Origin of the sequence: Cryptosporangium minutisporangium, from assembly GCF_039536245.1 — a bacterium.
GTDB classification, from domain to species: Bacteria; Actinomycetota; Actinomycetes; order Mycobacteriales; family Cryptosporangiaceae; genus Cryptosporangium; species Cryptosporangium minutisporangium.
In genome coordinates this window covers 1-50,511 of the sequence record NZ_BAAAYN010000042.1, presented here as the reverse complement: position 1 = coordinate 50,511, position 50,511 = coordinate 1, and the positions used below count along the sequence as shown (strand labels likewise).

45 protein-coding genes and 2 pseudogenes are annotated in these 50,511 nt (G+C 68.9%); 18 read left to right on the top strand and 29 right to left on the bottom strand.

Annotated elements, in window-relative coordinates; translation table 11 throughout:
- Window positions 1–689: 689 nt before the first annotated feature.
- Together ABEB28_RS29345 and ABEB28_RS29340 are read left to right on the top strand one after the other, a co-directional pair.
- Complete coding sequence (locus ABEB28_RS29345; RefSeq protein WP_486323382.1) at window positions 690–1,151, top strand: integrase core domain-containing protein; 462 nt, start codon at window positions 690–692, stop codon at window positions 1,149–1,151.
- Between the two features lie 382 nt (window positions 1,152–1,533).
- Window positions 1,534–1,788: a hypothetical protein gene (locus ABEB28_RS29340; RefSeq protein WP_345731484.1), complete on the top strand. Its 255-nt coding sequence runs from the start codon at window positions 1,534–1,536 to the stop codon at window positions 1,786–1,788.
- Between the two features lie 110 nt (window positions 1,789–1,898).
- Here the strand turns inward: ABEB28_RS29340 and ABEB28_RS29335 are convergent, their stop codons facing one another.
- The 11 genes from ABEB28_RS29335 to ABEB28_RS29285 form a co-directional block, all read right to left on the bottom strand.
- Window positions 1,899–4,868 carry a BTAD domain-containing putative transcriptional regulator gene (locus tag ABEB28_RS29335; protein WP_345731483.1) on the bottom strand — a complete coding sequence of 990 codons (2,970 nt, stop codon included), beginning with the start codon at window positions 4,866–4,868 and terminating at the stop codon, window positions 1,899–1,901.
- 64 nt (window positions 4,869–4,932) lie between these two features.
- Complete coding sequence (locus tag ABEB28_RS29330; protein ID WP_345731482.1) at window positions 4,933–5,385, bottom strand: pilus assembly protein TadG-related protein; 453 nt, start codon at window positions 5,383–5,385, stop codon at window positions 4,933–4,935.
- Entirely contained in the window at window positions 5,382–5,849 is a 468-nt protein-coding gene (locus ABEB28_RS29325) for a TadE/TadG family type IV pilus assembly protein (protein WP_345731481.1), read from the bottom strand. The genes ABEB28_RS29330 and ABEB28_RS29325 overlap by 4 nt, the downstream gene beginning before the upstream one ends.
- A complete protein-coding gene (locus tag ABEB28_RS29320) occupies window positions 5,846–6,322 on the bottom strand; it encodes a TadE/TadG family type IV pilus assembly protein (protein ID WP_345731480.1) in 477 nt (158 codons plus the stop codon). The genes ABEB28_RS29325 and ABEB28_RS29320 overlap by 4 nt, the downstream gene beginning before the upstream one ends.
- A gap of 4 nt (window positions 6,323–6,326) precedes the next feature.
- Window positions 6,327–6,551 (bottom strand): hypothetical protein, encoded by a 225-nt coding sequence (locus ABEB28_RS29315; RefSeq protein ID WP_345731479.1) that lies wholly within the window; start codon window positions 6,549–6,551, stop codon window positions 6,327–6,329.
- A 14-nt stretch (window positions 6,552–6,565) separates the two neighbouring features.
- A complete protein-coding gene (locus ABEB28_RS29310; protein WP_345731478.1) occupies window positions 6,566–7,465 on the bottom strand; it encodes a secretion system protein in 900 nt (299 codons plus the stop codon).
- Complete coding sequence (locus ABEB28_RS29305) at window positions 7,462–8,409, bottom strand: type II secretion system F family protein (protein WP_345731477.1); 948 nt, start codon at window positions 8,407–8,409, stop codon at window positions 7,462–7,464. Before ABEB28_RS29305 ends, ABEB28_RS29310 begins: the two co-directional genes overlap by 4 nt.
- Window positions 8,406–9,692: a TadA family conjugal transfer-associated ATPase gene (locus tag ABEB28_RS29300; RefSeq protein ID WP_345731476.1), complete on the bottom strand. Its 1,287-nt coding sequence runs from the start codon at window positions 9,690–9,692 to the stop codon at window positions 8,406–8,408. The genes ABEB28_RS29305 and ABEB28_RS29300 overlap by 4 nt, the downstream gene beginning before the upstream one ends.
- 140 nt (window positions 9,693–9,832) lie before the next feature.
- Window positions 9,833–10,882 carry a MinD/ParA family ATP-binding protein gene (locus ABEB28_RS29295; protein WP_345731475.1) on the bottom strand — a complete coding sequence of 350 codons (1,050 nt, stop codon included), beginning with the start codon at window positions 10,880–10,882 and terminating at the stop codon, window positions 9,833–9,835.
- The gene (locus ABEB28_RS29290) at window positions 10,882–11,502 is read right to left on the bottom strand and encodes an SAF domain-containing protein (RefSeq protein WP_345731474.1); all 621 of its coding nucleotides are present in this window, start codon (window positions 11,500–11,502) and stop codon (window positions 10,882–10,884) included. The genes ABEB28_RS29295 and ABEB28_RS29290 overlap by 1 nt, the downstream gene beginning before the upstream one ends.
- Window positions 11,503–12,433: 931 nt before the next feature.
- A complete protein-coding gene (locus ABEB28_RS29285) occupies window positions 12,434–12,799 on the bottom strand; it encodes a hypothetical protein (RefSeq protein ID WP_345731473.1) in 366 nt (121 codons plus the stop codon).
- Between the two features lie 1,261 nt (window positions 12,800–14,060).
- Here ABEB28_RS29285 and ABEB28_RS29280 point away from each other — a divergent pair.
- The 4 genes from ABEB28_RS29280 to ABEB28_RS29265 are packed head-to-tail and all read left to right on the top strand — an operon-like array spanning window position 14,061 to window position 15,934.
- The gene (locus ABEB28_RS29280) at window positions 14,061–14,447 is read left to right on the top strand and encodes a hypothetical protein (protein WP_345731472.1); all 387 of its coding nucleotides are present in this window, start codon (window positions 14,061–14,063) and stop codon (window positions 14,445–14,447) included.
- A 12-nt stretch (window positions 14,448–14,459) separates the two neighbouring features.
- Window positions 14,460–14,825, top strand: a complete 366-nt coding sequence (locus tag ABEB28_RS29275; RefSeq protein ID WP_345731471.1) for a type VII secretion target — start codon at window positions 14,460–14,462, stop codon at window positions 14,823–14,825.
- A 27-nt stretch (window positions 14,826–14,852) separates the two neighbouring features.
- On the top strand, window positions 14,853–15,572 hold the full coding sequence (locus tag ABEB28_RS29270) for a hypothetical protein (protein WP_345731470.1): 720 nt from the start codon (window positions 14,853–14,855) through the stop codon (window positions 15,570–15,572).
- Complete coding sequence (locus ABEB28_RS29265) at window positions 15,569–15,934, top strand: hypothetical protein (RefSeq protein WP_345731469.1); 366 nt, start codon at window positions 15,569–15,571, stop codon at window positions 15,932–15,934. The genes ABEB28_RS29270 and ABEB28_RS29265 overlap by 4 nt, the downstream gene beginning before the upstream one ends.
- 8 nt (window positions 15,935–15,942) lie before the next feature.
- Here the strand turns inward: ABEB28_RS29265 and ABEB28_RS29260 are convergent, their stop codons facing one another.
- The 7 genes from ABEB28_RS29260 to ABEB28_RS43365 form a co-directional block, all read right to left on the bottom strand.
- Window positions 15,943–16,608 carry a hypothetical protein gene (locus ABEB28_RS29260; protein ID WP_345731468.1) on the bottom strand — a complete coding sequence of 222 codons (666 nt, stop codon included), beginning with the start codon at window positions 16,606–16,608 and terminating at the stop codon, window positions 15,943–15,945.
- 150 nt (window positions 16,609–16,758) lie between these two features.
- Complete coding sequence (locus ABEB28_RS29255; protein ID WP_345731467.1) at window positions 16,759–17,604, bottom strand: SAM-dependent methyltransferase; 846 nt, start codon at window positions 17,602–17,604, stop codon at window positions 16,759–16,761.
- Window positions 17,601–17,984, bottom strand: coding sequence for a hypothetical protein (locus ABEB28_RS29250; protein WP_345731466.1), 384 nt, complete (start codon window positions 17,982–17,984; stop codon window positions 17,601–17,603). The genes ABEB28_RS29255 and ABEB28_RS29250 overlap by 4 nt, the downstream gene beginning before the upstream one ends.
- 109 nt (window positions 17,985–18,093) lie before the next feature.
- On the bottom strand, window positions 18,094–18,783 hold the full coding sequence (locus ABEB28_RS29245) for a GNAT family N-acetyltransferase (RefSeq protein WP_345731465.1): 690 nt from the start codon (window positions 18,781–18,783) through the stop codon (window positions 18,094–18,096).
- Window positions 18,780–20,285 (bottom strand): APC family permease, encoded by a 1,506-nt coding sequence (locus tag ABEB28_RS29240; protein ID WP_345731464.1) that lies wholly within the window; start codon window positions 20,283–20,285, stop codon window positions 18,780–18,782. Before ABEB28_RS29240 ends, ABEB28_RS29245 begins: the two co-directional genes overlap by 4 nt.
- A gap of 97 nt (window positions 20,286–20,382) precedes the next feature.
- Window positions 20,383–21,201, bottom strand: coding sequence for a GOLPH3/VPS74 family protein (locus ABEB28_RS29235; RefSeq protein WP_345731463.1), 819 nt, complete (start codon window positions 21,199–21,201; stop codon window positions 20,383–20,385).
- Window positions 21,202–21,443: 242 nt separating this feature from the next.
- Window positions 21,444–22,985, bottom strand: coding sequence for an NsdA family TPR-like regulatory protein (locus ABEB28_RS43365; protein WP_486323381.1), 1,542 nt, complete (start codon window positions 22,983–22,985; stop codon window positions 21,444–21,446).
- A gap of 184 nt (window positions 22,986–23,169) precedes the next feature.
- Here ABEB28_RS43365 and ABEB28_RS29220 point away from each other — a divergent pair, with 184 nt between their 5' ends.
- From ABEB28_RS29220 to fxlM, 6 genes are all read left to right on the top strand, one after another.
- On the top strand, window positions 23,170–23,496 hold the full coding sequence (locus ABEB28_RS29220; RefSeq protein WP_345731460.1) for a hypothetical protein: 327 nt from the start codon (window positions 23,170–23,172) through the stop codon (window positions 23,494–23,496).
- Between the two features lie 32 nt (window positions 23,497–23,528).
- On the top strand, window positions 23,529–23,669 hold the full coding sequence (locus ABEB28_RS29215) for a hypothetical protein (RefSeq protein WP_345731459.1): 141 nt from the start codon (window positions 23,529–23,531) through the stop codon (window positions 23,667–23,669).
- Window positions 23,670–23,733: 64 nt separating this feature from the next.
- A complete protein-coding gene (gene fxlA / locus ABEB28_RS29210; protein ID WP_345731458.1) occupies window positions 23,734–23,877 on the top strand; it encodes an FxLD family lanthipeptide in 144 nt (47 codons plus the stop codon).
- 76 nt (window positions 23,878–23,953) lie between these two features.
- The gene (locus tag ABEB28_RS29205; protein WP_345731457.1) at window positions 23,954–26,974 is read left to right on the top strand and encodes a lantibiotic dehydratase; all 3,021 of its coding nucleotides are present in this window, start codon (window positions 23,954–23,956) and stop codon (window positions 26,972–26,974) included.
- Window positions 26,971–28,137, top strand: coding sequence for a lanthionine synthetase C family protein (locus ABEB28_RS29200; protein WP_345731456.1), 1,167 nt, complete (start codon window positions 26,971–26,973; stop codon window positions 28,135–28,137). The genes ABEB28_RS29205 and ABEB28_RS29200 overlap by 4 nt, the downstream gene beginning before the upstream one ends.
- Entirely contained in the window at window positions 28,134–29,417 is a 1,284-nt protein-coding gene (gene fxlM, locus ABEB28_RS29195; RefSeq protein WP_345731455.1) for a methyltransferase, FxLD system, read from the top strand. The genes ABEB28_RS29200 and fxlM overlap by 4 nt, the downstream gene beginning before the upstream one ends.
- A gap of 49 nt (window positions 29,418–29,466) precedes the next feature.
- On the opposite strand, the gene ABEB28_RS29190 is transcribed toward fxlM, so the two are convergent.
- Complete coding sequence (locus ABEB28_RS29190; RefSeq protein WP_345731454.1) at window positions 29,467–30,195, bottom strand: creatininase family protein; 729 nt, start codon at window positions 30,193–30,195, stop codon at window positions 29,467–29,469.
- A 15-nt stretch (window positions 30,196–30,210) separates the two neighbouring features.
- Entirely contained in the window at window positions 30,211–31,407 is a 1,197-nt protein-coding gene (locus ABEB28_RS29185) for a helix-turn-helix domain-containing protein (protein ID WP_345731453.1), read from the bottom strand.
- A gap of 205 nt (window positions 31,408–31,612) precedes the next feature.
- Between ABEB28_RS29185 and ABEB28_RS29180 the strand changes: the two genes are divergently transcribed.
- The 3 genes and pseudogenes from ABEB28_RS29180 to ABEB28_RS29170 all read left to right on the top strand — a co-directional run.
- On the top strand, window positions 31,613–32,635 hold the full coding sequence (locus ABEB28_RS29180) for a GNAT family N-acetyltransferase (RefSeq protein ID WP_345731452.1): 1,023 nt from the start codon (window positions 31,613–31,615) through the stop codon (window positions 32,633–32,635).
- 217 nt (window positions 32,636–32,852) lie between these two features.
- Window positions 32,853–33,644 carry an aminotransferase class IV family protein gene (locus ABEB28_RS29175; RefSeq protein WP_345731451.1) on the top strand — a complete coding sequence of 264 codons (792 nt, stop codon included), beginning with the start codon at window positions 32,853–32,855 and terminating at the stop codon, window positions 33,642–33,644.
- 287 nt (window positions 33,645–33,931) lie between these two features.
- Window positions 33,932–34,075 (top strand): annotated as a pseudogene (locus ABEB28_RS29170) (transposase); the annotation flags it as partial.
- Between the two features lie 474 nt (window positions 34,076–34,549).
- Here the strand turns inward: ABEB28_RS29170 and ABEB28_RS29165 are convergent.
- From ABEB28_RS29165 to ABEB28_RS29150, 4 genes are all read right to left on the bottom strand, one after another.
- Window positions 34,550–35,980 (bottom strand): hypothetical protein, encoded by a 1,431-nt coding sequence (locus ABEB28_RS29165; protein ID WP_345731450.1) that lies wholly within the window; start codon window positions 35,978–35,980, stop codon window positions 34,550–34,552.
- The gene (locus ABEB28_RS29160; RefSeq protein ID WP_345731449.1) at window positions 35,977–39,783 is read right to left on the bottom strand and encodes a S8 family serine peptidase; all 3,807 of its coding nucleotides are present in this window, start codon (window positions 39,781–39,783) and stop codon (window positions 35,977–35,979) included. Before ABEB28_RS29160 ends, ABEB28_RS29165 begins: the two co-directional genes overlap by 4 nt.
- Before the next feature lie 81 nt (window positions 39,784–39,864).
- The gene (locus tag ABEB28_RS29155; protein WP_345731448.1) at window positions 39,865–41,784 is read right to left on the bottom strand and encodes a hypothetical protein; all 1,920 of its coding nucleotides are present in this window, start codon (window positions 41,782–41,784) and stop codon (window positions 39,865–39,867) included.
- Window positions 41,785–41,905: 121 nt separating this feature from the next.
- Window positions 41,906–44,062: a papain-like cysteine protease family protein gene (locus tag ABEB28_RS29150; RefSeq protein ID WP_345731447.1), complete on the bottom strand. Its 2,157-nt coding sequence runs from the start codon at window positions 44,060–44,062 to the stop codon at window positions 41,906–41,908.
- A gap of 1,000 nt (window positions 44,063–45,062) precedes the next feature.
- On the opposite strand from ABEB28_RS29150, the gene ABEB28_RS29145 reads away from it, so the two are divergent.
- Window positions 45,063–45,716, top strand: a complete 654-nt coding sequence (locus ABEB28_RS29145) for a hypothetical protein (protein WP_345731446.1) — start codon at window positions 45,063–45,065, stop codon at window positions 45,714–45,716.
- A gap of 753 nt (window positions 45,717–46,469) precedes the next feature.
- Window positions 46,470–47,405, top strand: coding sequence for a hypothetical protein (locus ABEB28_RS29140; RefSeq protein WP_345731445.1), 936 nt, complete (start codon window positions 46,470–46,472; stop codon window positions 47,403–47,405).
- Window positions 47,406–47,763: 358 nt separating this feature from the next.
- Here ABEB28_RS29140 and ABEB28_RS29135 read toward each other — a convergent pair whose 3' ends face one another.
- From ABEB28_RS29135 to ABEB28_RS29115, 5 genes and pseudogenes are all read right to left on the bottom strand, one after another.
- Window positions 47,764–47,952 carry an ANTAR domain-containing protein gene (locus ABEB28_RS29135; protein WP_345731486.1) on the bottom strand — a complete coding sequence of 63 codons (189 nt, stop codon included), beginning with the start codon at window positions 47,950–47,952 and terminating at the stop codon, window positions 47,764–47,766.
- 57 nt (window positions 47,953–48,009) lie between these two features.
- Window positions 48,010–48,234: pseudogene (locus ABEB28_RS29130) on the bottom strand (GAF domain-containing protein); the annotation flags it as partial.
- Window positions 48,235–48,246: 12 nt separating this feature from the next.
- Window positions 48,247–48,516 (bottom strand): hypothetical protein, encoded by a 270-nt coding sequence (locus ABEB28_RS29125; RefSeq protein WP_345731444.1) that lies wholly within the window; start codon window positions 48,514–48,516, stop codon window positions 48,247–48,249.
- A 412-nt stretch (window positions 48,517–48,928) separates the two neighbouring features.
- Window positions 48,929–49,174 carry a hypothetical protein gene (locus ABEB28_RS29120; RefSeq protein ID WP_345731443.1) on the bottom strand — a complete coding sequence of 82 codons (246 nt, stop codon included), beginning with the start codon at window positions 49,172–49,174 and terminating at the stop codon, window positions 48,929–48,931.
- Between the two features lie 133 nt (window positions 49,175–49,307).
- Window positions 49,308–50,132, bottom strand: a complete 825-nt coding sequence (locus tag ABEB28_RS29115) for a beta-galactosidase small subunit-related protein (RefSeq protein ID WP_345731442.1) — start codon at window positions 50,130–50,132, stop codon at window positions 49,308–49,310.
- On the opposite strand from ABEB28_RS29115, the gene ABEB28_RS29110 reads away from it, so the two are divergent.
- On the top strand, window positions 50,122–50,511 hold a 390-nt coding region (locus ABEB28_RS29110), incomplete at its 3' end, for an AMP-binding enzyme (RefSeq protein WP_345731441.1). The genes ABEB28_RS29115 and ABEB28_RS29110 overlap by 11 nt on opposite strands.

Sequence of the window (50,511 nt, the reverse complement as noted above, 5' to 3'; positions counted from 1 at the left end):
GGAGTCGAGCCGATCTGCGCCGCTTTCCGGGATGCCGGCGTGTCGATCGCTCCGAGTACCTACTACGCGGCCCGCAGCCGGCCAGTCTCAGCGCGGGCGTCCCGGGACGAGGAGGTCACCGCGGTCATCCGCCAGATCCACGAAGAGAACTACGGCGTCTACGGAGTCCGGAAGGTGTATGCCGAGCTGGCCCGCCGGGGCGGCGTGAATGGGCGACCAGTCGCCCGCTGCACTGTCGCCCGGCTGATGAGGGCCGCCGGGTTACGCGGTCTGGTCCGCGGTCGGTCTCCGATCACCACCCGGCCGGGCAAGGGTCCCGACGCGCGCCCTGACTTGGTGCAACGCCAGTTCACCGCGCCAGGCCCGAACACCTTGTGGGTCGCGGACATAACTTACGTCCGCACGTTCGCCGGGTGGGTCTACGCCGCGTTCGTGCTCGACGTGTTCTCCCGCCGGGTCGTGGGATGGCAGCTCTCGACCTCCCTGCGCACCGATCTGGCCCTCGATGCCCTGGAGATGGGGTTCTGGACCCGGCGTCGCGAGGGCCAGGACGTCACCGATCTGATCCACCACAGCGATAAGGGAGAAGTGGGATCGTAGCCATGTCGTTCTGTGAGCCAAGGAGTTGGGATCGCACGTTGTCTTCCTAAGACCGCTTGGCCTCCGACTTGGCCCTCGATGCCCTGGAGATGGGGTTCTGGACCCGGCGTCGCGAGGGCCAGGACGTCACCGATCTGATCCACCACAGNTCGACCTCCCTGCGCACCGATCTGGCCCTCGATGCCCTGGAGATGGGGTTCTGGACCCGGCGTCGCGAGGGCCAGGACGTCACCGATCTGATCCACCACAGCGATAAGGGAGTCCAATATGTCGCCGTTCGATACACCCAGCGGCTGGCCGAAGCCGGCGCCGTCGCGTCGGTCGGCTCCACCGGCGACTCGTATGACAACGCCCTAGCCGAGGCGTTCAACTCGCTGTTCAAGGGCGAACTGATCCGCAACAAAGGCCCCTGGACAGGCCACGACGACCTCGAGATCGCCGTCGCCGAGTACATCGACTGGTACAACCACCGGCGCTTACACGGCGAACTCGGCGAAGTCCCACCCGTCGAATACGAACACGCCTACCGTCCAGCCGCCGCAGTCAACTGACCGCCGAGCGGGTAATCACAGCCTCCACCAAACCCGGCGCTTGACATGGCGCTTCGTGAACTGATCGGCCAGATCGCCCGTACCGGAGCCGGCCAGGACGGCGAAGTCCTGGACCGGGCGATGAAGGCGTTGGGGAGGCCCGTCGAGTAGGAGCCGCGATGGCTACTCGGTCCGGGCGTTCTGGAAACCCAGCGACGCGCGGCGGCCGGGCCGCGCCTGGACCGCGGGGTGGGCGAATGCGCTATTGCTTGCCTGGCCAGGTGGTGGACACCATCGGGCGACGCTGCGGCCCGCCACCACATCGATGGCGGACCGGGCAGGTCGCATAGGAAACGGCGCCGCTACCCTCGGCCTATGGCCCATTCCCCGCGACCTGGAACGGGTGACCGTCGCCTCCGTCCGGGCCGTTCTTGGCCGGATCGGCACCGGCCCCATCCGCGAGGTTCGGCCTGGCGTCGTCCGCATTGACGTCTGCACCCGTGGGCGGCAAAAACAGGTCATGGCCGCGCTCGATGCCAAGACGAACGCTGAGCGTTGGCACTCCTACCGGATCGGCCGCCGCTACCCCTGGCCCCCGTGGCGCACCTGGATCACCGTCGAGGATTCCTGGGAGGAATGGCACGGACCCCGCGACTGACCGGATCCCGCAGCCGCTCCCACATGGGGCAAGCGCAAGCGACAGGCTTTCACAACGGCCGCCGGGGCCCCTCGGATGCGCTCGGGTGCCGAGTGTTCGCCCGGGTTGGTTCACGGCCCGTCGGCGCGCTGGGTCTCTGTCGGTGGAGGGCCGGAGCGGCGAGGCGCACTGGTTCGGGACATGAGCTGGTCGGCGAGTCGGGTGGTGGCTTCGTCCGGGTCTTCGTCGATGTCGGCAAGGGCGGCGGTGAGTGCTTGGAGTCGGGCTTGCACGGCGGCCCTGTTGCCGGCTTGGGCGTGCGCGCGCATGGCGAGCCGAGCGACATCTTCGTTGATCGGGTCGATCCCACAGGCGGCGTCGAGGAGGCTGGCGCCCTCGTCAGGGGCGGCGTCGGTGAGCAGCGCGGCGAGTTGAATATGGGCGGTGATGCCTTGCCTGCGGGAGTACTCGCGGTGCGATTCGACCCAGCGGTAGTTGCAACCGTCGAGGAGCGGTCCGGTCCAGAGGTCGACGGCGTGCCGGAGTGTGACGAGGCGCTGGTCGTCATCGGCGGTGACGGCCCGGGCGAGGGTGTCTTGGAAGTGCCACCAGTCGATGTGGAGGATGGCGGGGTTGAGTTGGTAGTGGCTGCCGGTGTTGAGCACCGGTTCGAGCTTCTCCTTGTTGGCCGGGTCGCCGGCGGCGGTGCGAATGCGGTTTCGGAGGTTGCCGACGGTGGTGGACAGTCGCTGGGAGGCGCGCCGCACGGTGGCGGTGGGGTAGAAGACTTCCATGATGTCGGGCAGGTCCATGCCATCGCGGTGCGCGGCGAGCAGGGCTAGGAGTTCGACGGCGTGGGAGCGGGCACCGGTGACCGGTGGCCCGTCCAGCGGGCGGATCAACGGGGCTTGACCCAGCACCTGGATGCGTGCCCGCGGACTACCGGAGGTCGCAGCCGTCGACGGTAGGGCGCCGCTGACTGCGGCTGGCACTCGCGCGGGCTCGTCGGTGGGACCGCCCCGAGTCGGGGCCGGGTGGTCGAACGAAGCGGGACTGGTCGAGGCCGGGGAGTCGGCGGATGACGGGACTCGGTGAGGTGCTGGCCCGGGGTCGGGAATCAGGGCGGCTGCCGCGGCGGAGTGAGCGGTCGCGGGCCGGGTTCCGGTGTGGGCTTCGCGGAGGACTTCGAGCGCTGCGACGGCCGTGGACACGTCGAGGACGGACAGGCGTGCCGGTGGTTCGCTGCGGTCACCGGTCGGTGGGCGGATGGTGGTGCCGTCGAGGTGGACGTGAAGGGTGTCGCCGGGTGGCCAGTTTCCGAGGAAGACCGCGGCGATGCGCAGTGGGCTGCCGAGTTGCAGGGCGGCGGTGACGCGGGCGTGTAGTACCGGGGCCGGGATTTCGGCGATGAGTAGCGCCAGCGGCAGCGGGGCGTGGAAGGGGTGCGCGGCGTGCAGGGTCTCGAAGTCGGGGGCGTCGTGATCGTCGAGTTCTCGCCGACGGGCGATGATCAGGTCTTCGAGGGTGGTCAGTGCGTCGGGCAGGCCGGGGTGAACATGGAGGCGTGGCAGGGGGCCGAGGTCGACGGCGGCGGTGCCAAGGATCTCGGCGAGGGTGGCGGCGGGGATCAGGATGGTGCCGGCGGCGTCGGGATCCTGGGGTCCGCCTGCGGCGAGGGTCGCGGTGAGCAGCGCGCGGGCCGCGGCGGGTGCGCCGTCGCCGGTGAGGCCTAGTCCGCGGGGGTTGAGGGGGTCGTCGAGCCCGGCGAGTTGCGGCCCGTCGGGCCCTGGTGGCGGAAGGTCGGGCGAGTCGGCGTCGGCGAGTTGAGCGACGGTCGGTCCGGGGCTGCAGGGCTCGAGGAGGCCGGCGTCGAGTTCGTGCGCGGCTTCCCGCACGGTGCCGATCAGAGGCGGGAGCGGGTGCAGGTCGCGGGCCTGGGGGTTCGGGCCGGGGAGCGGTTCAGGCCGGTAGACGCGGCGGCGGCGCAGCCACGCCAGCGTTCCGGCGTCGGCGATCGCCGCGGCGAGTCCGGCACTGACCCACCCGCCGGACAGTTCCACGCCGTGCTCGGCCCGAGAGGCGGTGGCGGGATCCTTCGCCGGGTCTTGCGCCGTCGGCGGTAGGGGACTGGGAGCTGCCGTTCCACTGGTCGATTGACTGGGCGCCGTGGTCGAAGGGCCGGGCGTTGTCGGACGTGGCGGGGTGGGCGACGGGCCAGGGACCGTCGGCTGAGGGGGCGGTGGCTGTCCGGTTGCCCCGTCCGGGGTATCGGGCTTGTCGGGCGCGGCCGGCGGCGAGGGTGTAGCCGGGGTAGGCGCGGGGAGTCGGGTGGGCAGGACCAGCACCCAGCCGGGGATGAGGAGGTCGGGGTCGGACAGGGCGCGGCCGTCGGCTTGGATGAGGCCGCGGTTGAGGGTGTAGATCTCTTCCCACCGTTCGGCCTCGCCGAGGTGGTTGTAGGCGAGGTCCCACAGTGTGTCGTTCTCCTGAACGACGCAGCGCGGCACTCGCGTCGTGGTGGTGCTACTGCGGGTTCTGGTGAGCGCCGCGGTCTGGCCGTCGCGTTCCGTGGTGTGGGTTGTGGTGCCCCACGGCGGGTAGGCACCGTCGGATCCGGCGCCGTCCGGCTGCCGGGCCTCGGTGCTGCGCTGGTCGTGGATGGCGAGGATCGGTGGGTTGGCCGGGCGTGGGAGTAGGGGTGTCGCGGCGGCGACGGTGGCCGGTGGGATCGGCGGTTGGGCATAGGACGCGGCGCCGGACAGGTTGAGGGTGAGCGCGGTGAGTAGCGCGGCCGCCAGCGCCTGGATTCCGGTGGGTTTCGGTCGGGACCTGCCTGCGTAGCGGATCAGGTCATAGGCCTCCAGGAGCAGGGAACCGACCCAGATGGCCCACAAGATCCAGGTGACGCAGGCGATGATCTGGAAGATGCCGCCGTCGTCGATCGGTGAGGTCAGCCATGCGACCACATCACTGGGGGTGGGGACGTGGCGGGGGAGGGGCCAGCCGACCGCGACGACCAGCAGCCACGGCACGCCGCCGACGGAGGCCACCAGCAGGAGTAGGGCGCCGAGTGCTCGCAGGAGGCGTCCGAGAACGCGCATCATGGTCTCCTTCGCCGTTGCGTTCGGCTGGTCGCAGATGTGCGAGGTCTGGGCGGGAGCGGGCTCATGGCTGGTTCCCGGGGGTAGTGGGGGCGGCGGTCGCGGTGCCGGTGGCCCGCAGCGTGTGCACGCCGACGAGCTGCAGTAGCTGGGTGGGCCGGTCGGTGTGGGTGGTGACGGTGACCGCGGCGGTGGTGGCGGTGACCTGCCCGGGTACGCCGGCTGCGGCGAGGAAGTCCTGCGCGGTGCGGACGGCTTGGCCGGGGTCCAGGCGCAGCTGGCCGGTGGTGCGGTAGAGGGGCAGGTCGAGTCGCTGGGCGCCGGCGCGGGCGGCGGATTGGGCGGCATCTAGGGCGCGGGTGCGCGCCGCGAGTGCGGTGCCGCCGTCGAGCACCAGACCGGCCAGCAGTAGGAGGGCGATGACCAGGACGGTAAGGAACGCGGTGGCCTGGCCCTGTTCGCCACTCGGGCACCTGAGCTCCGTCAGGCCGGGGCGCGAATGGGAGGGCGGGGTCATGGGGTGACCGCCCGGTACGTGTCGAGCGGCGAGGTAGACGTGCTGGTGAGAGTCCGGCTGCCGGGCAGGCCGAGGCCGGTGAGGTCGGCCAGGTTGACCACGCATGTGGTGTGCACGATGACCGCGCCGCCCGGCGCGTAGGCCGTGGTGTCCACGGTGACGTCGAGCGCCGCGCATGTCGCGGGCAGGTCGAGCGCGGCGACCGCGCTGGTGCGGGCGGCGTTGGCTGCGGTGGCCGGATGGCGGCTGAGGGAGGCGGCGCGAGCGGCGGTGTAGGTGGCTTGGTCGAGGCGCGCTTGGGCGTCGGCGAGCCGTCCGGCGGCCACCACCAGGAGCACGATCAGCAGCACGAGCGGTGTCAGGAGGGTGAGTTCGACGGTGACCGAGCCCGCCTCCCACCGACGGCCGCGGCGGTCAGGGCGAGGGAGGCCTCGTCGTTTCGGGCAGCGCGTGGGCCGGGTCATGGGGTGCTGCCGGTGTCTGTTGTGGGTTGTTCGATGGGGGCGGTGGCGTGCCGGTGCACGGTCCAGGTCAGGCCGGGCACGACGGTGGGGGTGGAGGCGGTCAGCTCGACGGTGACCTGCCCGTCGGTGCGGCTGACGGTGACTTGGACGTCGGTGAGGAGTCCGGAGCCGAGTTGCTGGGTGAGCGCGTCGGCGGCGGTCTGGCCGTCGGTGTCGGTGGCGCCGGAGAGGCGCGCGGCGTCGGCGGCGCGGGTGACGGTGGCGTCGGCGACGTGCACGGCGTGCCAGCCCAGCGCGGCTTGGACCACGAGCATCAGCAGCAGAAGCAGCAGTGGTGTGGCGAGCGCGAGTTCGGTGGAGACCGCACCCCGATCCGAACCGCGAAGCAGGGCACGGGTCTGGCGGCGCCTTCGTGGCGCCGGGTGTGACCTGGATCCGGCGACCCACGATGGGCTCGGCGGGGGGATCGGCATTGAGTCAGCCGAGGTTGATGGCGTTGGCTTTGGCCAGGACCTTGGCGGCGATGATCCCGAGAACGGCGATGGCCAGCGCCACGAGCAGTGCGGTGACGAGGACAGTCTCTGTGCTGTAGCCGGCGTCCCCGCGTGGTATCCGCTGGCGTAACCGGTCGCGTAGCGGCGAGGCGAGGCGGTGGGTGAGCCGGGAGCCGCGGTCGGCGAGCCTGGCAACGATCGAGTGCATGGCGGCTGTCCTTTCTAGAGCCCGGTGAGGACGTGACTGATCGCCGGGTAGGCGAGAAAGAGCAGAAACGCGGCGAAGAGGGCGACGACGCCGAGGCTCATGCGTTCGGTGGCCGAGGCGCCGGCGGCGTCGAGATCGGCCAACAGGTGTCCGCGCAGGGAGGACGAGCGGGCCCGCAGAGAGGCGCGGATTTTGGCGCCTTCGGTGCCGGCGAGGGAGACGGTGGCCGCCAGCTCGGTCAGGTCGGTGATGCCGAGTTCGGCGCCGAGCCGACCTAACGCCTGCCACGGTGTCAGGCCGGGAGTGAGGGCGGCTTCCTGGAGGGCGTCCCGGATTCGGGTATTTGCCCAGCCGGTGCCGATCTGCGCGCTGGAATGGAGGGCGGCCTGCACGCCGGCGCCGCCGGCCAGCGAGATGACAACCAAATCGAGGTAGGAACTCAACGCGTGCCGGAATTCCGCACGGCGTCGGCCGGCTTCGGCGTGGATGGCCAGATCGGGCAGGAGGAACCCACCCGCGGCGAGAGCGACGGCGACCCACACCGGCAGGGTCCAGCCCCAACGCAGCCCGACCAGCGCGGTCAGCCCGGCGACCAGCGGAGGAAGGAAGAGACCGGCGACCGCGGTGGCGGCCTGCTCGGCCAGGTGTAGCTGGGACGGACGGCCGAGCACGGCGAGGTCCGCGCGGACACTCTTTCGGGGTAGTCCTGCGGCCTCGAGGAGGGGCACGGCCGGTCGTCCCAGCTGGGCGGCCCACCCGGCCCTGTCTGTCGGTGCCGCGAGGGAGGGGGTGGCTGGTGGGGCGTGGAGTGCGGCCAGTTCGTCGGCGAGCGACGGCTTGGGCGGCCAGATTCCGGCTGCGATCACCATCAGACCGAGACCGATGCCGGCGCCGAGCAACAGAGGCACGATCACCGCATTCGACCTCCTCCGGGAACTGCCGCCCGGGCGCTCGGAAGATGCGCCTCACCGCTGAGCTCGGCGCCAAGCGCGAGGTGCCGGGCGGGAGCTTGCGGGCGGGCGAGCCGAGTCAGCCACCAGAACCCGGCCGCGAAGAGGGCGCCGACGGCGGCGAGGACGAGCTGCCCGAGGGCGGTGTCGTAGGGCTGCAGATAGGTGCGGTTGAGCACGACCAGGCCGGTGGCCATGGCGAGGGTGGTGGCGGTGATTACCCGCACGGAGGTACGGGTGCGGGCCCGTTCGGCGGCTTGCCGCAGCTGCACGCTCGCCTGCTGGCGCGCGGCGTCGGCCAGATCCGACAGCAGCGGACCGAGTTGCCGGGCTTGGTGCTCGGCGGCTAGCAGCAGCGCGGCGAGCACGAGGTCGGCGGTCGGGTCCGCGAAGTCGTCGGCGGCGGCGCGCAGAACTGCGGGGAGGTGTTGCCCGGCGCGGATGCGCGCCGCGAGGGCTGTCACTTCGGTGCGGATGGGCGCGGGAACAGCCGGGGCGGTGGCCAGGAGGGCTTGTTCGAGGCCGGCGGCGGCCTGAAGGGTGTCGCGGAGCATTTCGGCCCAGGTGGCGATGGCCTCGGCGCGGGCGACCGACCGGGTGGTGGCCCGGTCGGGTCCGAGCACTGCGGGCGTGAACCAGATCGCGGCGGCGGCGAGCAGACCGGCGACCGGCCAGCGGGTGATCAGCACCGCGGCGAACCCACCAACGACTGCGAGGGCGATGCGCCGCCCGTGGGTACGCATCACCGACCCGCGGCCGGTGCTGGTCTGCGGTCTGCGGGACGCCCGGGTAGACGGCTCGGCGGTGGCGGTGCTGGTCAGGCCGAGGACGATAAGCACCAGACCGAGACCGAACCCGGCGCCGAGCAGACCAGCCAGCGCGGTCGAGGCGTCCACGGTCAGGTTCATGAGGGCCACCAGCCGTCGGGGTTGTGTAGCCATTTCGGGTCGAAGCCGGTCGCGGTCAGGGTGGTGAGTAGCTCTTCGCTGGGCGGGACGTGCGGGCGGGCGCGTTTGTCGCCGCCCGGCCGGTAGAGCTCGTTGGACACCACTTGGGCGCCGTCGGCGCCGGTCACCTCCCGGACGCTGGCGATCACCCGCCGCCCGTCTGTGGTGGTCTCCAGGTGGACGACGAGGTGGACGGCGGAGGCGACCAGCAGTCCGGTGGCCTCCAGCGGCAGCCGTTCGGCGGACTGCACCGCATACGCGGCGAGCTTCAAGAAGACCTGCTGTGAGCTGGAGGCGTGCACAGTGGCCATCGATCCGTCGTTGCCCTGGGACATGGCCAACAGCATCGGGATCACCTCCGAGCCGCGGACCTCCCCGACGATGACCCGGTCGGCCGACATACGCAGCGCCGCTCGGACCAGATCGGCGGTGCTGATGGCGCCTTCGCCTTCGATGTTCGCGTCGCGGGCCTGCATCGCCACGACGTCCGGATGAGCGCGGGCGTCGGCGTCCAGACCGAGTTCGAGCGCGTCTTCGACGGTGACCAGCCGTTCGGGCGGGTCGATGGCGCTGGCCAGCGCGCGGAGCACGGTGGTCTTTCCGGCGGCCATCCCGCCGGAGACGATGATGTTGCGTCGTGCCCTGACCGCTGCCAGGAGGAAGGCTTCCAGCCCGCGGTCGATGGTGCCCAGGCGCACGAGCTCGCGCAGCGTCGTGGTTGGGTGGCGGTGACGGCGGATCGCCAGCGATGGGCGGGCGGTGACGCCCATGACAGCGAACAACCGTGACCCGTCCGGTAGCTGGACAGAGAGCGTCGGCGCGCCGCGATCGAAGCGGCGTTCCTCCACCCCGGATCGGGCGGCGATCGCCCGGATGAGGTCGACGAGTTCGGCGTCGCTGCCGGCGACCGGCGCCACCCGGGCGCGGGTTCCGTCGGCGTATCGCACGTGCACGACATCGCAGCCGTTGACGTTGATGTTCTCCACTCGTGGGTCGGCCAGCAGCGGCTGCAACCCGCCCAGCCCGAAGAGCGCGTCGAGCACCCGCAGGCTTAGCGCCTGATCCGCGGCGGGGTTCTGTGGGGCTCGGCCGGCGCTGATCGCGGCGGTCGCCTGCTCCTGCAGCAGCTGCGCCAGCAATGCCTCGGCTTCGGCCCGCCGCCGTTGCGGGGTCCACGGCGCTTCTCCGGCCTGGTCCGCGGCGCGGCTCCGGGCGGTCAGTCGCTCGGCGACCTGCTGCCGCAACGCCGTGACCTGATCGCTTCCGGGCGCTGGCAGCGGTGGAGCCGCAGCAGGAGAAGACAGCGCTGGTGGGGTCACCCCGTTGACCGGTGCCCACGACGGAGACGAGTGCCTGTTGCCGCTGGGAGGTGGCCCGGTAGCGGTCATGAAGGCCTCCCGGGTGGTGCGTCCGGAGCGGTCGGCTCTCCCGGAACTCCGGGCGCTGCGCCGCCGGGACCTGCGGCGGTGGGAGCATCGGATTGCGTGCCGCTTCCGGGTCGGCGTTGCGCCGGAACCGGCCACCGGGGAGGGGAGGGCGCCGGCCACGCCCCACCTGCTGGGGGGCCAGCTACCGATGGGCGTGCCCCTGCGGGACTGCCGCCGGTGACGGGGGTGCGGGGTGGTGCCGCGGTGAGGCGGCGGCCGGGTTGCCCGACCGGCACGGGCGATCGCGCGGATCCGGTGCCGATCTCACTGGCCAGCTGGGCGGCGATCGCGGTGATCGCGCGGGTCCACTTGCCGCGCCGCGGCGACCGGCCTGTTCGGAGCGGGGCAGTGGCGGCGCGGCGGTCGTCGGGCACGGTGCCCAGCAGCGGTATACCGAGCTGGTCGGCGACCTCGAGCGGACCGTAGGGATTCGGGCCGCGCAGCAGCGCCTGCCGGCGGGGATTGAGACCGGCCAGGCGCGCGGCCAGTTCCCCGGTGTGCGCCAGGTCGGCCAGACTGGCCCGGGTGACCAGCACGATCAGATCCGCGAACTGCAGCAGCGGCATGATCGGCGAGGCCGGAGACCATCGCCCGGCATCGACCAGCACCGGAACCGGGGAGAGGCCGGTCACCGCCAGCGGCCCGCCGGCAGCGGCGAGAATGCTCAACGCGGCCTGGGTCTGTCCCGACCCGACCGGCGCGGTGACGACCTGCGCGCCTCCCAGCACGCGGCTGTAGGAGTGGGTCATCGTGGCCATCTCGTCCGGACCGCGCGGCGATCGGGCCGCTGCCGCGAGCCCGGCTAGACCCGGCTCCTCACTCACCCGGAACCATGCCGCCAGGTCCCCGCCGAAGGGATCGGCCTCCACCACGAGCGCGGCCGGATTCTGCGGGATCGCGCCCTCCGGTTGCGCATGGTCGAGACCTGGCCACGCCGAGGCAACCGCCCATGCCGTGGTGGTGATGCCCGGCGCGCCCGTCGCCGAGGTCCAGAGGATCAGTGGCATCAGTTCTCTCCGGGATGCCGCTCGACCAGCGCCACCGCGCCGGTGGCGGCCACGTCCGTGGCGTCCGCGGCGGCCATCCGCAGCGTCACCACCGCCCCGCCGCGTCCGTCGGCGGCCGGAGCCACCGCGAGCACCACCCCTGGCCACCGCGGGCCTGAGCCGCCCGGCACCGCCGACGGCGTCGCGGCCGGTGCACTGTCCTGCCTGGTGCCGATCGCCACGACGGTCACGGTCGATCCGGCCGTCAGCGAAGGCGGGAACCGGCCAGCGTCCACCGGCATGGCCACCATCGCCTGACCGGTCTGCGGTGGCGCAGGAGCGCCTAGCATCGACCGGCTCAACAGGGACCCCGCTGCCAGCGGCACCGCGGCGGTCTGACCGACGACACTTTCCCGCTGCGAGGCAGGCACAAGCGACACGGTCGAGTCCGCGGCGACCTGCACGGTACGGAGATCGCGGTCGGTCAGAACCTGCCCGGCAGGTACGTCGGCCGCCACCGCGAGCGCCGCGATCCGCCCGGAGGTGTGCGACCACCAGTATGCCGATCCCAGCGCGCAGACCAGCACCAGCACGGCGCCGCCGATCACCCACGCTCGTCGTCGCCGCCGCGGACCGCCCACGATGCCATCCGGTGCCCGTGGAGGAACGCGGGACCCCGCTGATCCCAGCGTTGTCGTTGCCATCGGTGCTGTTACCGCCTTCACATCGTCGCTGCTGTCGTCTCGCCGTGTGAGTCCCGTCAGGGAGGCAGCGCTCAACGCTGCGGAGTAAGCAATGCCTCGGATTCCCCGACCCGCAGGGTCGTCGTCGACGACGTCCCCAAAGCCGGCACGGCACCGCTCTGGCCGCCGCCGGCCCAGGTCACCCGCCACTGCACCGTCACGGTTAGCCGAAACACCCCACCGGGTTCCGCCGAGGAAGGTCTGGCGTAGGTGTGGCCGCAATCCGGCGACGGCTTTGACGCGTCCATTCCCGGCCGCCACGGCGTGCCCGGCCCCTGGCACACCACCCGGCTACCGTCGCCGGTCTCCCACACCACCTGCGCAGGCACCGCGGTCGCCGTCACCGTCAACCCCGGCACCGACGCGCTCGCCGACCGCGCCGCCCACCACCCGGCCGGCACCCAAAACCACGCCGGCAAACCCACCAGGTGGGTCACCTGTGGCGACGGACTCGACGCCACAGGCGGCGCAGGCAGGTCCAAGCGCGACACCGCCAACGCTCCGGCATCTGCCGGTGTCGCGGGGAAAGCCCCACTGACGGCACCACGGATACCTCCCGCTGCGCCGCAGCCGGGACCGAATGTCGGTATATCGCAGGTGGGCACGGGCGCAGGGCGCCCGCGGTCCTGCGAGCGCGCTGGTTTCTCGCGACGCGAACCAGGAGTGCGCGCCTCAACCCTGCATCCAGGACGTGGGCTGGCCGTCCCGCAGTCGACGGGAGCGAAAGGATCGGGAGGCGGCTCTTCGGCGTGGGCTTGGTTCGTGCCGAGGCCAAGAAGGAGCGAGATGGTGGCCAACGGGATCGCCGCCCAACTGGCGCGTGCCCCGCTCAGCATGTGTCGGCCAACTGGACGGCAAAGGTGGAGACCTTCCACGTCCCGTTCTGTTTGGTGACGGACGCCGTGATGTGCCGTCCGCGGGCCTCGGGCACGCTTGGATGGCCCGTCTTGTCGTACGTGCGCCACGTCGTGGTGTCGGCGCAGTCGACGATGGAGGCTGTGTTCGGCGAGGAGGTGGTACTTAGCGCCGTTACCCGAGGCTTGAGCGTGGGCCGACCTCGGTAGACATAGCCTTTCTGCTTATTGCTCTTCAGACCATCCACTAGCGTCTGCAACGCCTGGCCCGTCGCGTACCGAGGAAGGTCCGGCGACTGGTAGTCGGCCGTTTCACCCGCCCGCGCGAAGGCCGTCCACATGCCTGTGTAGGCCGCCAGTGCCGCCGACCGCGCCGTGTCTTCTGACGGCGTGGCCGATGAGACCGGTGTCGAAGCGGGTGGCCGTCGAGGCTCCTCCTGCCGATCGCACCCCGCCGTAGCCAGCAGCGTTCCAGTAGCCAGAACCGCGATGAGGCCGGCGGCTAGTCCGGTCGTGCGTTCGCGGCTTCGCGTTGCCTTACGCGGGACTGCGCGCTCGTGCTTGGCTCGTCGCGCCGGGATCGAAAAGACCGTCACGGTTTCGCCTCTCAGGTATGCGCGCGGGGTGCTGCCCGGCGGCGCGGTCTCCACGAGTCAGCGCGGTCGTCGCATAGCGAACTGCGACGCTGCCACGTCTGCAGTTCTCGTTCGACGATGAGGACCGCGTGAGGTACACGCGTCTGGATCGTGGAGGGTTCTGATTCGGCGATGAATAGCATGAGCTATGCGATGAGTCGTGCAGTGTGAGCCACGATTCGGGATGGAAGAGCTCGGCTGGATGCCTATGGTCAGCGCTGTCCTGTTTAGAAGACTGGTGTCCATTGATGCGCGCTTCTGTGTTGCCGCTGCTTGGTCTAGTCCTGGTACCGACCTGGGTCGATAGGTCCGTCCTCACGTGCTGGTCACCGCGTCCCTTCCGTTTACATCGGCTCAGGGCTCCTTTTCATAGTCCTGATTGAAGCAATAGACAATGGCGAATCGCGAATTCACTTTGGGTGCGCATCCCGATTGGGGCGTGGCATGGACTCGCGCCGTCCATTCGGAGTCGAGCAGGTGTGCGTACCGTAGGAATGGGGCGGCGCGAGAGCTTGTCGCTGACACCGATAAGGGCCTCTGTTGTCCCACTGGCGAGGATTCAACGACCGGGTCAGGTGGACGACCGCTACGGATAGTCAGGGTCGTTGGTGGCTACAGGTGGCGGAGATGGCCGACGGCTGCAGCGGTCGTCATCACACACTGCGATCACTCTGTGCTGGCCTTCCGGCCATCCGGGGGGATGTTGTTGCCGCTACATGAGCCGCTTGGGCGGTTAACAGATGATCTGCTGGTATCTGCCGTATGCCCGAGATGTCCCAGGCATCGTGATCCACTGAGGCTTCGCGAGTTGACGCGCGAAGCGGTTCGCAGCCTCTGCGGGTTGGATGGTGAACCCGTCTCGGCTGCCATCCGTGATGGCATCAGTGCGGGCGGTGATCAATGTTCTCGCCACTGTCCGCCATGGCGACGGTTACTGTCGAAGACAGTTAGGTCCGGGGGAGCAGCGGTGAGTGTCGACATGCCACGGGATCAGGAACGGCCCAGCTGGGGGCGTCGCTTCCGGCAGGAGCTGGCGGCGGACAATGATCGGAACGTCGATCTGCGCCGGTGGATCGGGATCGGCACGATCATCATCGCCTCGATCCTGGACTTGATCCCGTTGGTGCTCTTTCTCGGGCAGTGGGCACTGGGCGCCACTGCGGTGGATGAAGACAACCTCGGATCGTTCCTGATCGGGGCGATTCCGGCGCCGCTGTTCGTGGTGTCGGTGGTGACCGCGGTGTGGCACATTGTGCTGCGGCGTGGCCCGCGGGTGTGGGGGCTGTTCTGCTGGAACGTCGGTTCGTTCCTCGCGGCCTGCCTGGTGGGCGTCGTGCTCAATCAGCTCTTCTGAGCGGGTGCTGAGATGTCGTTTCGAGCGGTGCCGGCCGCCATGCGGCGGGCCGCGACCGAACTGGACGCGAGTGCGGATGACGCCGCCACGTTCCGCGCCTACGCCGCGAAGTACAGCGAGGTGGCCGATGAGGGAATGGGCCGGTTCGCGGACGTGGCGCGCACGCACCGGGAGTTCTTCGCCGAGCTGACCGAGACGCTGGCCCACCTGCGCACGGTGCTCAGCGACTCCCAGATCGAGCTCCACCAGGCGGCGACCTACTACGAGCAGGCCGATGCGCAGACCGCCGCGGACCTGGATGCCACGTTGCCCGCCGCGCCTCGGCCGACTTACCACGACAGCTTGCAACCCGGCCCGGGAAGCCAGCCGACCCGTTAGCGCAGGCGTCACCACAAGGGGTACCCGGTGGAAGATCCGACGCGTCACCTGACCGAACCGCATCCGGAGGCCAGCGTCAGCAACGGCTACGTCACCGCAACGTCCTGGGCGGACTCCCTCAGCCTCACCCACTGGCTGAACCAGTCAATCGAGGCGATGACCGGCCACAATGTGCTCGACGAGCTCCTAGAGCCCTTCGCCGGCGACTGGGAGGCGATCGCGACGTTCGGCCTCGCGCTCTCCAACCTGGCGCGCGCCATGCAGGACCTGGGCATCAACGTCCAGCAGACGACGGTCCGGCTGGATCCGTCCTGGGACGGCAACGCCGCGGACGCCGCGTACCGCTACTTCTCCGGCCTGGCCGCCGAGACCAGCGGCACCCAGTTCCCCCTCGACGATGCAGCGGTGCAGTACGAGGACCTGAGCAAGGGCATGTGGGCGTTGCTGGACACGATGACCGGCCTGCTCAAGCAGCTCATCGACAAGGCGCTCATCGCGGCGATCGCGGCAGCGGCGGGAACCGCGCTGCTGGAGACCGTCGTGGCTCCGGTCATCGGCTACGGCGTGGCCGCCCTGCAAGTGATCCAGATGCTCGAACTGCTCAACCGATGCCTGGTCTTGGCAACCAGCGCCAACGCGCTGATCTTCGGCTTCATCGGGCTAGTGACGACGACGTCGAACCGCGTCAGCGGCCTGAAAGGCGTCCAGTTGCCCGCTGGCGGCTACCAGCACCCGGCGCTCTCATGACCGCCAGCCGTCGAGACCCCGACGACGTCGGCGATGACGTTCTCGCTGAGCTGACAGACATTGCCGGGAACGACCCTCACACCGCGGCACTGCTGCGCCGCAGCCTCGAACGGCTCCGCGAGGGAGTCGGCGGTCCGGCACTGCAGGAGATGGCCCGCGACGTGTTGGCCGGCAACACCACGCTGCGGTCAGCGGGATCGTTCTCGTTCTACCAAGAAGCCCTGACCGCGGGCCTCGAACGCTTCCGCGGGTGGCAGCAGACCGTAAACCCAGAGGAAGTCCGGGCAGCGGTCCAAGACGCTAAGGCCGCGGCCAGCCTCAGCGAGACAGGCCGCGCCCCAACGGACTCGACCGCGCCCTAACCGTCCGGTCAGACAAGGCCCGCGGTCGTCATCGCCGACTCGGTGACGAAGACGCTCTCGGCGACGCCCCATCGCTGCTGCCGAATGGTGACGGTGACCAGATGGACGCCGGATATCGAGGCGCGCTGGACCGGGAGGTCCATGGGGCAGAAAAGTACGCCCTGGCCCCTGCCGCCGTCCGTCAGGTCCACGGCGTACTCGGCCGTCGCGGTGATCAGGCCGGGCTTGGTGGGCACCAGGACGGCATCGAAGTTGTGGAGCGCGGCGATTCCAGCCGACTGCGCGACCTCGCCGTGCACGGCGATCTCGTCGTAGGGTGCCGAAGCGCTCAAGTTGGTCTCCGCGTTGAACCGCAGGTCGGCGACAGTGTGCCCGTCGGCTCGCCGCAGCGCGGATTGGCCGAGCGGACCGGCGGATGTCCGCGCGACGATCAGGTCACCGCCGCACGCGTCGAGGAGCGTCCGGACGCCGGGGGTTCGCCGCGCGGCGAGAAGGGCGGCGCGGACGCAGAGGACCGGCATGAGGTAGGCGAGCGCACCGAAACGCGACCCTGCTGACCGGATGCAGATTTTGGCAATGCCGGATCCGCGGTCGATGGCGCCGATGCCGAAAGCGAGCAGCTCCTGCGCGCCGCCCGGGCCGTGGACCCGGTACGTGTATTCGAGGTCGGTCATCGCATGGACCGGTTCATGCGCGGCCGGTCGAATCGGTGGTCACGTGCGGCACTGGGATCCTTTCGCCGGTTAGGTGTGGTCGGTCCACGGGAGAGTTCCGCGGCCCGACCGAAGAACCGTGGCGCGATCACGGGTACGTGGAGGGCGCGGTCAGGATTTGTAGGCGACGCCGGCCCACGTGGAGACCTCCTCGTCGGCGGGCCGCGGTTCGGGTTCGTGGTCGGCGCGCCAGGTCGCGGTGGAGGTAAGACCGGGCGGAACGAGCGTCAGGCCGTCAAAGAACCGGGAGATCTGATCGTGGGTGCGCAGCTGGAACGCGCCGCTGGCGTTGCTGGTGGCAGCGGCGGCCACGGCTTCCGCCGTGGCCGGATCCATGTCGTCGCACGCGGCATGAGAAAGCACCAGGTAGCTGCCCCTGGGCAGCGCATCCAGATAGTGACGTACGAGCCGGGCAGGATCGTCCGCGTCGGCGATGAAGTGCAGGATCGCGGCCAGCACCAGCCCAACGGGTTCGCCGAAGTTCAGGATTTCGGGTAGCTGTTCGTGGCCCAGAATGCTGTCCGGATCGCGCAGGTCGGCGTCGAGATACGCGGTCCGGCCCCGTGGGGCGCTAGTCAGCAGGGCCCTGGCATGCACGAGGACGAGGGGGTCATTGTCGACGTACACGATGCGTGCCTCAGGTGCGATGGTCTGCGCGATGTCGTGGGTGTTGTTAGCCGTCGGCAATCCGGTGCCGACGTCCAGAAACTGGCGCACACCAGCGTCTGCGGTCAGATAGCGGATCGCGCGTCGTAGGAAGCCACGGTTCTCCGCGGCTGCGACTCGAATGGATGGGAACACGGCGGCGACGGCGTCGCCGGATGCGCGATCGGCGGCGAAGTTGTCCTGACCGCCGAGCCAGTAGTCATATCGGCGGGCCGGGTGCGCGACGTGGACGTCGATCTGTCGACCGTCTGCCGACCAGCCCGTCCCGCGACTCGCGGCATCAAGGGTCATCGTGGGCGGCTGGCCTGCGTGCGCGGATCCGGCACCAGTCCGTCGACGAGGGCGTCGAATCCGGCGGCACCGACGCTCGGCCCGGACAATGTGCGGGGCCTGGTGTGGTCGGTGACCGGCTCTGCCCGGTCGTAGGCGTCGACGGCGCGGGTGAAGTAGTGCGCGGCGGTCAGGCATTCGACGAGGCGGTCGAGCCGTTCAGCGTCGCAGTGCAGGCCGTCAGCGCGTGCCTTGCCGGCGCAGACCCGCAGGAAGTGCAGGACCAACTCGGTCAGCTCGGGAACGCCGACCAGCGGGTGAAGCATTCCGGCGGCACGCCGCAACGGACCGGTGAAGAGCAGAACCGACTCGGCGGTGACCGTGCTACTCGGTGCGGTCATGGGTTTGTCCTGGTGGATGAGATGTCGGGAGACGGGAAGGGGGCTCCGCTCGGCGGTGGGGTGTGCCGTCGAGCGGAGCCGGTTAACAGGGCCGGGCAGTGGATCCTCTTTACAGACGGGGCTGTTGGTGCGTCTCGGCGCGTTGTGGATCCCGCCACATGGGCCACAGATCTGGGGCGTGGTTGCCGGGCAGGGTCAGCGGTCCGCCGAGATGGGTGTAGCCATGTCGCAGGTAGAGGCGGGAACTCTCCGGGCTGGCGGCTTCCAGGTAGGCCGGGACGCCGACCCGGTCTAGCGTTTGGTGATGGTGGGTGAGCAGCGCTGATCCGTGGCCCTGATTCTGCTGGTCGGGCCGGACGGCCAGTAGGAGCAAGTGGTGGTGGTCGCCGCTCGGGTGCGCGGCGCCCATCGTGGCCTCGAGGCTGCGGAACCGGTCGATGTGGCTGCGTCCGACTGCGCGATGGAGTTGTTGGTCGTAGTCCGGTGCGGGTTTGGCGTGCGGATTGGTGAACCAGACCGCGATGGCGACCGGGACGTGGTCGACGTCGATAACGTCGACGTGGCCGCGGCTCAGGGCGTCGGCGGTCTGCAACTCGGCCCACCGGGCGAACACGACCGCCCTGCTGGCCGGATTGCCCGGGCCGGTCAGGTCGCCGTGGACGGTCGGGTTGCCAGGCACCAGCCAGCGGACGGCGGACAGGCTGGCGAAGGCGCTGCCGATCAGCGCGCCGAAAGCGCCGAGGTCGCCGTAGTGGTCGGGGCCCGCACGATAGATCGTGTGGGTACGGGGCGCGTTCATGCGGTCTCCGTCACGGCTTGGGTGGTGCTGCGGCGGCCGATCGCATTGGGACCCAGACCGATGGCCTGATACGTCTCGGGCTGCCTGGCTCGCAAGATTCGAGCCCAGACGAGGCCGCCCGCTGCGGGTAGGAGGACGGTGGCTGGAAGTGCCCAGCGCAGAGGCGAGTGTGGGGAGACCCCGAGCAGGACGTCGAAGTTGGCGAGGACCAGGACGAGCATGGTCAGCAGCGCTCCGGTAGCCAGGATCGGAGCGGTTTGCCCCTGCCAGCGGGTGACCTGGGCGGCCTCGGCCGGGATTCGGGAGAAGTAGCGGACGATGCCGATCGAGGTCAGGACCAGGAGCGCGAGGATGATGAAGCCGCCGAGCCCGGCACCGTAGTAGAAAAGTTGGAGCAGAGGGTCGAGGCCGGTGAGGGCGAAGACGGCGATGACGGCGGCGCTGAGAGTGCTCATGAGCAGGGACGCGGTGATGGGCGCACCGGTGCGGGTGCTCGTCCGCGCGAACGCGGGGGGCAAGACGCCTTCGCGGCCGAGGCTGAACTGGTAGCGGTCGCAGATCGACCGGAAGGCCACTAGCGCGGCGAACATGCTGGTGGTGAAGAACAACCACCCGAGGTCGACCAGAGGGGCGGGGAGGTGGACCGCAGCGAGGTCGAACACGGTATTTGCACCGCCCTCAGCGCTGACCGCCACTATCTGGTCCTGCCCGACGGTGACGATGAGGGCGAACGCGAAGAGGAAATAGACACCGGCGGCTGCGGCAAGGGACGTGTAGATAGCGCGTCCCACTGTTCCCTGATTGCGGGTGTTCTCCGAGTACGCCGCCGGGCCCTCGAAACCGACGAAGGATAGGACCGCCAGCGCGATTGCCGCGCCCATGCCCGGGGCGATCAGGTTGGTTGGCGACAGGGTCTGCGTCGGGATGCTGCCGCCCGCCGGGTGCAGCAGGAACACCGCCGCGTACATGAGGGCAACCAGCAGCTCGCCGAGCAGCAGGACTCCGAGGACCGTGCTGACGCTTTTGATGCGGATCAGGCCCAGGATGCCGGCGAGCGCCCACGCGCCCAGCGCCCACATCCACCACGGGGCCGAAAACCCCGCCCAGTCGCGGGCCAGACCGTCCGCGCCCGCCCCGAACGATCCGAGTAGAGCCAGCGCGAAGCAGCTATAACCCGCCCACGCCATGAACGCGGCGGCGACCCCGACCTGTCGCCCCAAACCGTGGGTTATCAGCGCGTAGAACGCCCCGGCGTTGGGAACCAGCCGCACCATCGCGATGTAACCCACGGCGAATAGGGCCAGGATCGAGGCCACGGCGGGGAACACGATTGGAAGGCCGGTCAGCCCTGTGACCGCGAACGCGATCGGCACCACGCCGGCTGACACGGTCAGCGGCGCCACCGCCGAGAGCGCGAACGACGCTACTTGCGAGGTGCCTAATCGGCTGCGGGCCAACGACGCAGCGACCAGGCTCGGCCGGTCGGGTGTTGCTGTTGCCACAGTGTCACTCCAGTCCTATATGGACAGACAACGGATACGAAGGGCAAGGACGATGGCCCGGTGTTCGCGGCTCCAGTCGAAGGGCAGCGGGAGTGGGTCACAGCGGTGTCGCGGCCGCCCTGCCCACCGCGGCACTGACCTCGTGCACCAGGAGGTGCAGCGGTCCAGGCAGTTGCCGGTCGACGCACCACCAGACATAGGTGTCCGGGTGGGAGACATGTTCGGCGAACACTCGTCGGGTCAACTCGGTGGCGCCGACCAGACCCACCAGCATCAGATCCCGGACCGGCGCAACCGCGTTGCGGTGGGCCTGGCTTTGCAGCCGGACAGCCGGCCAGCCCGTTCGGGCGTCCAGCGGGGCGTACCGGACCGCCCTGCGCAGCAGGCTTCGGCGTTCGCGTCGTTCGACGATGCCGGCGCGGATCAGACGCTCAGCCACGCGCAGCGAAGCATCCCCCGACTCCTGTTCCGCCAGATAGTCCAGCCACGTCCGTACATCACGCTCTGCCGGATTCGCCCGCAGATCGGCCAGCACCTCGTGCATCAACGAATCCGGCGGCGCTTCCTCACTGACCAGCTTCAATCGGCCGGCTTGGACGTCCAGAAGCCCTGCCAGCACCAACTCGGCCAGCAACGCGCCTGCGAGTCCAGAGTTCAGCGTGCGCGAGGACAACCACGACGATCCGTCCGGCCGGTCGTGCGCGAGCAACCAGAAGTCATCGGCCAGGTACGTCCCCGCTGCTGCCACCGTCCTCTCCACCACCAAATCCGTGCTTGGTTGACCCATCACCGACGGCCGGCCAATCCGCGCACCGGCACCGGGCTCGGGGTCTGTCGGCCAGCGAACCGGTCGACCGACACCGTTGATGGGATGAGGGGCGACAGCATCACGCCACCTGATCTCAGCCGATTTCACCGTGCCTTCCCTTCGGTCCACCCTGGGTGCCGGGTCGCGACGCAGCTCCGATACCGCTGGGCAACGGAGCTGGACGCGCGGTCGGCTCGTGCCACGATGCTGGTGGTGATCCCGCGACGGCGGAGGAGCCAGGTAAGGGGCCAGTTGAGGGCCAGCACGTGCTGGCCGCAGCGTGTAGGCAGCGCAGCTTGGCTAGTGGAGTGGGCCGCCAGCTCGGCTTTGAGCTGCGGCGCAGCACTGATTCAGACGCGAACCGGCACTCCGTCGTCACCGGGGTCTTGCTGCGTCGGGCTATCGAGGTAGCCGGAGAGTTCGCGGAGCAGCTCACTCACCTCGATGGACCGACGTGCGTGAGGTGCCAGCTCGCGGCGGAGCCGACCGAGGAGACGAACGCTCCGCACCGATGCAACTGTGCGGAGCCGCGGAAGACATTGCCGTCCAGCGGCCACTGCACTGTCCAACTCACCGGTTCGCACGTGGGCCAGCGCCAACCACGCGCCGTGCCGCAATGCCGAGCGCTGCGGGACCTCACCCGCACCGGTTCGCGCACGGCCTACCAACAGCTGCTCGGCCTCGATCAGCAGATGTTTCGCTCGGCTACCCGGCACATGGCCTGCGAGCATCACCATGCCCCGCCCGGCGATCGCGTCCAACTCGGTCGGTGTCACATAGGTGGCCCACCGCGGTACAGGTTCTCCGCCGACTTCAGCGCTCTTGAGCGCCCCTCGCATCCGGTCGCATGCATACCGATGAGCGGTGAGGTCACCGCTCGCAGCGTGCGCGAGGCTCACCCGAGCCGCCAAGAGCGCTTGGACTACGGGGGGCGACTTGGCGGCGGCTTCGGATGCGGCGGACCCCAACTGGGTCGCGTCGGCGAGTGCCCCAAGGGTGATGGCCTGGTTGCTCATCAGACCGAGGATGCTTGCGGACAAGCCGGGGTCCGCCGCGGCGTGCGCGGCGCGCAGCCCCGTGAGGTACCAGCGTTGGGCTGCCCCATCGTGCCCGGCGTCGTAGGCCATGAATCCGGCGGTCTGTGCCAGCTGTGCGGCAGAAGCTGCCAGCCTGCGTCCGGACGCGGCGTCGTAACTGGCGCGGCGCAAGAGCTGCGCGACCTGCCCGAACTGAGCCTCAACGAAGTCGGCGGCTCCTCCGCCGGCGTGGTCGTCGAGGCGCTGGGCGTGGGCTACGACGTCTTCGATCAGACTCAGCAAAGGGTCGCTCACGCGCATCTCATCACCCTGAGCCGCCGCGAGGGATGGGGCTGGTTGGTCCACGGCGCTCCACGCCGGCTGGGTCAGCGCGACGCCCGCGATCGTCAGGAAGCTGCGCCGGTTGAGCATCGGGTACGACCAGCCCTCCAGCAGTTGCAGGAAACCAGTTCCGTTCCAGGCTACGTCCAGGCCGTCGTCGGCCGGGACGGCAAAAGTTTGCAGTGAACTCCGATCAGGGTCGGGCTGGTCGGCAGGACAATGCGAGACCGACTCGGCCGCTGATGACGCCGACGGAGTAGCACCCGTTGAGCCGTCAGCGCGGCGGGCAACCGCGGCAGCCCGCGCGAGGTCTAGGAGCGGTAGTCCGAGACTGTGAGCGATCAATGGGAGCCACGCATGGGGCACCCGCACTCCGCGCTCCCATCTGCCGACCTCAGCGCGAGTGAGCGTCGGTGCTGACGCCAGTTCGTTGAGAGCGTCGGCCCACGCTTGCTGGGTTAGGTAGCCCGCGTTGAAGCGTGCTGCCGCGAGCGAGGAGCCGAACCGTGCGCGCGCCTCGGTCACCGATCCCATCTTCGGCTCCTCTTCATCGCCGCAGGCCCCCACGAGGTGCCGCTGCTGGCCCCCGAACTGGCCTCCTTCTGGCTCCTCCCGAGAGCGGGCGGAGTGGCGACGATCGTGACGACGCAAGCACCAGGAGTCAACTCTGCTGGACGGTGGACTACCTGGCGCACCGCCTGACCTAAAGGAGGTCACCATGAGGTCGCCGCGTCGCGTCGTGGGATATCTGAGCGCCTCGTCGCCCGCAGATGCGGCGCCTCTGCTCGCGAAGCTGCGCACCGCGGCCGAGGTCGAAGGGGTGAACCTAGTGACCTGCTACCGCAACTCCGTCGGGTGTGGCGGCGCGCCTCCGGCGGCTTTTGGTGCCTGCCTGGCGGTGGTGGAAGGCGGCGATGCCGACGGTGTTCTCGTCGCGTCCTGGGAGCAACTCGCCCCGAACAATCTGTTGGCCCGCGCCCTCTGCCATCACCTGCGAGACGTCGGAGGACACCTCTACATCGCGCAGTTGGCGCGCCACACCTGAACAACGGAAGTCCTCAAGACAGGGAGAACCTCGTGACTGGATCTAGTGCGGACGACTTCAACCTCGAAGTGCAGGTCGTGACCGATCCGCGTGCCGAGGCGGTCGGAGCGAGCGACAACGGCTGCGGCGCGACCTGCGCGGGCGGCAACTGCGCCAGCAACATCATGGGCTGACAGCCCTCGTTTCATCCTCTCCTGACCGTTCGAACGGTCATCGATCTCTAAGGGAGCCGTCGACATGCTCACCGAAACGCACGATGACTTCGTCCTCGACGTCCAGGTCACCACGGACACGGCGGTGGCGCAGGGCGCGGCGGCGCCGTGCACGACCAACGACGGCTGCGCGCCGACGTGCGCATCGTCGTGCGCGTCCGCCGTCTGACCCGTCCTTGTACCGCCTCCCGGGCACGACCCGGCTGTGCCCGGGAGGCGCCGGCCGCCGTGGACGGGAGAAGCCGATGCGCCAGATCGAGCCGTTGCTATACCGGCACCGTGGCACTGCCCTGCTGCGTGCCGCCGTGACGCCCCTGACCGACACTCCAGGCACCTGGCCCGACTTCGACGACCCCGACGCCGCGCGGGATTGGCTCTACCAGATTTGGTCCCGCCCAGGATTCTCCGAGGCCGTCACCGTCGCCAGCGCCGACCTCGCCGCCCGTGTCGACACGGCGGTCATCGACCCCACGCTTTCGGCCCGGCAGCTGTACCGGCTGACGATCACGGTTCTGCGTTACCTGCTGCGCTCGATCGGCCGCCCTACGCCGTTCGGTCTATTCGCCGGGGTTGCACCCGTGAGGATGGGCGCCCCGGCCGCAGTCAGTTGGGGCAGCGCGCATCGGCCGAATGCCAGCGTCGACACGTTGTGGTTGGACGCAGTACTCACCGGCTTGGAGGCCGTTCCCGCCCTTCTCGAGGCGCTCGACGTGGTCTTCACTGATCTCGCGACGCGACGCGGTGGGCGTGTCGAGGTGCCGCGCGGCACCGACCGGGTCACCGTGCGGTACACCGCAGCGGTGCGGACGGTGTGGCACGCCGCTGCGACCCCCGTCCGATTCGCTGATTTGGTGGACAAGCTGACCGCCGAGCATCCCGGCTGTGAGGCCAACGCCCGGACGATGCTCACTGCGCTGGTCGCCGAGCGGTTCCTGATCACCAGCCTCCGTGCACCGGCGACCGTCATCGACCCACTCGGCCACGTGCTCGCCGAAATCGACCGGGTGGTCGCGGCGACGCTGCCCGAGTCTGCCGAGCAGCTCGCGGCGCTGCGCGCCGTCCACGGCATCCTGGCCGCACACAATGCCCACCCAGCCGATCCCGCGGCGGTCCGCACCGCAGCCGCGAACCGGATGTGGGAGCTCAGCGGACGGGGGCGAACGCCGCTGGCGGTGCACCTCGCTCTCGACGCTGAGGTGAGCCTGCCCGCATCGGTTGCCGAGGAGGCCGCGTCCGCCGCAGGGGCGCTGCTTCGCCTCACCAACCAGCCGACTGGTGAACCTGCCTGGCGCGACTACTACGTGGCGTTCGCCGAGCGGTATGGCACCGGCACGGTAGTGCCCGTCCGCGACGTCCTCCATCCCGATGCGGGCCTCGGTTGTCCAGCCGGGATGCCCGGCAGCGTCCAAGGCGATCCGGTGGTCGCTACCCCGGCCCGCGATCAGCGGTTGCTGGGATTGGCCTGGGAGACTCTCGCCGACGGCCACAACGAACTCGTCGTCACCGACGAGCGTATCGACGCGCTCTCCGACGGCCTGACGCCCGATGGAGGCACGGCGCCGCCGCACGTCGAGGTCGGCGTCACGCTGCTAGCCCCGGATACGGCCGCGATCGACCGAGGCGACTACTTGCTGGTCGTCTCGCCTGCCCGCGCCGCCGGCACCCTCACCGGCCGATTTACGTTCGTCGCCGAAGGCACCGGCCTGCCCGAGCTGTACGGGGGTCTGCCGCCGGGCACGGCCGGGGCGCTGCAGGCGCAGGTGTCGTTCATACCGCTGTTTCCGCACGCGGAGAACGTCGGCCGTACCCCGCTCTACCTGCCACATGTGCTGCCCGTCGGTGAGCATCGCCGCGATGGCGACGAGCGGCTCCACGTCGACGATCTTGCGGTCACCGCGGTCGGCGGGCGGCTGTATCTGGTCAGCCTCGCTCGGCGGCAAGTCGTCGAGCCGCAGGTCATCAACGGCCTCGACCTGTCCAAGCAGGCTCCCCCTCTCGTGCGGTTCCTCACTGCGATCCCGCGCGCGGGCCGCGTCCGATGGCACGAGTTCGACTGGGGCGAGGCCGCCTCCGGACTGCCGTTCCTGCCCCGCGTCCGCTATCGCAAGGCCATCCTCTCTCCAGCCCGATGGCGTCTGACTGCGGACGAGTTGCTCGCTGGCAGCCGTCCCGAGCAGCAGGCCGCGCTCGACCGGTGGCGTAGCCGCTGGTCGTGCCCACACGTCGTCGACCTCAAGGACGGCAGCAACACTCTGCGGCTGGACCTCACCGTGCCCGCGCACGTCGCGCTGCTCGTCGATCACGTCCAGCGCCGGGAAGAGGCGGTGCTCCTCGAAACGCTGAGCACCGCTGCGGACCTTGGGTGGATCGGCGGCCACACCCATGTAATCGCGGTACCTCTCATGAGCGACCGGCCCCCGGCACCTTCGCCCGCGCTTGCGTCCGCGCCACTGATCCGCAACCGAAGCCACGGGCAGCTGCCCGCCGACCTCGACGCCGACTGGCTGCACGCCAAGCTGTTCACCCATCCCGCGCGCATCGACGAATTGCTTGCACTTCACCTGCCTGCGCTGCTCGACGTCCTTCCCGAGGGCACTCCGTTCTGGTTCCTGCGCTATCGCAGTCCGCTCGAGAGCGACCATCTGCGGCTGCGCATCGCCACCCCCGATATCGGCGCGGCTGCTGCGATCCCTACCGTGACCACCTGGGCCGCGCAGCTGCGCGGCGACGGCTTGTGCGGTCGACTCGCCTTCGACACCTACTACCCCGAGGTCGGTCGCTATGGCGAGGGCGACGCTCTCGATGCGGCGACTGCGGTGTTCGCCGCAGACTCCGCGGTGGCCATTGAACAGCTTCGGCTAGTGCCATCTGGCCTGATCAACACCACAGCGCTCGTAGCGGTCGGAATGGTCGAGCTCGTCCGCGGATTCCTGGGAGGCGACCACGCTGAGGCGATGCGGTGGCTAACCGACCGGAGCACCCCCGACACCTCCACCGACCGGAATAGCAGCCGGCAGGCAATTGCGTTCGTCCATGACGGACCACCGGCCACGTGGCCCGCGACGCTGATTACCGCCTGGCACGACCGTGCAGCAGCAGCCGCTGCCTACGGCCGCGTCTGCCCGCTTTCGGCCGAGGGCGTCATCGAGTCGCTTCTGCACATGCACCACAACCGCGTCGTCGGCATCGACCGCGACCACGAAGACGCCTGCCGCCGCCTAGCCCGACAGATCGCCGTGTCCTGGCTCGCTCGGAACGCGGCGTGAACGCCCCCGTGTTCGAACCGCCGGCGGGATGGAGCCAGTCGCTGTACACCGGTGCGCCCGGCGCGGCTCTACTGCGCCTGGAGCAAGCAAGGACTGGTCGCGCCGCTTGGTCGATCGCGCATTCGTGGACGCGCGCCCTCACCGCCGACCAGGTCGTAGGCGATCTGAGTGCCAGCCTGGAGTTCGGCGCCCCGGCGGTCGCCTTCGTGCTGCAGGCAGCCGGAAACCCCGCCTACGCCAGCGCCCTCACGCTGCTGGACCGACACATCACCGAGGTCACCCGGCAGCGTCTGGACGTCGCGCACGACCGCATCGACCGAGGGGCCTTGCCCGAACGCGCCGAGTTCGATCTGATCCGCGGGCTGACCGGAATCGGTGTCTACCTGCTGCGTCGCTACGGCGGCGGTGCCGAGCTCCGAGACGTCCTCACCTACCTCGTGCGTCTGACTGAGCCGGTTAGCGTGGATGGCGACCTCCTGCCCGGCTGGTGGGCCACCGACAGCCCTAACCACGGCCAACCGGCCCCGCCGGGTGGGCACGGCAACCTCGGAATCGCACACGGCATCACCGGGCCGCTCGCGCTGCTGGCGCTCGCCGCCCGCCGCAGTGTCGTCGTCACTGACCACGAGGCCGCGATCGTCCGCATCCTCGCGTTCCTGGATCAGTGGCAGCAGGACAACGGCTCGCATGCCTGGTGGCCAGGCCTGCTGGCCCGCGCCGACCTCACCACCGGACGTTTGCGGCACCACGAGGCGGCGCGTCCCTCGTGGTGCTACGGCACGCCCGGTATCGCCCGCGCGCAACAGCTGGCCGGCCTCGCCCTCGACGATCACTCACGCACCCGGTCCGCCGAGACAGCGCTCGAAGGCTGCGTCACCGACCCCGCGCAACTCGCCCGAATCAGCGACGCGACGCTCTGCCACGGCTGGGCCGGGCTACTGCAGACCACCTGGCGCGCAGCCCTCGACGCCGGTGGCAGCCCGCTCCACGAGCACGTCGCCGCTCTGCAGAACCGCCTTGACGGTCATTTAGCCGCCCACGGCTGCCCCGAGGGTGCTGCCCTGCTCGAAGGAGCCACCGGGGTCGAGCTCGCCGTACTCACTACTGCGGCGACCGTGCCGCCGGAGACCTGCTGGGACGCCTGCCTGCTCCTCGACGGGTGACCAGCGCCCCGCCCTGCCCGTTAAGATTCCGCCCGCTCCGCCGAGGAGACGGGCGCTGCCGGAAGGAACCGATGAACTCCGCCACCGCCAGCCCCACGCCCGAGGTTCTCCGCGACCGTATGGTCGACCGTGTCGTCGCCAATGCCCACGCGGGAGTGCCCGGCGCCGGGCGCGTCGCCCAGGTGATGCGTGCCGTCCCACGCCACCAGTTCGTGCCCGAGGCGTCTCTAGAAGACGCCTACGGTGAAGGTGCGGTCATCACTAAACGGGGAGCTGACGGCAAGGCGACCAGCTGCGCCTCTGAACCCGGCGTTGTCGGCATGATGCTCGAACAGCTCCGGCTGCGCCCCGGTCAGCGTGTTTTGGAGATCGGCGCGGGAACCGGCTACAACGCCGCGCTGCTCGCCGACCTCGTGGGTCCTGGTGGTCAGGTGACGACCATCGACGTTGATCCTGACGTCACCGCCGGGGCCCGCCGCAACCTCGACGCCAACGGCTATCAGCACGTCAAGGTCGTCACCGCCGACGGTGTCCTCGGCGATCCCGGCCGCGCCCCCTACGACCGGATCATTCTCACCGTCGGCGCTTGGGACGTCGCCGCAGCGTGGCGGGAACAGCTCCACCTCGGCGGTCGACTGGTCGTGCCGCTGCGCTGGCGCGGTCAGACCCGCAGCGTCGCTCTCACCCACCAGGGCGACCAGCTGCGTGCCGACTCGCTCAAGCTGTGCGGTTTCGTGCCGCTCGTTGGCCAGGGAGGCGAACACGCAGTGTTCCTCGACGACGACCGGCAGGTCGAGTTGCGCTGGGACACCGACCAGCCCATCGACCCCGAGCACCTGGCGGGCGCCCTGGCCGGTGACCGAATCGATGTCTGGTGCGGAGTGACCGTCCGCGGCGACGAGAGCTTCGACGGAATCTGGCTTCGGCTGACCGCCACCGAAGCCGGGACCTGCCGCATCTCCGCCGACCGGGCCGCCGTCGACCGTGGCCTGTGCGCTCCGGCCGTTCCATCACTGACCGCTGCCCTTGCCGAAGGCGACTCGATCGCCTACCTCGCCGTTCAGCGCTCGAACGGCTCGCACGAGCTCGGGGCCCGCGGTCACGGCCCCAGCGGGCAGGCGATGGCCGAACGGCTCTGTGACACCATCCGCGCCTGGGGACTCGACCGCGATGCCCAGCCCGGCCTCGTCATCTATCCCGCCAGCACACCTGACACCGACCTACCCGCCGGGATGGTCGTCGACAAGCCGCATACGCGGCTGGTGCTCATCGCTCCGTAAGACGCTGAGCCGCGCCGTCCGCTCGGGACGTCGGCTGCTTCATCCCGCGTCAGCTGGAGCGGCCGTCGCCGACCTTGGCGCCGAGTGCCGCGAGGGTGTCCGCGAACGACGTCGTCAGCGAGTCGAGCAGTGCCGCGCCTTTCTCGCTGGTTGCCAGCGAGGGTCGGCCGATGACGCCGCTGTCGGAGTAACCGCGGACTCCCTGAACGAGCAGGTCCGGTCGTTCGGTGGTGTGATCGGCTGACCGATAGTCCGGCCCGACCAGGTCCGGATCTAGGTGAAGGAGCAGGGACGTCTCGATCTCGCCGGCATGCATGTCGTCGTGGGTGGAGCTCGTCAAGCCCGCAAACTGGCGGGCATGCTCCCATTGGTGACGACCGGGGAAGAGCGCCATCCGCGGCTCCCGGACATTCGCCTGCTGCACGACGTTGGACAGGACGTAGTTGCCGCCGTGCCCGTTGACGAGCACCAGCTTGCTGATGCCTGCATCGTCCAAGGACGCCGCGACGTCGGAGATGATCGCCGCAAGCGTGGTGGCACTGATGGATGTCGTTCCTGCCCAGCCAACATGCTCGTGTGAACACGAGATCGTGATGGGCGGCAGCAGCAGGAGGGGGTACGCGTCGCCGATGCTCCGGCTGATTGCGCAGGCGATGATCGTGTCCGTAGCCAGTGGAAGGTGGGTCCCGTGCTGCTCGAAGCTGCCCACCGGCAGTACGGCGACGTCGGCGGCTCGGGCTTCCTCGTCGGCGGTCGTCGCGGTGGTCAGAAGATCCATGTATCACGCGTCCTGTCAGGGCATTGACGGTGCTTGTGCGTATGCGGCGCGGAACTCGATGCTTGTCGAGCTGTCTGAGGGCTCCAAACGGGCGTACAGCTTCCGGATCGCGCGCGTGGCGCGCGCGGAGGGGCCATACCCGGTGAGAGTGAGCGCGCGCGTTCCTTGGGCGGCGGCCTCGTCGCACCGTCCAGCAGCTAGGTAGGCCTGACCCAGCCACGCGCGGGTCAACGCTTCGTCCTGCCGATAGTTCGCCGGCCAGTCCGCCAGCGCCGCCTCGAAGCCGTGGATGGCTTGCTGGAGATCGCCGAGGAGCAGAAGGCAGTAGGACTCGTAGGCGGCCAGGTACTGGCGGCTGGCGTGCGCGCCGATGGTGTTCGGATCGTCGACGTCGACCTCGGCAGCCTGGTCCACGAGCCGGTGCGCGTGAGCGAAAGCAGCTGAGCACCGTTTCTGGTCGTGGCGCAGCGCGTGGCCTTGCGCCTGCCGGATCGCGCACAGGGCTCGGTCGCGTCTGCTCAGTTCAGGGGCGTCCGCCGCCCGTTCGGCGAGGGCGAGTGCTCGTTCGGCTTCGCCGTGGTCGGCGGCGTGCTGAGCTTGGCGCATTCGTACGTACGCGGCTGTCGGCCGTGCGTCGGCTCGCTCGGCGAGAGTCAACGCCCGGTCCAGCCACTGCACAGCGGCAGGCCGCGCTCCGGCGTTCTCGGCGGTCCAGCTGCAGAACTCCGCCCAGCGGGCCTCGACGCGCAACAACTCTGTCACGGCCGTGCCTGAGCTGCGCCCGCGGTGCTCGCGCACGAGGCCGAACTCGCCCTGGGCGACCTCGTAGACCGCGGATGCGCCCAGGAGGTTCTCGTGGTCGGACAGCATCCGGAGCAGGGCGTCCCAGTGCTGAATCAGTCTGGGATCAGCGTCTTCGATCGGCGCTGAATGCGACGCGGCGATCGGGTGACTGCTCCGTGCCGCTGAGGCGCGGCGTTCCAGGTCTTCGAGGGACACGTCGAGCGTGGCAGCGATCGCAGACAGCCACCCGTCCGGGACGCGGATTCCACGCTCCCACCGGGAGACTTCGTTCCGCGTGAGGCTCTGAGCGCCCGAATACCGGTTCAAAGCGTTCGCCCACGAGGCTTGGGTGAGGAAACCAGCGGCTTTTCGCATCCGCACGAGGTCCGCGCCGAACTGGGCGCGCTGCCGGCTCACCACCAGCGTCACCTCCAATGCTCAGTCGGCTGGTTTGACACGGAGCATCTCACTCTGGACCGTTCCGCACGGGGGCTGACGACCAACTCGGGTGGCGCGTCGTCGTCTGCGATCGGGTGCTGTGCAGCCGCTTCCACCATTGCATGAATAAGGCTCGTTGCCGGACGTCGTGACGGAAGCTGGACGGGCCGTTGACCGCGATCGCGAGGAGCCCCGGATGCTCGAGGGATCGCCGTTGGTGTTGCCGCTGGGCGCCGGCCGCGTCGTTGTCCGTCGTCCGGCGGTTGGTGACGAGGACGCGTTGGTTCGGCTGTTCATCAGTCCGGAGGTGAGGCGTTACCTAGGCGGTGGGCTGGAGGTCGGCGTCGCGAGGAAGCGGGCTGAGCGGATGACTGCCGTGCCGTCGGGTGACTTCGTGATCGTCAGCGCGATGGACGGTGCGGTGCTCGGCAGCGGCGACGTGCGTCGCAAGCGCGGTCCATGGGAATTCTCCTACCAACTGCTCCCGCAGTTTTGGGGGCGCGGCCTGGCGAGCGACGCTGTGCGCGCGGTCGTCGTCGCATTCCACGCGGTGAAGCCCGACGACGTCCTGATCGCGGTCACCCAGGATGGCAACCACCGTTCGCGGGCGTTGCTCGAGGGGCTCGGTGCGGTGCCGGATGGCACGTTCGAGGAGTACGGGGCGGCGCAGCGTCGATATGTGCTCCGCCGCGGCGATGTGTCCGCTGCAGACGCTGGGCGCTCAGGGCATCCGCCAGTGACTGTGCGGTTGGCGACCTCGTCCGACGTGGATGCGGCCGGCGAGCTGACCGAGCAGGTGTATCGAGTGGGCGGCTGGGCGGGCGAGGCGTACGCCAGGGAGCTGCGTGACGCGCGCACCCGGATGCGGCAGGCGCTGCTGTACGTCGCTGTCCTGGATCGGCAGGTCGTCGGAACCGTCACGCTGGCCCTACCGGGCACCCGGCTCGCCGAGATCGCGCGGGACCACGAGAGCGAAGTACGCATGCTCGCCGTCGCGGAGCACGTCCGAGGGCGCGGCGTCGGGACCCTGCTCCTCGCCGTCTGCGAAGCCCGCAGCCGCGAGGCCGGCCTGACGGGCGTCGTCCTCTCGACCGAGACCGACATGCACGCCGCGCACCGCCTCTACCACCGCCGCGGTTACCGACGCGCCTACGAGCGAGACTGGCGGGTGGCCGACTTCGACATGCTCGTCTATCACCGACCGATACCCAGTCGATGACGACGCGGCCAGTCGAGTGCCGGTCGCCGTCGCCGGAACGTAGCCGTCCTGCTGGTGGCTAACGTGCCTGACCCTGAGGCCGAGCACGCGTGATGACCGCTCGCGCGATGCGGGAGCCGACGAGGCGCTCGGCAGTTGCGAGCGGGTACCAGGCGGCTCCGGTCACGTGCGGTCAGGTGACAGTCACGCTGGGAGGGCAGCCACTAGGGTCGGCGCCATGCTGCAGCTCAACGGCCGCGATGTCACCGCTGCGGAGATCAGCGGCCTGGCGCTCTACAACTACGGTCACTTCACCTCGATGCGGGTCGAAAACTCGCGTGTCCCCGGGCTGTCGCTGCACCTGGAGCGGCTCCGCGCGGACTGCGCCGCGGTCTTCGGCGCCGATCTTGACCTGGACGCCGTCCGCAATCAGCTGCGGGAAGCCGCGTCGGAGGCCCAAGGCCCAGTGATCGTCCGAGTAACGGTCTACGATCCCAACCTGGACTTGGCCCATCCCGGCGCGGACAGCCACCCGCACATCTTGATCTCCAGCCGCCCTGCGGCGGCGGCTGCTCCTCCGCTGCGGCTGAAGACCGTCCGATACACCCGGGACCTGCCGGAAGTGAAACACGTCGGGCTGTTCGCGACCATGCATGCGCGGCGGGCTGCCCAACGGGCTGGATGGGACGACGTGGTGTTCCTCGATCCGGATGGTCGGGTCACCGAGGGGGCGACGTGGAACATCGGCTTCCTCGACCAGAACGATCGCGTGGTTTGGCCCGATGCTGAGGTCCTGCCCGGCGTGACGATGCGTCTGCTCGACGGTCTTCTCCAGCAAGCCGGCACGCCCAGCCGCAGCGCGCCGCTGACAGCTGACCTGTTCGGGCAGATGACGGGGGCGTTCGCGGCCAACGTCTCGGTGGGCGTGCGGCCGATCAGCAGCATCGACGATCATCGGTTCGACGACGCCCACCCCGTACTGACCGCTCTGCGCAAGTCCTACTTCGCGGTGCCGGGCGAGCCGATCTGACTCATCCTGACGCGAACGCGTTGGCGGCCTCTGCGCGCGCGAACGCGGCCTCCAAGTCGCGCCCGGGGCGCAGGCGCAGCGGAAGCCGGTGTCCTCATCGAACATCCCGGCCGATGCGTCGTTGACCGCGAAGGTGCGCGCCATGTCCAGCGAGCTGGTGAAGGCGCTCCCGCGGAGCGCGAAGCGGCCCGGGGTCGTCTCGGTCGTGCACCACTCCCAGAGGGACCGCCCAGGGTTCGGTTGACTCCTAGGCCTGATGCCGTGGCCTCGCTGGGAGGATCAACGTCATGCCCAAGCCGTTCCCGAAGGAGTTCCGGGCTGATGTCATCGCCGTCGCCCGTCAGGGCGACCGCTCGATCGCCGAAGTCGCGCGCAGCTTCAGGATCTCCGAGTCGTGCCTGAACCGCAGGCTCAAGATCGCTAGCCGCGAAGTTGCCCTGGCCGGTACGTCGGCCTCGTCGTCGGCGAAGCCGGCTCCCTTCGTAAGGAGGTGTCCGGCCAGGAGTGTCGAGTGCTGGTGGTGGCGGCAGTAGGCGTTGGGCGGGGCCTGGGGCTTGTGTGCCTGCGCCGGCCGCGGTCGGCGGGCCGGCCGTGCGGGCCGATGGGCGCGTCCATGCGGCGTCGGCAGAACGCCGAACCTGATGAGGCCGATCAGGGCGGTAGCGGCGAGGCGGGACCGGTGTGCCCGGGTTGGCGTCTGGGCGGCAAGGAGGTCTCGTTCGGTGATCAGGCGGGGACTACCGAACATGTGGGAGACGATCCAGTGTTGGCCGGGATTCCAACGCTGCTGTCCGACGGCGCCAGTGTTGTCCCCTCGATGTGGTGGCCGCCTTGGCGGGTCCAGAGCTGTCGACCGGTGTATGGGGCGCCGACGGTTGCGCACGGCCGCGGACTTCGCTGGCGGGTCAGGACAACTGTCCGAGCGCGCCGAGGAGGTGTCCGGTTGCCGCGTTCTCTGGCCACGGGTCGGTCGAGCTTCGGACTTCGGGTTGTCCGTTCGGATGAATGAGGATCGCGAGGACGACGTCATCAGGGCCGAGGGTCTTGGAGGCCATGCCGGAGAAGCCGTTGCGTGTCGCGATGACGTTGAGGACCGGCTGTCCGAACGGTTGGTCGGGGTAGCGGGGCAGAAGGACGTTGAGCGGGGTGGCAATGGGCAGGTTGAACGCGCTCGTGAGGTGGCCGCCACTGATATAGGGCGCGGAGTAGGACAGGATTCCCTGCACTCTGATCTCCTGCGCGTTTGCGGCCTGGGGCCGACCGACACCGTCGACAGCGACGGGAAAGAGTAGGTAACTCACGCACCATGCCTCGGGTTTGAGGATCGTGTTCCATCCACGGGCAGCGTCCAGTGAGCCCGTCGTCGGTACGACCGGCCATCCGGGCGGGGTGAATCCGACCTCGGCCGTCCATCCCATGGTGACCGACTGCGGGGTGGCGCTGGTGACCGAGAGTACGAGGTCGCCGCCGCCGGGTCCGAGCGCCGCTGAGACTGGGCTACCGCCTTGGTTCGGTCTGATCGTCAGGGTTGTCGTGCCGACGAGGGCGCTGCCCATCACCACCACGCGGCCGCTCACCGTTTGCTGGGGATCGATGACGCGGATATCGGCTGGTCCTCGTGCAGCGAGCAAAACCCCGACGGGAGTGTCCAGGCGGCGTGGCTCCAGACCAAAGCCCTGAGTGGTGAAACGCGGCGTGGTGGCGCTGACGCGAAACACGCCGGGCAGGGTCGAACCTGCACCCTGCTGGAGCGCGTTCATCCACGTCAGTGCGGCTACCTCGGTCAGTTCTACGATGACGATGGCGGTACCGGCTATCGCGGAGGCGGCGATCGACGATTCCCCGACGGCCACGCCAGGCGGTAGCTCGAGCGTGATCGTCAAGCTCGCCCGGGTCTCGGGGACGAAGGTCCAGCTGTTGTCGATAGCGGTCCGACGGGACAGATCGGTGAGCCAGCTTTGCTGATTCCGGGCCAACTCATCGAGGGTCTCCTCGGCGTAGGCGCTGACGACGAAGACGGCCGTGGCGCCGCAGACCCGGATCGACCCGTCGGCGCTGAGGACTTTCTGCACCGTGAGGGAGAACGTCCGGAGGCTGAGCCGGGTCGACCCGACCACGACCATTCGTTCTTTCGGGAACGGTTGGATGCGGAAGTTCCCGTTCAGGAGTGGTTCGTCGTCGGACGGGGGGCTCGGCGGCAGAGGCTGAGCGGGCACCGGCCCGATGTCCCAGGCCGGGCGGGTGAGCCAGGCCGCCGTGAATCCGAGTGAGTCGGTGGTGACGCGACTGGCCGTCAGCGTCCGGAGGGGCCTTGCGAGGACGGGGCTGTCGTTCATGACGTGGGGTGCGCTCCAGTCGGTACCTCGGCCAGGGTGTGTGTCTCCTCGAAGACTGGTGCGGCCGGGTGACCGAGGTCGGGGTAGAGGGGCCGGTAGAGGGCGTGAAGCTCGTTTCCGGTCACGCCCAGCACCAGGTCCAGGCCCGCGAGGTGGGCTGTACCGGCGGCGGCCAGCTGTTGGCGGAGCGGCTCGGGGACGACCTGGACGACGCGCCTTCGGCCGCCGCGGGCGACGGTGACTCGATCGACACCGTCTCGTCCGGACTCGAGCGCCAGTATGCGGCCGCGGGTGTAACGCAGCTTCCGGTCGGCGGCGACCTGCGCGCGCCAATCGGACCAGGGCTGGACGCGGTGCACATCGATTCGAACGGTGCGATCGAAGTCATGGCCGCCGGAGTCGGTGCCGACGGCGTGGATCGTCAGATCACCGACGACCGGTGTGGGTCCGCCGGGCAGGGGGAGTACCTGACCGAGCGCCGGAACAGGCGCGGCGGTTCGCTGCGCTTCGGGAATCGTCTGCCCGCTGTTGTCCAGTCGTCCAGGGACGGCGCGGATGACGGTGGCGCGTGGGTACTCGCTGCGCGGGCCAGTGTCGGTACCAGTCAGGCGGGGCGGCTCTACGGTGAGCTGCCGAAGGAGGTGTCCGGGCGGTCCGGCGACGCGAAGCATGGTGCGGTCGGCGGTCTCTGCTCTCGCGCCGGACGCCGTCGGCGTGTGGCCCGCCGCCAGGCGTGTCCCACCCACCGCCCATGCCTGAGCGCGGACAGGCTGCTCCCAGCCCTCCGCGCGAAGTTCCCACTGCCCGGGTAGACCGCTGGCTGCCAGGTGTGCGAACTCCACCGCGCCCGTGCGCACGGCGACCCTGATATCAGCGCCATCCTGAGGGGCCGCGTCGAAGGGCCACGTGATCTCCGTGCCGTCGGCGGCCCGCAGCACCAGGGTGCCGGATCGCTCGGCGAGTTCGCCCTCGACACGGACGACGATGCTGCGATCGGCGGGCACGACCCCGAAGGAGAAGCGTGTGCCGGTCGCGGTGGTCTCCTGCGAGACGAGGATTCGTTGAAGGCCGCCAGAGTCCGTCATCGCTTCGCTGAGGACGTCGGGCAATTGGTTGTGCCCGGCGGCCAATCGATACTTCGCTGAGGCGCCGGGACCGATCCGTTGGGCGAGAAATGCCAGGACGCTGGCGTCGTCAGACACGATGGTGAGCGTCGCGGCTGCTGCGAGCGTCCGGAGGGCGTGGAGGTCCGCGACCTGTGCTCGTGTACCGGAGCCGACGAGCAGGATCGCGCACGCATGCGCGGCAGGTGACGGCGGCTCGACGTCGTCGCATGGGGGTGAGCGGACGGCACTGAGGAGGGAGGAGATCGCTGCTCCCAAACCGGTAGCGGCCTGATCGGGGGCAAACGCGGCGTATGTCGAACCGATCGCGATACGGTGCCCGGCGGTGTCCAGCGCACCAGCGGTGACCGCCGTCGCCGTTGCGATGAGCGCGTCGGGGGCCAGCCCGTCGCGTTCGGCATCCGCGCCGACGGTCGCGGCGGGCGTCTCCGTCTCCCACCACGCTGCGTCATCGGGTAGCCGGTCAGGAGGCAGGGACACGGCATCCCTGCCGCCGGCCGAAATCTCGGCGAGAACTCGGTCACCGTCGGCGGAGTCGGCCGACCAGTGACGCACGGCGCTCGGGTCGGCGGGGCGGAACGACTCGGGGTCTGCGGTCACCGCGACGACCGTGGGCGTGGCTGCACTGTCTACCACCGCGTTGGTGATCACGAGCGCGAAATCCTGGCCAGGCTCGATGTATCGGCCGGTCCGGCAGTCAGCGACCACACGGAGAGCGTTCACCGTGACGGTGAGCTCTCCGCCGACGGTACCCGGCGCGAGGACGATGTTCTGCAGGTTGTCCGCGCCCTCCGGCAGGAGTTTGCTCGCCGCGGTTGCCAGTGCCGCGTCGTCGAGCGTGACGCCCTCGCGGAATCGATCGGGCAGTCCTTGATAGCGACGCCCGTTCGTGGTGACGCGGAGGGCAAGCCGATTGACGATCGGGGAGAGCTCCGCCGAGGCGCCGGTGCCGACAGCCCCGGGGGGATCGGTCCAGGCAAGGGTGACCTTGACCGGCCGGCGTGGATCGGCCACCCGCAGCGTCCAGCGGCGTTCTTGCCCGGCCAGCGTCATGCGGTCGCCTTCGTCGGCGATGACGCGAGCCACCGCCGGATCGAGGATGTTCGCGAGATTGAGCCGTCCCCATCCCTGCTGGCTGTTGGGCGGAGATCCGGCGCCGCGCATGGGCTCGGCGCCGTTGACGATCAGCGCTCGGAGCAGCGCTGGAGAGGGCGGCCGGTCGGGGTGTGTACGGAGCCACCATTGCGCGAGCAGCGCGCAGGCGCCGGCTGTCTTAGGACTGGCGCCGGAGGATCCGCCGCCCCAGGTGATCAGCGGATTGACGTACTCGGGTTCGCCGGCATGGCAGTCGTAGTTGGCCGACGCGGTCCATTCGCCGGGCGCGACGACATGGGGCCGTACTCGTCCGTCGCCGCAGTTGCCGTGGCTCGAGCCGTGCAGACCGGTGTAGACCTCGCTGATGTCGTCGCTCTGGATGCCTCCTGCGTTCGGGCGGAAGCTCTCGGAGTTGCCGGTGACGAGGACGTTCTTCGCGGCCTTCGGCCGGGTGAGACCGGCGGCGCCTGAGTTCCCGGCGCTGAAGCAGACGACGAGGGGCGCTGGCGTTGTCGCGGCCGGATCGGCGTTCCGGACGAGTGCGTCGTAGAGCGCTTCGTCGGATCCGTAGCTCATCGGATCAGCCGGTTGCTTGCCCCAGGAGTTGTTCTGCACGGCGAAGAGCCCCGCCGCTTCGCCCACGGTTTGCCGGCAGAGTTCCTCGGCGGAGAGGCTCTTCCACTGTGAGAGCACCTGCGCGGCGGGTGCGATGCCCAGGCCGTAGATGAGGCCCTCATCGTCTGTGGATTCGCGATAGTCCCCCGCGGCGTGTCCGGCGACCATCGTGGCGTGCCAGTCTTTGCGGCCGCCGGTTAGGTCTCTGACGCGGCCGGTGAACGCCGGATGGCTGACGTCGACCCCACTGTCGACGATGCCGATGAGGGCTCCGCGTCCGTCGAGGTCCAGGTCGCGCAACCACCGAAGATAGGAGCCTGCGGGGTGCCCGGCAGCGTCGTAGAGACCCGCGACGATCAGTCCGGCCTGTTCATCTTCAGGTACCGGCGCGACGAAGTCCTCGACGGCGAGGACCTGCGGGTGTTGCAGCAACGCCCGTTGGCTGTCGGACTGGATGCGGGCGCGGAAGCGGATGCGTGCGTGGTCAAGGGTGTCGTTGCCTGCGCCGTCGAGGAGGACGACGCCGGGAACAGCGCCGATTTCGGCGGCGATGACGGCCCGCTCACCGGCGGAGGCAGCCACCACGATCACGACGTCGTTCCCGGCTTCACCGAGTGACTCCAGCTGCGGTTTGAACTCGGGGAGCAGGTCGGTGACTGTGGCGACCGCCGATCGGTTCCCGCTCGTGGTGATGTCCGTACGCGCGCGGTGGAACGCCGAGAGCGGGCCGCGACAGAGATAGCTGTTCTCCGGCTGGTAGCCGATGATCTGTAGTCCGAGGTCGTGGAGGCGCGCCGACCAGCGGGCGTCGACTGGCTCGAGGAATTCCACGAAGGCGGTGACCATCCGGTCGCGTGTTGCTTCCGACGCCGGGTCGTCCGTGGGCTCGAGCGTGCGCCGGGCGCGGGCGAGAAGTGCCTTGCTGGCGTTCGGCAGGCGCAGCCGTGACTTGGTTGTCGGTGCGGGCACGCGGGCGACCCTCTCGTGTGGATAAGACCGGTGCGCCGCGGGCTGCGGCGCACCGGAGGATGGGCGGGGCTGCAGCGGTGCTCAGACGGTGAGCGGCGTGTAGATCCGTTCGGCGAACTCGCCCGCAGGTTCCATGTAGACCTTCACGTCGCGACTGTCGTGCTCGAACGCGCTCCAGTTCTCCGAGCTGCGCAGCCCGATACGTTGCGACGTGCCGTCCGGGAGCCGCAGCCAGAGGGCCGGTCCCGGTGATCCGTACTCGATTCCGATGGTCCGGCCGCTGATGACGCGTCCCTGACCGTTGCTCGACGGGCCGCGATTCGATCCGTTCCGGCCGGCCCGGGTCGTCTCCGGGGCCGGCGAGCCGGCTGGGCCGCCGCTGAGCACGACCGGACGTCCCTGGCCGCGCACGAGGTCCGCGGCGAGGTTGTCGCTCTCCCCGAGGATGGTCTCGCTGGTGACGAGCTGGATGTCCCCGCCACGGGTGGCGAGGATGAAGACCGCCGAGTCGGTCTGCGGAATTACTTGCTCGCCGGCCCGCTTGAGCTGGCCACCGATGACGCCGAAGGCGCTGAACTTGGCGATGCCTGGCCGTCCGTCGGGATCGAGGGGGTAGGCGAACTCCACCGGTGCGCCGGCGTCGATATGCGCGGAGTCGCGCACCGGCACCGGTAGATGCGGACCTTCGTAGGAGACGTTGAGTACCAGGTAGTCCCCGGAGATATTTGCCGGGGGCATGAGGATCCGGTTGCCTTCACGGATGAACAGGAAGATGTCTTGCCGTCCGACGGATGCGGCCGACTTGATCACCATAGAGTTTCCTCGGTCACTCACGGGCCTGGACTGCCGGTGAACGACGACCGGCCACCTCGGCTTGTAGTTGATGTTGGTGTTGCAGGTGACGGTGACCGCGTTCGGGTTGGTGCTCACCACGGTGTAGCGCTGCTGGCCCCCCTCTGATCCGAAGACCGGCGCGACGGGCGAGCGGCCTTCACTCCAGGTCATCGACACTGCGGCGTTGGACAGCATCGGGTCGGCGTCAACGACGACCACCGAGTCGAAGGCCTGCTGAGCCGGGATTTCGGTCAAGCAGCTCTGCGGCAAGTCGCCGAGCAGAGCCGCCAGACTGACGTCCATCGTCTCGGTGAGCCAGGTAGTGCCGCGGAACTGAATATCCTGAACCAGGTCGATCGCGTCGGTCTTCTTCTGCCATTTGAGAGCGAAGTTGGCTCCACCGAAGATGCCACCACTCTTGTCGGGCTCCGCGGGAGCTACCTGCGGCATCGGCGCGAAGATCTGGTCGAACAGGATGGCCGTCGCCTGCTTGGTGAAGGTGGTGACCATCTCTTGCCGGTACTTCTCCAGTTCCGGTGGCAGTCCCTGGCCCTGGAACACCACCTCGACGCCACCGTTACGGCTCAACTCATCCCACGCCGCTTCGATTTTCGCGCTGCCACCGTAGAAGAAGCCGTTGTAACTGGCCTGCAGGGCAGCGGAGAAGTGGTCGAACACGCGTTGGCCGTGCACGCGGACGGTCGCGCCCATGTCCGGGACCCGGCGCAGATAGTCGAATTGAATGGTGATGTCGCCGGTGATTCGTGTGTGCTGCTTGATGCCTTGCGACCACTCGAGCGCACCTACCTCGGTCAGCGAGGCGAGGAAGGACAAGGAGCCACCAGGATTCCCTACATCCCGCTCGTTGTGCGCACGGTCGGGCTCTCCGGCGACGGTAGCCAAATTGAGGCGCGCTTTTCCCTTCTGGGTCGTCAGCGGTAGGAACCGTAGCTTCGCCGGGTCGTACCCCAGTTGACCGAGCCGGGCTTTCGCCTCGTCGATCGCCGCTTGGTCGAGCGGCGGGGCGGTATTGACGCCGATCGTCGCCGCGCCCGACGTGACCTTGACGCTTCCGTCGGCTGCCTGTGTCGTGTACGTCGTGACCGCGACCGCCGGCTGACCGTCGCGGTCGAGCATCAGCGTGGGTGTCTTGGCGACGTAGAGCACGACGTCTGGCTGGTCGCAAGCGAAGAGCCGGAAGTTTCCGGCGGACCCGAGTGTCCCGGCCAAGCTGACCGGAACGTTCTCGGTGAGGAAGGTCCCCATCATGTACCCCCGTGTAGAAGACTCAGTTTCTCGCGTGAACGATTGCGGCGCCTGCGCCGGCGCCCAGCCCGAAGTCCGAGTCGAAGTCCAGGAAGCTCTTCGACTCGATGACGCCGACTCCGGGTGGCCATGGGTTGTAAAGCGTCACCCGCGTTCCTTCCGCCGTGCCATCGCCCCGGATCCCGCCGAGGACCACGGCGTGGTACGGAGCGCCGATCTCGACGATCCAGATGGGGCCCCAGGCTTCGAGCATCCGAGCCCATTCCGCGGGCTCTGCGCTCCGCGGGCCCTCCTCAACCAGGTTCCACGCGTTGACGGCTGCACGGATCTGGCTCCAGCCGTAGCCGGTGCTCACGTCCATTCCTGCCTGGAGAGCCACCGCCTCCGCCGATCGGGATGCCCGGTCTCGCGCGCTCACGACCATCGCGAGGGCCGCGGCCCAGCACGACACGTCCGTGGGCTGCGGGATCAAGACGACGTCGGTGATGACGTCAATCTCGCGGTCGGCCTCCGCCCTCGGCGCTGAGCGCCAGGTGACCAGCGGACGCGATTGGCCGGCGCGGAGCTGCTCAGCCACCGGGTCCGACTCGCTGGGGAGATCGGCGGGATTCACAACCCTGAGCGTGTCGCCGGTGACGAGGAGATAGATCGACTCCGCAGTGGCGTCCACGGGCACAGACGCCGTGATCAGTTTTCCGCCGACGGTCCCGAGTGCGGTCAGATGAAGACTGCCCGTGGGTGAGCCAGGCGGGACCGGATAGGTCAAAGTCAGCGGCACGCCGGTCGTGATTCGTGCTGCTCTCCGGATCGGCGGCGCTCCACCCGGCTGGTAGAGGGCGGTGACTGTGATGACGTCCCCGCTACCGTCCTCGCTGCCGGTCGTCAGGATCTGGCCGTCGCGCTGAGCGTAGAGATAGATCGTGTGCCGTCGGATCCACGTTCCCGGGCGCAGATCCACCGATAGGCATCCAGCGGCGTAGGCCGCGACGCCCGCCACCTCTACGGCCGAGCTGTCTGGATCCGCGAACAGAACGCGTGCGTGATAAGTCGCCGTAACCTGCTCGGGACGTTCCGCGGCAATCGCGACCTGGCGAGTCATGCCGGATCCGTCGCACGTGAACACTGCGGGCGGGCGGCCGTCGCCGAAGTCGAGCGAGACCTCGACCGAGGAGACCTCGGCGGCGGATTCCACGACCACCCGCGTCGGCACCGACGCGGTCGCATAAGTCGTGAGGACGTCGGCCGGATCGACCGTGCGGAGGAGCGTGGACAGTTCGCAATCCAGCGCGGCTGTCACCCAGGTCCATCCGGCCGCGGACACGCTGAGCGAGGTGTCTGGGACATCGGAGGGGTGCCGCCACCGCAGTTCATATTTCCCGGCTGGTTGCCCGTCGCTTCGAACCGGCACGAACAGCGCGCTGAATAGTTCCTCGTGCACCTGATCCATCAATCCGTCGGCGCGCTCACCCGTCGTGGGAGGGTCGATCGATAGGCCAAGTGCGCCGGCTGTGAAGAGACTGGACCACGCATCTGCGATACGCGCGGCGGTGGCGCGTGGTGGGTCGCCGACGGCCCCGCCCAGCTGCCGGGCCAGCTCGTTGAAAACTTGGGCTCCATGGATGGTGATCGTGACCGTGCCCGGCTTAAGCAGGCGCGGGTAGCGATAGGACATCCGGATGCTTCCGGCGACGGCGCCCCCGTCCGTGACGGCGGCGACCCATTCGCTCGCTCCCGCTGCGGTCAGCTCGAAGGTGGCCGTGCGCGTCGAGGTGAGCTCCGGCGCGAGCAGTCGCGCGGAGCGACGGTCCACGGTCGCAGTCAGTTGCAGGTCGCGCATCTCCAACGGCACGAATGACGGCGCATCCGCCACACTCGCACCCGCACACACCACTCGACGCCACTCACGATCGCGGCGGCATCGGTCAACATCGGAAAGGTCGTCGTCGAAGAATCCCAGTGTGGCTGATCCGCCGAGAGACTGATAGATCCCGTCACGCCACCGAAGATTCTGCGTGACGGCGGCCGCTGGCCTTCCGGTCGAGTTACGTCCGAGCCGCAGGGATGTCGGTGCGTACAGGACTACTCCACGCGCGTTGCTGGCCCACAGCCGGAAGTCATCGACGTCCCAGGACTGCGCATCGATGCCGATCCCGAGCTGCTCACGCAGTGCCGACGTCATGATTGCAGCCCTCTCTCTCGCTGAGACGGTCGGAATGACACGTCGCATCGCCTGTCACTAAAACGGTGCCCAAGCGATCGAGGTCGGCATGACACGCCGCGGTGAGCTAGATGCTTCTGAAATGTATCTGTGAACAGGTTCGACATTCGCGTGGGGCGTGCACTAGTGCATCGTCACGCTTCGGTTGGTGAACGGCTGCAGGAGGGAGATGTATAGGATCTGCTTTTTGGCGGACAATCGAGATCCCATGGCCATCGGTCACAGCGATCAGATGGCCGCAATGCGCAGGAAGGCGCTTATCGGCACCGTTCTGGACGGCCAATCAGATCAAGGTCGATCGGATCCGCTCCAGCGATGAGATCCCGATGCGGCCCAGCAAGGAGGCTCGTCGTCGGACCACTCTCATTCCGTGCCACGGCGTCACTAATTTGGCGATAGCCGATGTGGCAACGTTACCTCCCGTGTTTCCTAGGGTGCGGGCAGCTCGCTCGTGCTCGAGGAACCCGATGCTTTCCGGACATCTCGATCGGCCAAATCAGTAGTCCACGTATCCTCTTGGGAGGAGGATGCGTGGGGGTTATGTCCGTAGGGTGGCTGGTCAATTTCATCCCTAGCTAACCGGCGCTGCAGTGCCGAGTATTCATCAGCTGATTGGTCGTCAGTTCGCCGACAACACTCGTTCTTCAGGAGGGTGGCCACCAATCCAAAGATTGTACATGCGGTTGTAATTGCGCCTGCAAGGATCGAATGAACCTGCGCCAGTACGCCGACGATCAGGCAGCCAGCGACGGCAGTGAGGATTTTCTTTCGCCTTCTGATCGACTCAATTCTTGTCTTCTTCGCGAGCATGACGCTGCTCCATCGGCTAGTGCGGGTCTGTGCTTACCCGTGAAGCTTGAGCCGCGGTCCGGTCTTCACGCAAGCAATGAAGAAGCCACATCCGGGGTTGACAAGCGGCGGCGGACCACACGTGGGGGCGCGGGCGGCTAAACTCGTCCGGATGTCGCAGACGCCACTCTCCGAGACAGCAGAGAGCACCATCGAAGTAGGGTGTGCTGAGTTCAGAAATTCGGCGGCGAGCCTAATCTCTAGGGTCTCCGCTGGAAAGCTTCGAGCCGTGCTAATAAAAAACCGCGAAGAACATGTTGCGACGCTTACGCATCCTAGCCAGGTGCGACCGCTCCAACCTGTCTTTCGGCCGGGCGATGTGCAGGCTGCCGCGGCGTGTATTTTGGCCCTACTGCCGAGCGGCGGCCTCGACCGCGCCTATGCGACCACCAAAGTGCGCAAAGCTGGCCTCCGGTCGTTCGCGGGTGGCCTGATAACGCTCATATCCGAATTGCTAACTGAATTCAAGGCAAGCGCCCAGACGATAGGCGTCGATCTTCCGCTTTGCGATTTGATGATTTCGCGAGCGATGGATTTGTGTGGCACTATCAAAGTTGATTTTTCTCTAGTTGCCGGGGCTATCTGGGCGCTCCGCAGCGGCTATGACATGGCCTACTTCCGCAACCAGGTTGCTCTCTCGGTAGATATGAATGAGGAACTTGCCTGGATGTCAACCGCGCTCGCCATCGCCCTTACGATCGATGAGGCGCGCGACAGGGAGACGATTACCGATCTACTTGAGGTAATATCAGAACGCTACCGTTAATATAGGGTCTGATTCGGCTGGTCATGATTGCCAGTGCCCCGAGGCCATCCGATCGACAGGGAGTAGTTGAACGGTCGCTGCGTCCCGCCGAGCTCATGCTTGTCGGCCGAGCGCGCGTTTATGCGCGGAGCCGCGACTCGGTGCGGTCGTCGGCTACCGGGACTCGCGAGGGCGATCTGTGGGTCGTTGTAGTCGACTCGGCTCGGTCTGCCGGACCACGGCATCGCGTCAATCCCCGGGACGCCCCGAGTGACCTCTCGTCGGCTTGCGCGCGTCATTGCTCGTTGTGCTGGTAGACGGCAGTATTCGAACTGTGCGGTACGGCCTGACAGGTGCCCGGTCGCGGAGATGTCGAGTTCAGCAGCCCGACCATCGTGGCGCTCGACGCGGCCGAGGATCGGCTGCGATGGGACGGCAGCGCGGCGAGGACACCGGCCGCCTTCCGCTTGGCCACATGCGCGGCCGGGTCGAGTGAGCGTTCTGCCCTGAGCGTGCCGCCGCCACCGCCCGCCTAGCGAACTCGACGGCGGCAGCGGCCCACCTGCATGCGGCTGCAGCCGGCCGAGTGTGCGACGGCTGGGTGGTCTTCATCGGTCTTCGACCTACAGCGCAGACCGTCGCATTGACGACCATCGGCCGATGCAGACCGTGCGTCCGGCTGTGGCGCCCAGGCTCATGCCGCTGCCACCCTGAAAAAGGCCGACTTGTCCGGCGTGGCGTCGGAGCGAGCCACATCCTCAATGAGGTGGAGACATGCGCTCTCAGTACCGACGGTCGTTGTCCTCCGCGCTGGTCGCCCTCACGCTGGGCGCAGTCACGCTTGTCGGCGCACCCCCAGGCGCGGCCGCGACGCCGGACGGCACCAGTGGACCGGTCATCTACGACGGCGGCACCTGGTACATCCGCACCACGCCGACCAGCGGCCCGGCCAATCTGAAGTTCAGCTTCGGCCGTTTCAACAACGTCCGCGACCTGCCCGTCGTCGGGGACTGGAACGGAGACGGTTCGGAGACCGTCGGCATCGCCCGAATCGGCCCACCCGGCGACTTTCCCGGAACGTTCACCTGGCACCTCCGCAACAGCAACAGCAGCGGCCCCGCCGACATCAGCTTTGAGTTCGGTGTCCCCGCGCTCACCGATACCCTGCGCGGCCATCCCATCGTGGGCAACTTCGACCCCAGCGACGACGCGTACGAGGTCGGCTACGTCATCGCGGGCGACACCGGCCAGCTCGTCTGGACGATCCGATTGAACACCACCCCGAACTCGCCCGAGGTCACGTTCACCTACGGGCGGGCGGAGACCGATGCGCCGATCGTGGGCGACTGGGACGGGGACGGAGTGGACACCGCCGGCGTGCTCCGCGGCAACCAGTGGCTGCTCACCAACGCCCAGCGGCAGGGCGGCAGCGCGCAGACGGTCTTCGCCTACGGAACGACCAACCCGGCGATCCCCGAATTCGCGGTGTCTGGCGACTGGAACGGCGACGGCGCCGATACCCCCGGGCTCCTCCGCAACAGCCCACCCACCGAGCGCTCCGGCGGATACGAGAACTGGCTGATCACCAATGAGAACGCCACCGGCGCCGCCGATGCCACGTTCCGCTACGGCAGCGACGCGTTCCCCATCGAGACCGAAGAGCAAGGCAGCTTGCTGTTCCTGCCCCGCCTCACCATCGAAGTGACCTGAGCGGCGGCAAGGCGGCAGCCCGTCTACCCACCCTCGGTGATCCATGCCGCCACAACGGCCGCGTGAGCGATAAGGAAGGCCCTCGACGGTGTACCGGATGAACTGTCCGGCGTCCCAGTGTCGGTGCCGTGGGACCAGCCGGCGGTCACGGTGCGCGGGATGGGGAGATCGGCGTCGCTGACCTCGTCGCTCAGCGTGGCACGGGCTCAGGGGCAGCGGCCGGCGCGGCTGAACGGGAATGCCCCTGCGGCTTCGGATTCGCCACCGGCATCCTGGGCCGCGTGGACCTGCCCACTGGCATGCTCACGCTGGTCGTTTCGGCGCCGATCGAGGGATCGCGTCGCCACGGGACCGGCAGCTATTGCGGTGGCGTAGGGCGCTGCGCGCGCAGGACCAGGTCGTCGGCGGTGTCGCGCAATGAGCGGTGAGCGTCCTGAGCGATGCGCGTCAGCTCTCCGAAAGCCGCCTCCAGGGTTCCGCCGTGGCGGCCGAGGAGGATGCCGGTGGCTTGATCAATGACCGCACGGGAGCGCATGGCGGCGCGCATGTCTTCGATCAGCTGGGCGGTAGCGGTGTGGCGGTAGGAGTTCGCGAGGGCCACGGCCGCGTAGCCTGCGAACGCGAGGGCCAGGTCGACGGCCTCTTCGTCGAAGGCGCCGGAGCTGGTGGCGTAAAGGTTGAGGCCCCCGATGACCCGGTGCTGCACGGGACGCGGTACCGACAGTGAGCTGCGCGCTCCCTGCGCGTGGGCGCGGGGGGTGTAGACGGGCCAGCGGGTCTCGGTGTCCATGTCGGTGACAGTGATGATCTGTCCGCTGCGGGCGGCGTCTAGACATGGCCCCTATCCGGCCCGGTATTGGCCCTCGTCGAGCGCCAGGGCCCGGGTGCCGGTGTGAGCGACGGTGGTCGTCTGGTCCTGTGCGATGACGGTGATGGACACCTCGGCGGCCGCGGCGATCGTCTGGTGAGTGAAGAGTGTGATCGTCTGCAGAGTCTCACCGAGTGGCGGCTCGGTGACCGGAGTGCGCCCGAGTGCGGCGAAGGCCCGCGCGGGGTTCAAGACGTCGCCGCCCCCCGGCATGCCCACCGGGTCGATAGGTCTGTCGTGCATGTCGATTGCTCTCCACCGTGGGAACCCGCCCGTTAGCCGGGCGCCGCGTCGTGCGTGGTTGGGTCGGCGACCCGCGCGTCCGCTCGTGCGGACGCTGCCGGACGCGCCGTCTCCGGGACGGTTGGTCCGGTGGGGCCTACGGCCCGCACAGCGACACCCTCCGGGGTCTGGGGAGCAGACCTGACGATAACCCCGTATTGAGCGGTCGGCGCTGTCCCATACGCTCCGGCTGCGTCAGCGCACGCACACCAAGAGGCCGTGCCCTAGGCGCAGCCGACCGCGTACTGCATGCAGCATGCCACCGGCCCGTTCGCAGTCGTCCCGGCCCAACCGACGCCGGCCGCCCGGCACCCGCGGCGCGACGTCGAGACCGACGCCACCGGGTCCTTCGCTCACCGCAACGCCACCGGTGTCAGTACCGGACTACGGCATCCAGACCGACGGCCCGCAGCATGCGCACGACAGGTACCCGGGCGGGCAGGCAGATCAGATCCACCGTGTGGGCATTCGCGGCGAGCCGACCGAGCAGATTCAAGCCCGGCGCGCCGAAAAAAGTCACGGCATCCAGGTCCACGAACACGCTGTCGACGCCGCTGTCGGCGGCGCGGGCGGCGTCGGCGAGCCGGTCATACAGCACAAGGTCGATGGCGCCGGTCAACGTCACTCCCAGCGACGAATCCCATTTCCGCCACGTACACGTCGCAGCCATAGGGTCGGCTTCCTGCCGTTGCGGGCCGTCCCGGCCAGGCGGCCGCGTCCAGCTGCTGTGTATCAGGGTCGCCACGCCGGATCTACCCCGGGAAGCGACGGACCCAACCGGACGAACAGCTGCGTCCGTCTTTTTGCCCGGCGCCGGCATGGGTCACGAGGGCGAGGCGCCACTTCCATTGGTAGACCTCGCCGGAAAGCCGGAACGGCGGTCGTGTGTCAGGTCCGAGTAGAGCGGTACCGACGCCGCGTTGGGCGATGTCGAGGTTGACGTAGGTCGCGGTCGAGGAGGGCAGTTCCCACCAGTGGGCGGCTTGCTCGAGTTGGTCGGCGGAGTAGCGGGAAACCGTGAGGTGAAGAGGGTGCGCCGAGTCGACGACGGCGGTCCCGGCGGGTCCGGTGAGAACCGCGTGGTCGACGTCGCCTCGCGCACCGTTGCCTTGCGGGACGACGTACCGGACGGCGAGGTCGTCGACGCTGCTGTTCCAACGCCCGAACAGTGCCGACTTCCGCCGATCGGGGTAGTTCTCCCAAGGCCCGAGCCCGACCCACTCAGCCCGCTCGAACCCGTCGACGAGGCGGAAGCCGATTCCGACGCTCAGCCCGTCGCGCGTCCCCTCCGGGAGCCGCACCCGTTCGTCGAATACGTAGTCGCCGTGGGCGACCTGGGTCACGATTTGCCGGTGCTCGATCGTGTCGCCCCACGCGGTGGCGTAGTCGATTGACACGATCGTGGACTCGCCGTCCCGCGTGATGTCGACCCGCTGCGGTGTGAGGCGGAAGAATCCAGAGCGGATGAATCGGCTGTCGAGCGCGGACGAGCCGTCGTTGTCGGTCATCGGGCGCCACAGCGACAGCCGCGGTGGCTCAGCGAGCAGCGGGTGTTCGACCAGTCCCGTGGCGTTCACCGATGCCGGCTACGAGATCCTCGGCCGGTTCGACGACCAGGTGAAGATCCGCGGGTTCCGGGTCGAGCCCGGCGAGATCAGTGCCAGCCTGCTGCAGCATCCCCACGTGTCCGACGCGGCAGTGCACGTGCGCGGCACCGACGAAGACCCTCGCCTGGTCGCCTACCTCGCCGCGGCCCAGCGGCACGACGGTCTCGACGGCCAGCTGCGCATGTGGCTGGCGCAGCGACTTCCGCCGTACATGCACCCGTCCGCCTACGTGATTACCGACCGGCTGCCGCGGACCCCGACCGGAAAGCTTCAGCCCGACGCGCTGCCGGAACCGTCCGGCCCGGCGGGAGCGGGTACGGCAGTATCCGAGGCCGGGCACGGACCGGCC

Bases quoted from the DNA above. Each gene is read 5' to 3' on its own strand.
- ABEB28_RS29145 (WP_345731446.1), top strand. From the start codon at position 45,063: ATGTCGCAGACGCCACTCTCCGAGACAGCAGAGAGCACCATCGAAGTA.
- ABEB28_RS29335 (WP_345731483.1), bottom strand. From the start codon at position 4,868: ATGCGCGTTCTCGGACGCCTCCTGCGAGCACTCGGCGCCCTACTCCTG.
- ABEB28_RS29175 (WP_345731451.1), top strand. From the start codon at position 32,853: ATGCTGCAGCTCAACGGCCGCGATGTCACCGCTGCGGAGATCAGCGGC.
- ABEB28_RS29245 (WP_345731465.1), bottom strand. From the start codon at position 18,783: ATGAACGCGCCCCGTACCCACACGATCTATCGTGCGGGCCCCGACCAC.
- ABEB28_RS29165 (WP_345731450.1), bottom strand. From the start codon at position 35,980: ATGAACGACAGCCCCGTCCTCGCAAGGCCCCTCCGGACGCTGACGGCC.
- fxlA (WP_345731458.1), top strand. From the start codon at position 23,734: ATGCTCACCGAAACGCACGATGACTTCGTCCTCGACGTCCAGGTCACC.
- ABEB28_RS29250 (WP_345731466.1), bottom strand. From the start codon at position 17,984: ATGACCGCACCGAGTAGCACGGTCACCGCCGAGTCGGTTCTGCTCTTC.
- ABEB28_RS29315 (WP_345731479.1), bottom strand. From the start codon at position 6,551: ATGCACTCGATCGTTGCCAGGCTCGCCGACCGCGGCTCCCGGCTCACC.
- ABEB28_RS29330 (WP_345731482.1), bottom strand. From the start codon at position 5,385: ATGACCCCGCCCTCCCATTCGCGCCCCGGCCTGACGGAGCTCAGGTGC.
- ABEB28_RS29220 (WP_345731460.1), top strand. From the start codon at position 23,170: ATGAGGTCGCCGCGTCGCGTCGTGGGATATCTGAGCGCCTCGTCGCCC.
- ABEB28_RS29265 (WP_345731469.1), top strand. From the start codon at position 15,569: ATGACCGCCAGCCGTCGAGACCCCGACGACGTCGGCGATGACGTTCTC.
- ABEB28_RS29260 (WP_345731468.1), bottom strand. From the start codon at position 16,608: ATGACCGACCTCGAATACACGTACCGGGTCCACGGCCCGGGCGGCGCG.
- ABEB28_RS29320 (WP_345731480.1), bottom strand. From the start codon at position 6,322: ATGCCGATCCCCCCGCCGAGCCCATCGTGGGTCGCCGGATCCAGGTCA.
- ABEB28_RS29180 (WP_345731452.1), top strand. From the start codon at position 31,613: ATGCTCGAGGGATCGCCGTTGGTGTTGCCGCTGGGCGCCGGCCGCGTC.
- ABEB28_RS29140 (WP_345731445.1), top strand. From the start codon at position 46,470: ATGCGCTCTCAGTACCGACGGTCGTTGTCCTCCGCGCTGGTCGCCCTC.
- ABEB28_RS29135 (WP_345731486.1), bottom strand. From the start codon at position 47,952: ATGCGCGCCGCCATGCGCTCCCGTGCGGTCATTGATCAAGCCACCGGC.
- ABEB28_RS29305 (WP_345731477.1), bottom strand. From the start codon at position 8,409: ATGAACCTGACCGTGGACGCCTCGACCGCGCTGGCTGGTCTGCTCGGC.
- ABEB28_RS29190 (WP_345731454.1), bottom strand. From the start codon at position 30,195: ATGGATCTTCTGACCACCGCGACGACCGCCGACGAGGAAGCCCGAGCC.
- ABEB28_RS29275 (WP_345731471.1), top strand. From the start codon at position 14,460: ATGTCGTTTCGAGCGGTGCCGGCCGCCATGCGGCGGGCCGCGACCGAA.
- ABEB28_RS29255 (WP_345731467.1), bottom strand. From the start codon at position 17,604: ATGACCCTTGATGCCGCGAGTCGCGGGACGGGCTGGTCGGCAGACGGT.
- ABEB28_RS29295 (WP_345731475.1), bottom strand. From the start codon at position 10,882: ATGCCACTGATCCTCTGGACCTCGGCGACGGGCGCGCCGGGCATCACC.
- ABEB28_RS29325 (WP_345731481.1), bottom strand. From the start codon at position 5,849: ATGACCCGGCCCACGCGCTGCCCGAAACGACGAGGCCTCCCTCGCCCT.
- ABEB28_RS29285 (WP_345731473.1), bottom strand. From the start codon at position 12,799: ATGTGGACGGCCTTCGCGCGGGCGGGTGAAACGGCCGACTACCAGTCG.
- ABEB28_RS29150 (WP_345731447.1), bottom strand. From the start codon at position 44,062: ATGACGTCGGCACTGCGTGAGCAGCTCGGGATCGGCATCGATGCGCAG.
- ABEB28_RS29205 (WP_345731457.1), top strand. From the start codon at position 23,954: ATGCGCCAGATCGAGCCGTTGCTATACCGGCACCGTGGCACTGCCCTG.
- ABEB28_RS43365 (WP_486323381.1), bottom strand. From the start codon at position 22,985: ATGGGATCGGTGACCGAGGCGCGCGCACGGTTCGGCTCCTCGCTCGCG.
- ABEB28_RS29125 (WP_345731444.1), bottom strand. From the start codon at position 48,516: ATGCACGACAGACCTATCGACCCGGTGGGCATGCCGGGGGGCGGCGAC.